At 46.1% G+C, this 54,902-nt stretch carries 62 protein-coding genes and 1 tRNA gene (2 of these 63 running past the window's edge); 20 read left to right on the top strand and 43 right to left on the bottom strand.

Going from position 1 to position 54,902, the window contains the following annotated elements; all coding sequences use genetic code 11:
* The 20 genes from AC0S1O_RS04915 to hutU form a co-directional block, all read right to left on the bottom strand.
* Nucleotides 1-260: the beginning of a 50S ribosomal protein L6 gene (locus AC0S1O_RS04915; RefSeq protein ID WP_475393223.1), read on the bottom strand. 277 nt of this gene lie to the left of the window's left edge; the window shows 260 of its 537 coding nt (coding positions 1-260); the start codon lies at nucleotides 258-260; its stop codon lies beyond the left edge, outside the window.
* Nucleotides 261-270: 10 nt separating this feature from the next.
* On the bottom strand, nucleotides 271-660 hold the full coding sequence (locus AC0S1O_RS04910; protein WP_475393222.1) for a 30S ribosomal protein S8: 390 nt from the start codon (nucleotides 658-660) through the stop codon (nucleotides 271-273).
* 11 nt (nucleotides 661-671) lie between these two features.
* Nucleotides 672-833 carry a 30S ribosomal protein S14 gene (locus AC0S1O_RS04905; protein ID WP_015283605.1) on the bottom strand — a complete coding sequence of 54 codons (162 nt, stop codon included), beginning with the start codon at nucleotides 831-833 and terminating at the stop codon, nucleotides 672-674.
* On the bottom strand, nucleotides 833-1,369 hold the full coding sequence (locus tag AC0S1O_RS04900; RefSeq protein WP_475393221.1) for a 50S ribosomal protein L5: 537 nt from the start codon (nucleotides 1,367-1,369) through the stop codon (nucleotides 833-835). The genes AC0S1O_RS04905 and AC0S1O_RS04900 overlap by 1 nt, the downstream gene beginning before the upstream one ends.
* Nucleotides 1,366-2,076: a 30S ribosomal protein S4e gene (locus AC0S1O_RS04895; protein WP_475393220.1), complete on the bottom strand. Its 711-nt coding sequence runs from the start codon at nucleotides 2,074-2,076 to the stop codon at nucleotides 1,366-1,368. Before AC0S1O_RS04895 ends, AC0S1O_RS04900 begins: the two co-directional genes overlap by 4 nt.
* Nucleotides 2,069-2,557: a 50S ribosomal protein L24 gene (gene rplX / locus AC0S1O_RS04890; RefSeq protein ID WP_475393219.1), complete on the bottom strand. Its 489-nt coding sequence runs from the start codon at nucleotides 2,555-2,557 to the stop codon at nucleotides 2,069-2,071. The genes AC0S1O_RS04895 and rplX overlap by 8 nt, the downstream gene beginning before the upstream one ends.
* 10 nt (nucleotides 2,558-2,567) lie before the next feature.
* Nucleotides 2,568-2,966: a 50S ribosomal protein L14 gene (locus AC0S1O_RS04885; protein WP_015283601.1), complete on the bottom strand. Its 399-nt coding sequence runs from the start codon at nucleotides 2,964-2,966 to the stop codon at nucleotides 2,568-2,570.
* A gap of 5 nt (nucleotides 2,967-2,971) precedes the next feature.
* A complete protein-coding gene (locus AC0S1O_RS04880) occupies nucleotides 2,972-3,298 on the bottom strand; it encodes a 30S ribosomal protein S17 (RefSeq protein ID WP_475393218.1) in 327 nt (108 codons plus the stop codon).
* Nucleotides 3,295-3,576 carry a ribonuclease P protein component 1 gene (locus tag AC0S1O_RS04875; RefSeq protein WP_475393217.1) on the bottom strand — a complete coding sequence of 94 codons (282 nt, stop codon included), beginning with the start codon at nucleotides 3,574-3,576 and terminating at the stop codon, nucleotides 3,295-3,297. Before AC0S1O_RS04875 ends, AC0S1O_RS04880 begins: the two co-directional genes overlap by 4 nt.
* Nucleotides 3,573-3,767: a 50S ribosomal protein L29 gene (rpmC, locus tag AC0S1O_RS04870; RefSeq protein ID WP_475393216.1), complete on the bottom strand. Its 195-nt coding sequence runs from the start codon at nucleotides 3,765-3,767 to the stop codon at nucleotides 3,573-3,575. Before rpmC ends, AC0S1O_RS04875 begins: the two co-directional genes overlap by 4 nt.
* Complete coding sequence (locus tag AC0S1O_RS04865; protein ID WP_475393215.1) at nucleotides 3,721-4,440, bottom strand: 30S ribosomal protein S3; 720 nt, start codon at nucleotides 4,438-4,440, stop codon at nucleotides 3,721-3,723. The genes rpmC and AC0S1O_RS04865 overlap by 47 nt, the downstream gene beginning before the upstream one ends.
* A gap of 2 nt (nucleotides 4,441-4,442) precedes the next feature.
* Nucleotides 4,443-4,898: a 50S ribosomal protein L22 gene (locus tag AC0S1O_RS04860; protein ID WP_475393214.1), complete on the bottom strand. Its 456-nt coding sequence runs from the start codon at nucleotides 4,896-4,898 to the stop codon at nucleotides 4,443-4,445.
* A 10-nt stretch (nucleotides 4,899-4,908) separates the two neighbouring features.
* Complete coding sequence (locus tag AC0S1O_RS04855; protein ID WP_475393213.1) at nucleotides 4,909-5,367, bottom strand: 30S ribosomal protein S19; 459 nt, start codon at nucleotides 5,365-5,367, stop codon at nucleotides 4,909-4,911.
* A gap of 4 nt (nucleotides 5,368-5,371) precedes the next feature.
* Complete coding sequence (locus AC0S1O_RS04850; RefSeq protein WP_475393212.1) at nucleotides 5,372-6,076, bottom strand: 50S ribosomal protein L2; 705 nt, start codon at nucleotides 6,074-6,076, stop codon at nucleotides 5,372-5,374.
* A 10-nt stretch (nucleotides 6,077-6,086) separates the two neighbouring features.
* Complete coding sequence (locus AC0S1O_RS04845) at nucleotides 6,087-6,350, bottom strand: 50S ribosomal protein L23 (protein ID WP_475393211.1); 264 nt, start codon at nucleotides 6,348-6,350, stop codon at nucleotides 6,087-6,089.
* Entirely contained in the window at nucleotides 6,347-7,111 is a 765-nt protein-coding gene (rpl4p, locus tag AC0S1O_RS04840; protein ID WP_475393210.1) for a 50S ribosomal protein L4, read from the bottom strand. The genes AC0S1O_RS04845 and rpl4p overlap by 4 nt, the downstream gene beginning before the upstream one ends.
* A gap of 3 nt (nucleotides 7,112-7,114) precedes the next feature.
* Nucleotides 7,115-8,137 (bottom strand): 50S ribosomal protein L3, encoded by a 1,023-nt coding sequence (locus AC0S1O_RS04835; RefSeq protein ID WP_475393209.1) that lies wholly within the window; start codon nucleotides 8,135-8,137, stop codon nucleotides 7,115-7,117.
* Nucleotides 8,138-8,436: 299 nt separating this feature from the next.
* Nucleotides 8,437-9,291: an N-acetyltransferase family protein gene (locus tag AC0S1O_RS04830; RefSeq protein WP_475393208.1), complete on the bottom strand. Its 855-nt coding sequence runs from the start codon at nucleotides 9,289-9,291 to the stop codon at nucleotides 8,437-8,439.
* Between the two features lie 209 nt (nucleotides 9,292-9,500).
* On the bottom strand, nucleotides 9,501-10,790 hold the full coding sequence (locus AC0S1O_RS04825) for an RNA-binding domain-containing protein (protein WP_475393207.1): 1,290 nt from the start codon (nucleotides 10,788-10,790) through the stop codon (nucleotides 9,501-9,503).
* Nucleotides 10,791-10,954: 164 nt separating this feature from the next.
* Entirely contained in the window at nucleotides 10,955-12,607 is a 1,653-nt protein-coding gene (gene hutU / locus AC0S1O_RS04820) for a urocanate hydratase (RefSeq protein WP_475394472.1), read from the bottom strand.
* Between the two features lie 67 nt (nucleotides 12,608-12,674).
* On the opposite strand from hutU, the gene AC0S1O_RS04815 reads away from it, so the two are divergent.
* Complete coding sequence (locus tag AC0S1O_RS04815) at nucleotides 12,675-12,896, top strand: YhbY family RNA-binding protein (RefSeq protein WP_475393206.1); 222 nt, start codon at nucleotides 12,675-12,677, stop codon at nucleotides 12,894-12,896.
* Here the strand turns inward: AC0S1O_RS04815 and AC0S1O_RS04810 are convergent.
* Entirely contained in the window at nucleotides 12,871-13,374 is a 504-nt protein-coding gene (locus AC0S1O_RS04810; protein ID WP_475393205.1) for an HIT family protein, read from the bottom strand. The genes AC0S1O_RS04815 and AC0S1O_RS04810 overlap by 26 nt on opposite strands.
* 46 nt (nucleotides 13,375-13,420) lie before the next feature.
* On the opposite strand from AC0S1O_RS04810, the gene AC0S1O_RS04805 reads away from it, so the two are divergent.
* Both AC0S1O_RS04805 and AC0S1O_RS04800 read left to right on the top strand, forming a co-directional pair.
* A complete protein-coding gene (locus AC0S1O_RS04805) occupies nucleotides 13,421-14,173 on the top strand; it encodes a tRNA pseudouridine synthase A (RefSeq protein ID WP_475393204.1) in 753 nt (250 codons plus the stop codon).
* Nucleotides 14,174-14,179: 6 nt separating this feature from the next.
* Nucleotides 14,180-14,728: an ArsR/SmtB family transcription factor gene (locus AC0S1O_RS04800; RefSeq protein WP_475393203.1), complete on the top strand. Its 549-nt coding sequence runs from the start codon at nucleotides 14,180-14,182 to the stop codon at nucleotides 14,726-14,728.
* Here AC0S1O_RS04800 and AC0S1O_RS04795 read toward each other — a convergent pair.
* The 7 genes from AC0S1O_RS04795 to AC0S1O_RS04765 form a co-directional block, all read right to left on the bottom strand.
* Nucleotides 14,715-15,131 (bottom strand): secondary thiamine-phosphate synthase enzyme YjbQ, encoded by a 417-nt coding sequence (locus AC0S1O_RS04795; protein WP_475393202.1) that lies wholly within the window; start codon nucleotides 15,129-15,131, stop codon nucleotides 14,715-14,717. The genes AC0S1O_RS04800 and AC0S1O_RS04795 overlap by 14 nt on opposite strands.
* Entirely contained in the window at nucleotides 15,128-15,367 is a 240-nt protein-coding gene (locus AC0S1O_RS04790) for a hypothetical protein (protein ID WP_475393201.1), read from the bottom strand. Before AC0S1O_RS04790 ends, AC0S1O_RS04795 begins: the two co-directional genes overlap by 4 nt.
* A gap of 32 nt (nucleotides 15,368-15,399) precedes the next feature.
* Nucleotides 15,400-17,253: a S9 family peptidase gene (locus AC0S1O_RS04785; protein WP_475393200.1), complete on the bottom strand. Its 1,854-nt coding sequence runs from the start codon at nucleotides 17,251-17,253 to the stop codon at nucleotides 15,400-15,402.
* A gap of 35 nt (nucleotides 17,254-17,288) precedes the next feature.
* On the bottom strand, nucleotides 17,289-17,654 hold the full coding sequence (locus AC0S1O_RS04780; protein WP_475393199.1) for a DUF1667 domain-containing protein: 366 nt from the start codon (nucleotides 17,652-17,654) through the stop codon (nucleotides 17,289-17,291).
* Nucleotides 17,651-18,883 (bottom strand): NAD(P)/FAD-dependent oxidoreductase, encoded by a 1,233-nt coding sequence (locus AC0S1O_RS04775; RefSeq protein WP_475393198.1) that lies wholly within the window; start codon nucleotides 18,881-18,883, stop codon nucleotides 17,651-17,653. The genes AC0S1O_RS04780 and AC0S1O_RS04775 overlap by 4 nt, the downstream gene beginning before the upstream one ends.
* Entirely contained in the window at nucleotides 18,880-20,361 is a 1,482-nt protein-coding gene (locus AC0S1O_RS04770) for an FAD-dependent oxidoreductase (RefSeq protein WP_475393196.1), read from the bottom strand. The genes AC0S1O_RS04775 and AC0S1O_RS04770 overlap by 4 nt, the downstream gene beginning before the upstream one ends.
* Before the next feature lie 91 nt (nucleotides 20,362-20,452).
* A tRNA-Val gene (locus AC0S1O_RS04765) sits at nucleotides 20,453-20,525 on the bottom strand.
* Nucleotides 20,526-20,669: 144 nt separating this feature from the next.
* Between AC0S1O_RS04765 and AC0S1O_RS04760 the strand changes: the two genes are divergently transcribed.
* Together AC0S1O_RS04760 and rnz are read left to right on the top strand one after the other, a co-directional pair.
* Complete coding sequence (locus AC0S1O_RS04760; protein ID WP_475393195.1) at nucleotides 20,670-22,088, top strand: right-handed parallel beta-helix repeat-containing protein; 1,419 nt, start codon at nucleotides 20,670-20,672, stop codon at nucleotides 22,086-22,088.
* Between the two features lie 64 nt (nucleotides 22,089-22,152).
* Nucleotides 22,153-23,070: a ribonuclease Z gene (gene rnz, locus AC0S1O_RS04755; protein ID WP_475393193.1), complete on the top strand. Its 918-nt coding sequence runs from the start codon at nucleotides 22,153-22,155 to the stop codon at nucleotides 23,068-23,070.
* A 173-nt stretch (nucleotides 23,071-23,243) separates the two neighbouring features.
* On the opposite strand, the gene AC0S1O_RS04750 is transcribed toward rnz, so the two are convergent.
* The 4 genes from AC0S1O_RS04750 to AC0S1O_RS04735 are packed head-to-tail and all read right to left on the bottom strand — an operon-like array spanning nucleotide 23,244 to nucleotide 26,181.
* Nucleotides 23,244-24,554, bottom strand: a complete 1,311-nt coding sequence (locus AC0S1O_RS04750; protein ID WP_475393192.1) for a tryptophan--tRNA ligase — start codon at nucleotides 24,552-24,554, stop codon at nucleotides 23,244-23,246.
* A 33-nt stretch (nucleotides 24,555-24,587) separates the two neighbouring features.
* Nucleotides 24,588-24,968, bottom strand: coding sequence for a toprim domain-containing protein (locus AC0S1O_RS04745; RefSeq protein ID WP_475393190.1), 381 nt, complete (start codon nucleotides 24,966-24,968; stop codon nucleotides 24,588-24,590).
* A gap of 5 nt (nucleotides 24,969-24,973) precedes the next feature.
* Nucleotides 24,974-25,684 (bottom strand): class I SAM-dependent methyltransferase, encoded by a 711-nt coding sequence (locus AC0S1O_RS04740; protein ID WP_475393189.1) that lies wholly within the window; start codon nucleotides 25,682-25,684, stop codon nucleotides 24,974-24,976.
* Nucleotides 25,685-25,689: 5 nt separating this feature from the next.
* Nucleotides 25,690-26,181 carry an adenosine-specific kinase gene (locus AC0S1O_RS04735; protein WP_475393188.1) on the bottom strand — a complete coding sequence of 164 codons (492 nt, stop codon included), beginning with the start codon at nucleotides 26,179-26,181 and terminating at the stop codon, nucleotides 25,690-25,692.
* 92 nt (nucleotides 26,182-26,273) lie between these two features.
* Here AC0S1O_RS04735 and glpK point away from each other — a divergent pair, with 92 nt between their 5' ends.
* From glpK to AC0S1O_RS04710, 5 genes are read left to right on the top strand one after another with little or no spacing between them, the layout of a single operon-like run.
* Nucleotides 26,274-27,731 (top strand): glycerol kinase GlpK, encoded by a 1,458-nt coding sequence (glpK, locus tag AC0S1O_RS04730; RefSeq protein WP_475393186.1) that lies wholly within the window; start codon nucleotides 26,274-26,276, stop codon nucleotides 27,729-27,731.
* 45 nt (nucleotides 27,732-27,776) lie between these two features.
* Complete coding sequence (locus AC0S1O_RS04725) at nucleotides 27,777-28,325, top strand: V4R domain-containing protein (protein ID WP_475393185.1); 549 nt, start codon at nucleotides 27,777-27,779, stop codon at nucleotides 28,323-28,325.
* 53 nt (nucleotides 28,326-28,378) lie between these two features.
* Nucleotides 28,379-30,025 (top strand): hypothetical protein, encoded by a 1,647-nt coding sequence (locus AC0S1O_RS04720; RefSeq protein ID WP_475393184.1) that lies wholly within the window; start codon nucleotides 28,379-28,381, stop codon nucleotides 30,023-30,025.
* Nucleotides 30,026-30,055: 30 nt separating this feature from the next.
* The gene (locus tag AC0S1O_RS04715; protein ID WP_475393183.1) at nucleotides 30,056-31,222 is read left to right on the top strand and encodes an alanyl-tRNA editing protein; all 1,167 of its coding nucleotides are present in this window, start codon (nucleotides 30,056-30,058) and stop codon (nucleotides 31,220-31,222) included.
* Nucleotides 31,197-32,222, top strand: a complete 1,026-nt coding sequence (locus tag AC0S1O_RS04710) for a M42 family metallopeptidase (protein WP_475393182.1) — start codon at nucleotides 31,197-31,199, stop codon at nucleotides 32,220-32,222. Before AC0S1O_RS04715 ends, AC0S1O_RS04710 begins: the two co-directional genes overlap by 26 nt.
* Here the strand turns inward: AC0S1O_RS04710 and AC0S1O_RS04705 are convergent.
* Nucleotides 32,219-33,421, bottom strand: coding sequence for an aminotransferase-like domain-containing protein (locus tag AC0S1O_RS04705; protein WP_475393181.1), 1,203 nt, complete (start codon nucleotides 33,419-33,421; stop codon nucleotides 32,219-32,221). The two genes, AC0S1O_RS04710 and AC0S1O_RS04705, sit on opposite strands and share 4 nt — an antisense overlap.
* Nucleotides 33,422-33,531: 110 nt before the next feature.
* Here AC0S1O_RS04705 and glnA point away from each other — a divergent pair, with 110 nt between their 5' ends.
* Together glnA and mfnA are read left to right on the top strand one after the other, a co-directional pair.
* Entirely contained in the window at nucleotides 33,532-34,845 is a 1,314-nt protein-coding gene (gene glnA, locus AC0S1O_RS04700; protein ID WP_475393180.1) for a type I glutamate--ammonia ligase, read from the top strand.
* Nucleotides 34,846-34,884: 39 nt separating this feature from the next.
* Nucleotides 34,885-36,003, top strand: coding sequence for a tyrosine decarboxylase MfnA (gene mfnA, locus AC0S1O_RS04695; RefSeq protein ID WP_475393179.1), 1,119 nt, complete (start codon nucleotides 34,885-34,887; stop codon nucleotides 36,001-36,003).
* Here the strand turns inward: mfnA and AC0S1O_RS04690 are convergent.
* From AC0S1O_RS04690 to AC0S1O_RS04675, 4 genes are read right to left on the bottom strand one after another with little or no spacing between them, the layout of a single operon-like run.
* Complete coding sequence (locus tag AC0S1O_RS04690) at nucleotides 35,991-36,884, bottom strand: thiamine pyrophosphate-dependent enzyme (protein WP_475393178.1); 894 nt, start codon at nucleotides 36,882-36,884, stop codon at nucleotides 35,991-35,993. The two genes, mfnA and AC0S1O_RS04690, sit on opposite strands and share 13 nt — an antisense overlap.
* The gene (gene porA, locus AC0S1O_RS04685; RefSeq protein WP_475393177.1) at nucleotides 36,881-38,080 is read right to left on the bottom strand and encodes a pyruvate synthase subunit PorA; all 1,200 of its coding nucleotides are present in this window, start codon (nucleotides 38,078-38,080) and stop codon (nucleotides 36,881-36,883) included. Before porA ends, AC0S1O_RS04690 begins: the two co-directional genes overlap by 4 nt.
* Nucleotides 38,081-38,398 (bottom strand): 4Fe-4S binding protein, encoded by a 318-nt coding sequence (locus AC0S1O_RS04680; RefSeq protein ID WP_475393176.1) that lies wholly within the window; start codon nucleotides 38,396-38,398, stop codon nucleotides 38,081-38,083. It lies immediately after the preceding gene.
* Between the two features lie 3 nt (nucleotides 38,399-38,401).
* Entirely contained in the window at nucleotides 38,402-38,953 is a 552-nt protein-coding gene (locus AC0S1O_RS04675; protein ID WP_475393175.1) for a pyruvate ferredoxin oxidoreductase subunit gamma, read from the bottom strand.
* A gap of 80 nt (nucleotides 38,954-39,033) precedes the next feature.
* Between AC0S1O_RS04675 and AC0S1O_RS04670 the strand changes: the two genes are divergently transcribed.
* Genes AC0S1O_RS04670 through AC0S1O_RS04650 form a run of 5 tightly spaced genes read left to right on the top strand, consistent with a single transcriptional unit; the run spans nucleotide 39,034 to nucleotide 44,807 of the window.
* Nucleotides 39,034-40,242 carry a M20 family metallo-hydrolase gene (locus AC0S1O_RS04670; protein WP_475394471.1) on the top strand — a complete coding sequence of 403 codons (1,209 nt, stop codon included), beginning with the start codon at nucleotides 39,034-39,036 and terminating at the stop codon, nucleotides 40,240-40,242.
* Between the two features lie 36 nt (nucleotides 40,243-40,278).
* Nucleotides 40,279-41,337 (top strand): glycosyltransferase family protein, encoded by a 1,059-nt coding sequence (locus AC0S1O_RS04665; RefSeq protein ID WP_475393174.1) that lies wholly within the window; start codon nucleotides 40,279-40,281, stop codon nucleotides 41,335-41,337.
* Nucleotides 41,328-42,350: a flippase-like domain-containing protein gene (locus tag AC0S1O_RS04660; RefSeq protein ID WP_475393173.1), complete on the top strand. Its 1,023-nt coding sequence runs from the start codon at nucleotides 41,328-41,330 to the stop codon at nucleotides 42,348-42,350. The genes AC0S1O_RS04665 and AC0S1O_RS04660 overlap by 10 nt, the downstream gene beginning before the upstream one ends.
* Nucleotides 42,351-42,373: 23 nt before the next feature.
* On the top strand, nucleotides 42,374-44,074 hold the full coding sequence (locus tag AC0S1O_RS04655; protein ID WP_475393172.1) for a DUF2070 family protein: 1,701 nt from the start codon (nucleotides 42,374-42,376) through the stop codon (nucleotides 44,072-44,074).
* A gap of 34 nt (nucleotides 44,075-44,108) precedes the next feature.
* Nucleotides 44,109-44,807: a DUF72 domain-containing protein gene (locus AC0S1O_RS04650; RefSeq protein WP_475393171.1), complete on the top strand. Its 699-nt coding sequence runs from the start codon at nucleotides 44,109-44,111 to the stop codon at nucleotides 44,805-44,807.
* On the opposite strand, the gene AC0S1O_RS04645 is transcribed toward AC0S1O_RS04650, so the two are convergent.
* From AC0S1O_RS04645 to AC0S1O_RS04625, 5 genes are read right to left on the bottom strand one after another with little or no spacing between them, the layout of a single operon-like run.
* Nucleotides 44,770-46,425 carry a site-2 protease family protein gene (locus AC0S1O_RS04645; RefSeq protein ID WP_475393170.1) on the bottom strand — a complete coding sequence of 552 codons (1,656 nt, stop codon included), beginning with the start codon at nucleotides 46,423-46,425 and terminating at the stop codon, nucleotides 44,770-44,772. The two genes, AC0S1O_RS04650 and AC0S1O_RS04645, sit on opposite strands and share 38 nt — an antisense overlap.
* On the bottom strand, nucleotides 46,422-49,064 hold the full coding sequence (gene alaS, locus AC0S1O_RS04640; RefSeq protein ID WP_475393169.1) for an alanine--tRNA ligase: 2,643 nt from the start codon (nucleotides 49,062-49,064) through the stop codon (nucleotides 46,422-46,424). The genes AC0S1O_RS04645 and alaS overlap by 4 nt, the downstream gene beginning before the upstream one ends.
* A 24-nt stretch (nucleotides 49,065-49,088) precedes the next feature.
* The gene (locus AC0S1O_RS04635) at nucleotides 49,089-50,294 is read right to left on the bottom strand and encodes a dihydroorotase (RefSeq protein ID WP_475393168.1); all 1,206 of its coding nucleotides are present in this window, start codon (nucleotides 50,292-50,294) and stop codon (nucleotides 49,089-49,091) included.
* The gene (locus tag AC0S1O_RS04630) at nucleotides 50,284-50,889 is read right to left on the bottom strand and encodes a TIGR00296 family protein (RefSeq protein WP_475393167.1); all 606 of its coding nucleotides are present in this window, start codon (nucleotides 50,887-50,889) and stop codon (nucleotides 50,284-50,286) included. Before AC0S1O_RS04630 ends, AC0S1O_RS04635 begins: the two co-directional genes overlap by 11 nt.
* A 1-nt stretch (nucleotide 50,890) precedes the next feature.
* Nucleotides 50,891-51,520 (bottom strand): 7-carboxy-7-deazaguanine synthase QueE, encoded by a 630-nt coding sequence (locus AC0S1O_RS04625; RefSeq protein WP_475393166.1) that lies wholly within the window; start codon nucleotides 51,518-51,520, stop codon nucleotides 50,891-50,893.
* Between the two features lie 72 nt (nucleotides 51,521-51,592).
* Here AC0S1O_RS04625 and AC0S1O_RS04620 point away from each other — a divergent pair, with 72 nt between their 5' ends.
* From AC0S1O_RS04620 to AC0S1O_RS04610, 3 genes are read left to right on the top strand one after another with little or no spacing between them, the layout of a single operon-like run.
* Complete coding sequence (locus AC0S1O_RS04620) at nucleotides 51,593-52,012, top strand: hypothetical protein (RefSeq protein WP_475393165.1); 420 nt, start codon at nucleotides 51,593-51,595, stop codon at nucleotides 52,010-52,012.
* Nucleotides 52,009-53,025: a PIN domain-containing protein gene (locus tag AC0S1O_RS04615; protein ID WP_475393164.1), complete on the top strand. Its 1,017-nt coding sequence runs from the start codon at nucleotides 52,009-52,011 to the stop codon at nucleotides 53,023-53,025. Before AC0S1O_RS04620 ends, AC0S1O_RS04615 begins: the two co-directional genes overlap by 4 nt.
* Complete coding sequence (locus AC0S1O_RS04610; RefSeq protein ID WP_475393163.1) at nucleotides 53,015-53,944, top strand: M24 family metallopeptidase; 930 nt, start codon at nucleotides 53,015-53,017, stop codon at nucleotides 53,942-53,944. Before AC0S1O_RS04615 ends, AC0S1O_RS04610 begins: the two co-directional genes overlap by 11 nt.
* On the opposite strand, the gene AC0S1O_RS04605 is transcribed toward AC0S1O_RS04610, so the two are convergent.
* Nucleotides 53,913-54,902: the 3' portion of an MATE family efflux transporter gene (locus tag AC0S1O_RS04605; RefSeq protein ID WP_475393162.1), read on the bottom strand. The gene runs 432 nt beyond the window's last position; the window shows 990 of its 1,422 coding nt (coding positions 433-1,422); its start codon lies off the right edge, out of view; the stop codon is at nucleotides 53,913-53,915. The two genes, AC0S1O_RS04610 and AC0S1O_RS04605, sit on opposite strands and share 32 nt — an antisense overlap.

Genomic DNA, 54,902 nt, shown 5'->3' with positions numbered 1-54,902 from the left:
TCAAAGCCCTCGGTAACACCCTTTATCATATTCTGCACATGGGCCTTCCATGTGCCAGCCAAGGCATACTCCTTCTTCTTAGGCAGGGGGCAGTATACCACAACCTTACCATCCTGGATGCTCATCTTCACCCTTGTGTGCTTGAATTCTCTGCTTATCTCGCCCAGAGGACCCTTAACATGGAGGTTGAATCCCTCGAGCCTGACCTCAACTCCATCGGGAACTTCGATTTCATGCTTAACAATATCTGCAACGGGCATTCATATCACCTCAGTACACATAGGCCAGGAGTTTTCCTCCAACTCCCATCTTCTTTGCATCTGTATGGGTCATAACACCCTTGTTTGTCGTTATTATCAATATGCCGAAATCCTGCGCTGGAAGATATCTGGACTCGAATTTTTCCATCTCATCACGCTTTACAGAGAACCTTGGCTTTATGGCCCCACATTTGTTTATGGAAGGCCCGAGACGAACCTTGAACATGCCTCCCCGTCCGTTCTCTATGTATTCAAATTCCTCAATGTAAGCATGGTCCTGCATGATCTTAAGCACCCTGCCTATCAACTTGGATGCTGGTCTTATTAATACCTCTCTCCTGCCCGCCATGGCCGCGTTGTTTATACGCGACAGAGCATCACTCAGTGGATCATTCTGCATTTTTCATCACCTCAAGAATACTTTCTGAATCCAAGCTCGTAGGCAACCTCTCGGAAGCATTGCCTACAGAGTCTTAGACCATATCTCCTTATCAATCCTCTCTTCCTTCCACAGCGAACACATCCCTCGCTTCGTCCAAACTTCTTCTTTGGTCTGAGCTTGACACGAACCATCATTCCACCTCCAGAATGTTGAGATTGAACCTCTCACGCATGAACTGCATGGTCTCCTCCCGGGTGACCTTGTGCCTGGCTGGAATCTTTTTCTTTTTGATTCTCCTTCTTGCAATTCTGTAGCCGCCCCTTCTTCTGAAAACAACGCTTATGTCCATGCCGAATATACCTATCTCTGGATCGTATTTCATTCCCTCAAACTCGGTGTAATCCGAGATACCAAAATTAAGATTCCCGTTGGAATCAAAGGAGTAATTTGGAACCTTGAAATCCTTAACCCACAGGGCACGGCGAAGGAAGTCCTCTGCCTCCTTGCCCCTAAGGGTAACCTTTAAACCTATGGGCAACCCCTTTCTTATGTTAAAGTCCCTTATGGTCTTCTTTGCCTCGGTCTGCACAGGTTTTCTGTGGGTGAGCAGATCTATGACCTTCTGTGCTCTGCGAAGTTTCTCACCTGCCTCCCCTACGCCCATATTGATGACCACCTTGTCTATGACTATGTCCCTCATCGGGTTCTTCACCTTCTCCTCCTTCATAGGGCGCTCACCTCTGGTATCGTGATCTCTGGCTTGCCCACGCCAATGACAAATACGTTGCGGCTATTAACCTCGAATCCTTCCTCGAACTTGACCATATTATCCTGGGGACCCCTTACAACGACATATTCCTTTATGTGGGCAACTCTTCCACGATGCTTTCCACCGATTATAATGGCCACACTTCCCTCAGCCATGGGATAGTGGGCAATTATCTCCTGGGTGGGAACCTTTATTTTAAGAACATCCTTGGTGTGGTACTTGTTCTCATCCAGAAGTATGTTTCTACCATCGTGCAAATTGAGCTGTATCTTACCTCCAGGAACAACATGCTTGTTTTCTATCCTCACAAGTTTCCACTCTGCATGGTCCTTGGGTATCTCAACGATGCGCAGATTGCCGTAAATATCGTAAACTGCTCTATAACTCTTATCCAGATCATCAATGGTTATGACATCCATAAATCCTATGGGAAACCTTATATCTGTGATCACACGTCCGTCCACCTTTATCTTCCTGGAGTTGAGAATCTTCTTGGCTTCCCTTCTGTTATTGGCCAATTTAAGCATGTCCCTAAGAACGATGAGCATGGGCACTGCCCTCTCGGCGGGATGCGGACCCGGAGAGATCTTGGGAGCAAAGGTGTACTCCTTCCTTGCAATGGGCCACATCCGGGGTGCAGCAAGTCTCTTAATATGATCACTCATTCTCATTCACCTCTTCTTCGTTTTCCTCTTCTTCCTCATTCTCCTCTTCTTCCTCCACAGATTCCTCTACGGCCTCTTCCTCAATACCTGCCTCAAGTTCCTCTATGGAAACTCCCCTCTTCTGCTCGGCAAGTTTGAAAATCTTATCCTTCCTCTTAGGATCGCTGAGATCCAATTTGACAAGCATGAGATTTGATGGGTGAATCCAGTACTGCACTGCCTTGTTATCCACCTTTCGAACGGTAACTCCCTCAACAGCAACGCGCATGTTCTTGAGATTTACCTCCACTACCTTCCCCTCATGGCCCTTGAACTTACCGCGCATAACACGCACAACATCACCCTTTCTCACAGTAAGGCTCCTGAGCCCGTATTTTCCAAATAGTTCATCGCTGAGATGGGCCTTCATCATCTTCTGCCTTCTGTGCTTAGGAGCCTGGTACAGCATTTTTCTTTGCTTCCTTGGCAAATATGACACCATAATCAACACCTCACACAATTATGCTGGCTATTGCAGCAATTCTCGGCCATCTCTCCGCAGCTTCCCTCGCCACAGGACCCTTTATCTCGGAGCCCTTGGTTTCTCCAGTGGGAGTCACTATGACCGCGGCGTTATCCTCAAACTGAACCCAAGTGCCATCAGCCCTTCTGAAGGGTCTGCGCTGTCTAACTATAACTGCAGGGAAAACCTTCTTACGCATATCAGGACTGCCCTTCTTAACACTGACAATCACCATATCACCAACTCCCGCAGAGGGGTATTTTCTCGCAACACTATGATATTTGAGAACCTGAATTATTTCAACTTCCTTGGCTCCTGTATTATCGGCGCATATCAATCTTGCCCCTGTGGGCAATCCGCGGGTCTGTCTGCCAGCAATTCCCTTCATTATGCTCACCTCTCAATCTTCTCAATGATCACGAAACTTACGGTCTTGCTGAGGGGTCTGCACTCCATAAATCGCACATGATCACCGACCTTAGCATCTATGCAGGGTGGATTGTGCACATGGTATCTGCTGCGCCTCTTCTCATATCTCTCATACTTGGGCACATAGCGGAGATATTCCCTCTCAACAACCACAGTATTATTCATCTTATCGGATATGACCACACCCTCTATGATCTGCCCCCTGACCTTCAGATGACCGTGCCAGGGGCAAAATGGGTCATTGCACTCCTTTTCGGGCGGCTTTGCATCCACTCCAATATCCCTTATCATTTTATTCTCCTCCTCATAAGTTTTTTAATTCTTTCATGAGGTCTGTAATTTATCCTATCTCCATTTAGCGTAACATACTCCTCGTTGAGCCATATTCCAAACCTCGCACCTTTCTTCATTATCATCTTCCTCTTTCCATCCTTTTCGATCACCAGCATGTGGTAGGTCTCATCAACTATCCTACCGGAGATTCCGATCTGATTCGGATTGGTTGAATCCTTAACCTCCGCACGAAGACCTATCAACTCATGCATGGCAATGTTTTTTCTGGATCTCATTCGTTCATCACCGTTAGTATCCTTGCAATTTGCTTTCTCAAACTCTTTATCTTTCCAGGATTGGGTGGAGCTCCGCCCATGGCGCTCACCCCCCACTCATGCATCAGTTCCTCGCGAAGTTCACCCAATTTTTTGACTCGCTCTTCAGGACTCATTTCCCGTATCTGCCTTGCCTTCAGTTCCTTGGGCATTTTCCTTCACCTCTTCCTTAACATCCTTATTTTCATTTTCCTCCTTGGGTTCCACCTGAACTTCCTGCGCTGGCTCCTCTTCACCTGGAGGAATGATGTTGATCTCATCGGGTAATTTTGCATCAGGAGGCATTATCTTAACAGTCACTCCGATTATACCGGGCTTGGTCTTCGCGGTTGCATATCCGAATCTAACAAGTTCCACGGGTTTTCCATTGTACTTTATCGTGCCGGCCATGAACTTTTCCGTTCTGGCCCTATCTCCGGTCAATTTACCCGCAATTATAATTTGGGCACCCTTGGCCCCAGCCTCCATTATGCGCCTCAGGGTGGAGTGCCCGGCACGTCTGAAATGCCAGCCACGCTCAAGGGCCATTGCAAGTTTTTGAGCCATTATCTGCGCATTCAAATACGGATTATCACTCTCCTTTACCTCAATGGTTGGATTCTCAACACCAAAATCCTGCTGAAGCCTCTCGGTGAGTTCCTTTATCTTGGCACCCTTCCTGCCTATAACCATTCCAGGACGCTCAACCTCAAGCACAATTCTGGTACCCAGGGGCGTACGCTGTATTTCAAGCCCCCCAAATCCCGCCATGGCAGTTTCCTTCATGAGGTACTCCTTCATCAGCAGGCGATTCACGCTCTCCTTCACAAATTTTCTCTCATCCATAATTATTCCTCCTCAGGAGTCCTTTCCTCAAGGATCACCTCAATATGAACGCGCTCTCTACGAAGTTCCACAGATCGACCCATGGCCCTCGGAACGTATCTCTTATAGACCTCGCCCTTATTGGCCGCAATGTGTATAATGTAGAGATTATCAGTGTCAAGATCCTTATCCTCGGCGTTTGCCTCGGCATTTTCAAGTACTTTCAGTATGTATTTTGCCTCCTTTACAGGATACTTGCCGGGACCGATACCACGGCGATGGGACACGGAATCAAGGTACCTGAAATATGGCACCGCACGTTTTTTCTTTATTATGTCCTCAAGGTAATCCTTGGCATCCTCAAGACGCATGCCCTTAAGGGCACGGCAGAGATTGACCGAATCCTTCAGCGATATGGGCAGATCCCTGCCAAAGGATTTTGCGTATTTGTCACCTTCAACCTTCATACTGTAAGGCATCACACTCACCTCACTTCAGCGGCACAAACTTGGAACTGCGGGTTGCTCCCACACCTGGACCGCTGTGCTTGACCTCCTTCCTTGTAAGTGCAAACTCTCCAAGATAGTGACCTATCATCTCAGGCTTAATCTCAATTTCAACAAATTCCTTACCATTATGGACAGCAACACGCTTTCCAACGAACTGTGGAAGAATTATGAGATCTCTCCTGTGTGTTCTAACAACCTTACCATCGGAGTTGATTATCTTGCGTACGGCCTTCATACGCTCTTCGTCCCATCCACGTTTCAAGGTTCTTCTGGCCCTGGCGGGAAGGAGTTCGGCAAATTCGTCCCAACTCATCCTCTGCAACTCTTCAAGGGAATAGCCCCTGTAGGAGAATTCCTTCATTCTCCCCATTACCAGTTTTCTCGTCTTCCTCTTTCTCCTTCTCGCCGCCTTGGCGCTGATTTTTCTCATCTTAGCCATCTACTCACCTCTTCCTCTTCTTCTTTTTGGGTGATAATCTTCCAACCTTACGCCCAGGTGGAGCATTTCTGCTCACAGTGCTGGGTCTGCCAACATGCTGATGGTTTCCTCCTCCATGGGGATGGTTCACAGCATTCATTGCAACACCGCGAACCTGCACATGCTTTCTGGCCTTTGAACGCCAGGCATGATAAACTTTTCCCGCCTTGAGCATGGGCTTTTCCTTGCGGCCCCCACCTGCAACTATGCCTATGGTGGCCCTGCATCTTGGGTCAAAGAGTTTGAACTCTCCAGAGGGCATCTGAACCGTGGTCTTTATGCCATGGGTAACAATTTGGGCGTAGGAACCACCAGAGCGAATGTACTTGCCCCCATCCCCGGGCTGGGCCTCTATATTGTATATGGGTACACCCTCAGGTATGCTACCCAATGGGAGTACGTTTCCAGGTCTGATCTCTGCACCTTCACCAATCTGAATTTCCTGACCCTCGTACATGCCCAGGTGGGCGAGCATAAGATACTTTTCACCATTATCGAGAACAACCTCTGCCAGTGGAGTTGTGTGGCCTGGATCGTGGAATATTTCCTTCACAATCCCAACAGCACTATCCACCTTTGGATTTACAGGCTTACCTGCATACCTGTGACTGGGAGCACGATATCGGGAGGTCCCGCGACCTCTTCTCTGTGGAATTATTCTCTTACCCATTTACACCACCTTAGAATATACCCAACCTCATGCCGACTTCCTCGGCACTGTAACCTTTCTTCAGCTTAACAATTGCCTTCTTCCCGTACTTTGTGATGTAGGTGTTAACCTGCTCAACCTCCACATCAAAAAGACGCTCAACCGCGTTTTTCACCTGAGCCTTTGTGGCATCCCTTCTGATTATGAAGGTGAGTTTGTTCTCCTTCTCTATGAGCAATAGCGTTTTTTCCGTGACATAGGGCTTGATAATCACCTTGGTTGGATGAAACGTCATTTAACCCACCTCCTGATCTCCTTTATGGCACTCTCAGTGAATATGGTAAGGCGCCCAGCATGTGTGCCGGGGGCCAGAACCTCAGCATTCAGCTCCCTGGGGGTGACAACATCCACACCAGGCAGATTCCTAAAGCCCTTCTCAACGTTTTCCTTGTTTGACACCACAATGAGAACACTCTTCTTTATCTTGTATCTTCTGCCACGTCTCTTGCCCTTTCCACCACGGATGCGCCTCTCACTTGCCCTTTCAACATCCTCATAAATTCCCAGATTCTTAAGGGCACGTATTGCTTCCTTCGTGGTCGAGATTTTCTCAAATTCATCCTCCACAACAAGTGGAAGTGTGAGATCTGGATTGAATCTATGACCCCTCTTTGCAACCATGACCTTGTTTGCCGTCATGCTAAGGGCACTGTACTTGGCCAATCTCCTCATCTTGACATTCATCTTCCTCTTCCAGACCTTCTGGGTTGTGGGCGGATGACCTGCACGACCTCCTACCGTGCTGGGAATTATCGCACCCCTTGAGGTATGCCCAACCCTGGGAACCATCTTGGATATTCCATGCCCAGGGCCCCAGGACTCTGCCACACGTCTCATACCCGCCATGGGATCCACACCATGGGGCTGTACCCTATTCAATTGAAATACACGAACGGCCTCCCTTATTAAATCAGGCCTGTATGGATAATTAAAGGCCTTGGGAAGGGTTATCTGCCTTTTCACACCGCCCTCAACTGTGTAAACATTGACACGCATTCATCACACCCCCTGCTTGGATTGCAATGATACATAGGTAATCTCAATGCTCTCAACATCCTCAAGAACCTGCCTAACGGGATCGCGGAATCTTATCAACCTTTTGGCAGGCCCAGGTACGGAGCCATGAATGAGCACATAGGGGTTGCGAACCTCACCGTAATGGGGAAATCCACCCTCAGGAGTTATCTCCATGGCCAGCTTTCTCTCCCCATTCTCCTCCACAAAATCCACATATTTTATGATCCTCTTGTTGTACTCCGTCCTCTGATGATAGCCCATCTGCCCTGCCTGAGGCACGGTGTAGCGAACCCAGTCCGGATGCCAAGGACCCAGAGTACCGATCATCCTGCGGTGCTTCCTGTTCTTCTGATGCAGCAATTTCACACCAAATCTCTTCACATGCCCCTGAAATCCCTTACCCTTGGTGATGGCAACAACATCAACAAATTTACCCTCACTCTTGAAATCGGAGAATTTTATTTCCTTACCCAGAAGGTTGAGAGCGTATTCTTTCCTCTCATCAATCGTTCCTCCCCCGACTCGAATCTCCATTATGTCGGGAGCCTTCTTGGGTACGCCACTCACAAGCCTGGGCTGGGTGTGCACCATAAGACGAATATCCTCAACATCTCCCTTTATTCTGGAAAGGACACCCTCTTTGCTGTACTCCTTTGGCAATGGAAATCTCCTTGACAGTTCTTTATCCAGATTCTCGTCCCAAACCTCACCGATGCTCCTGAGTCCATATATCGTGCGCTCGTAAAATCTAACACCAGCAACCTTCATGGGTGGAACCTCAATAACGGTAACCGGTGTCCATATCTCCTGGCCAGCGGTGGTTGTGTGCTTTCTCCAATCCACCGTGAACACGTGCGTCATTCCAGCCTTGTAGCCTGCAAATCCCTGTATGCGTGGTCCATCCTCTATCTCGGGCCATGTCCTAATGCGCGGTATGTGACTAGCCGCTCTCTTGCGTGGATAATACGCCATAGAGCCTCTTCTAGGATGATGCGAACTTCCCATACTTTTCACCTCGTAGCAGCCGTGACGCCGTTTCCTAGCCCAAAACTCCCATTTGGGCCGGATCGCGGGCCATTACGCCCTTGGCGTCTGGCTAACTTCTTTGGCCCACCATAAAGATATTTTGTATATAAAGAATTCGGAGAAATAGAGAAAGAAAAAACAGCATCGTTTGTATCTTGTAGTTTTGGAAATAATAGAAGCAATTATAAGTTTTAGAATTTTACTCTCAGGATACCATAGGCTATACCTTGAATTTGATCTTTCCTTGCCATTTTCTCAAGGCTTATCCTTAATATGCACTATAGTAAAATACTTCCCGTAACCTTCTTTCCAATTATCTCTATCTTTCCTACTTTCTTTGCTTCAAATACATCAGCATCACCAAGGACTGTTAGAACCTTGGTAAACCCAAGGTTCCTAGCCTTTTCAAGGACTAGATATAGATCCTCAATTCTCCCCCATAAAAACAACGCGACACCCTCCCTACCAGGAAGATTTCTAAAAGCATAGTAAGATTCCCCACACTTTCCCGCTTGTATAACATAATGAATACCAAAGATTTTATCTTTGAATGCCGAAAACCACATGCTGTAGGAGCTCTGAAAGTGTCCTGCAACTAATTCAAGGTTTGTGACATCTCTCCATTCAAATTCAAAGGACTCTGTGCCATCCTCACCATGCCCATTTAGCGTGGGAACCCAAACAGTAAACCCATTAAAAAGCTTAATATCAAAGCCGAGCTTTCTGTAGAAACTCTCAACATCTTCATTAGGTTGAACCGTGAGAAGTTGAGCTTTTCGCTCACTAGCAACATTCTCTACAAATTCCATAAGGGACCTACCTATACCTCTACCTCGATAATTAGGATGAACTTCAATAACATCAATATGGGCTATTTTAATCTGCCTTCTCAAAAAGGGCTCCTCAGAGAATATAACCTCAACTTCACCAACAATTTTTCCGTCGATTTCTGCAACTGCAACCAACTGATTATCTAATAGAAGGTTGTTAATATGAATTGCCATAGTTTCAACACTCATCCAAGGTCCACCCATGGAGTAGAGCTTGTAGAGATCCCCTTTTAGATGTTTACCTATTCTGTGAATTTCGACTATCCCTCTAACGTCCTCAAGAGTTGCAAATCTAATTCGCATCTTATCACCTAGTATCTGAACTTCAATTGAATATCAATTTGTTACCTCATCTTACACAATCCTCAACGCCTCATCCGAATCGCTCGTAACTTCACTGCGGAGATTTTTCAACTCTCTCTCGCTCCCTATCAAAAATTGAGCCAGATCATGGGTGGGCTGCTCGTACATCACAAGAAGATATAATGGCAAAATTTATTAAATTTGCTCTGCTATTTTCTCATATACCTTATATGCGCACCACTGCCCTTTTTGATTATCAATCTCAATCTCTCCAGTTTTTTGAGGTGGTTTATTGCGGTGGGTTTTGATATCCCAGCCATCCTGGCTATTTCGCTGCTCTTTCTCGCCTCTCCAAGAATCTCAAGTATCTTCCTGTCCACATCGTCCAGAATATGCTCATAACTCTTAATGAAGGCCACATCAAATCTCTGACTTCTGGGCTCAAATTTGAGAGTTATCCACGGATACTTTTCGCTTTCCGATCGCATCATCCTTATTCCGTACCCATACCTCTCAATGTAACCTGTATCATACAGCAATGAGCACAGCACCGGGTTTCTTGGCACATGCTCAGGATCTGCGATATCAACACCGGGCATCAACCCTCCAGGATTGCGAATAACGATCCTCTGAGGATAAACAAACACGCGCACATCCGCAGATATAGCGTAGTTGCGATGCGCAAACGCATTTATCAAGGCCTCTCTGATCGCTCTCATTGGATATCCTGAAATAACCTTCCTTCTTGGCCCTACGATGATCTCCTCCTTCTTCAATTCTCTTTCCAGCGTGGAGTGCATATCCTCAATAACCTTCCAAATGGGTCCAGTATATTCTCTGCTCTCTCTAACCTCATTTCCCTCCATAAATAGTATCCTGCCCCCAGAATGAGGTATATGTTTATCAGCATCTGTGAAAAACAGAACACCCGCGTTTGTAAGTTTATCGTTTTTTATCGCTTTTACACTCCTCAAATATCTTTCCCAATCTTCCTCCTCTATCTTTCTACCCCTTGCCTCCTCCAGTCTGGAAAAATACCACCGAAGATAATCATCTCGCAATGCATCGATATCCACAATGGGCATCTCATCCCAATTTATGGTACCCATCTCCGAGGAGAGCATAACAATCTCCTGAATTGACAGTGGTCTCACGCCCGCACCTATCCTTATATAGGCAACTCCCCCAATACTGCACAGAGTTGGGGATTTGTTAACCTTTAATACCAGAATTTTCTTTCCATCTATCTCAAACTCATACATCCTCAATTTCGGTGGAGGTATTATGCTCTGAATGCTGTTGCTAATATATTCCTTAGCCTTTTTCGTGTCTATGCCCTTTATGTTCCCATCATCATCAATGCCCAGAACTATATAGCCACCCTCGGCGTTGGCAAATGCAACAACATCCACAATCACCCTATTGCTAACCCTCTCCTTGAATTCAACTCTCTCAGATTCACCTTCCCCTATGATCCTCATCAACTCTTCCATCTTCATATTACTGTAAATAACTGTAAATGTTAAAAATTTTACGGTAAATGCAGAGCAATTAATTTGTTGGATTTACAGTAGTTTACAATAACACCACCTTCGGAATCCACATCTCCTCAAACAGCACAGTACCCAAGAGTAAAAAGTTGTAAAAATAAGAGGAAAAAAAATCACTCAAGCATCGGCATCCAGATGCCCTTCTCCTTCGCGGTGCGAATTGCGATTTCGTATCCAGCATCCGCATGGCGCACAACGCCCAGGCCGGGATCGTTGTTGAGCACCCTGCTTAATTTCTTCTCAGCCAGATCAGTTCCATCGGCCACTATGACCATTCCCGCGTGCAGGGAGTATCCTATGCCGACGCCACCACCGTGATGGAAGGATACCCATGTAGCACCTGAGGCGACGTTGAGCATGGCGTTGAGAATCGGCCAGTCGGCAATGGCATCGCTGCCATCCTTCATCCTCTCCGTTTCTCGGTATGGAGAGGCAACGCTTCCCGTATCGTGGTGATCGCGGCCAATTGCTATGGGCGCATCCACAACACCCTCACGCACAAGTTCGTTGAATGCCAGTCCCGCCTTCTCCCTTTCACCGTAATTGAGCCAGAGAATACGCGCGGGCAGGCCCTGCCATTTAACATGCTCCTCTGCCTTGTCAAGCCACTGGATCACATGCTTGTTCTCCGGGAATAATTTGCGTATGGCATTATCCGTCTCAAATATGTCCTGAGGATTTCCACTGAGCGCCACCCAGCGGAATGGCCCGCTTCCCTCCGAGAATAGAGGGCGAATGTATTCAGGTACATAGCCGGGAATCTTGAAGGCATCCTCAACCCCAGCCTCCTTGGCCTGTGCTCTTATATTATTTCCGTAATCAAACACCTTAGCTCCATGCTCCTTGAACCATACCATCGCAGGCACATGCTTGCGCAGGGATTTGCGAACCTCTTCCAGATACTTTTCAGGATCCTCGCTTCTCAGCTCCGCAGCCTCTTCCACACTGTATCCGGCAGGTATGTATCCGTTGAGGGGATCATGCGCAGCCGTTTGATCCGTGACTATATCCGGCACTATGCCCCGCCTAACCAGTTCGGGATAAATCTCGGCCGCATTGCCAAGCAATCCTATGCTCAGAGGCTTTCCCTCCTTGAGGGCATCATCCTTCATCTTGAGAGCTTCGTCAAGATCATCGGTCCAGGTATCCAGATATCCACCTTTCAGACGGCGATCAATGGCCCATTTATTAACCTCAACGATTATGCCAACACCGTTGTTCATGGTTATCGCGAGAGGCTGCGCACCGCCCATCTCTCCCAGGCCCGAGGAGAGAACCCACTTGCCCGTGAGATCATGCTGTCCGTACTCTTTCCTTGCAACGGCGTAAAGTGTTTCGTATGTGCCCTGAAGGATACCCTGCGTGCCGATATAAATCCACGAGCCCGCGGTCATCTGCCCGTACATTATCAATCCTCTCTCTTCCAATTCGCGGAAATACTCCCAGTTTGCCCATTTTGGCACGAGATTGGAATTCGCTATTAGCACGCGAGGTGCCCATTCATGCGTCTTGAAAACAGCCACGGGCTTTCCACTTTGAACGAGAAGAGTTTCATCTTCCTCCATTTCCTTGAGAGTTTTCACGATTGCATCGAAAGCTTCCCAGCTTCTTGCGGCACGGCCTGTGCCGCCGTAAACGATGAGATGCGCAGGGTCCTTGGCCACCTCGGGATCAAGGTTGTTCATTAACAGGCGAAGCGGCGCTTCGGTTTGCCATGATTTTGCATTCAATTTTGTGCCCCTTGGGGCTCTTATCTCCCTCATAATTCACCATGGCTATGTGGAATAAAAAAATTATGGCAACATTTTTAACCAAGCCTCCATTGGGGTGAATATGGAACTCAAGGCCACCGTGCAGATCGGAAAGGCAGGGATTACGGAGGGAATAATAGAGGAGATCCGAATGCAATTGAAGAAGAGAAAGATAGTCAAGATAAAATTCCTCCAAAACTCGGACAGGAATAACTTCAAGGAGAAGATAAAGAACCTTGCTGAGAAGTGCAACGCGGATATACTGGAGATCCGCGGCTTCACGGCCGTTCTGAAGAAGAGATGATTTTTTCTATCTCCTTCCTCAACTCCCTGTAATTCTCCCTTATTCCCTGCACGATCACCTTGGTGTCTGCAAGCACGGGCATGAAATTCGTATCACCATTCCATCTTGGTACGATGTGCACATGCACATGCCCCTCAATGCCCGCGCCTGCCACGCGCCCTATATTTATTCCAATGTTGAATCCCTGTGGGTTCATCGCATTTTTTATCGCCCCTATTGCCAGAGAGGTGAGGCGATGCACCTCCAAGATTTCCTCGTCGCTCAGCTCTTCAAGATTCCCCACATGCCTGTAGGGGGCAACCATAACATGGCCGGGGTTGTAGGGATAGTTGTTCATTATTATGAACGCATATTTTCCACGATACAAGATGAGATTCTCCTCATCCCTGTTTTCCTTGGGAAACTTGCAAAATATGCACCCTTCCATTTTTTCCATACGCACGTACTCTATTCTCCACGGAGCCCACAGTCTTTCCATATGCAGTAATGGAAAAGGATTATTAAAAATGTGTCGATATGCATATATGCTCCTCAAATTCGCATACGATGGAACAAAATTCTACGGATATCAGAGGCAGCCTGATGTGCCAACAGTGGAGGGGGAGATTCTAAGGGTGCTCAGGGAAAAGGGCATAGCCAAGGATCTGAAAAGCGCATCCCGCACAGATAGAGGAGTGAGCGCCCTTGGAAATGTGATCCTAATCCACACGAATATGGAGCCCAGAAAAGTTATCGGAATGCTCAACTCAAATCTGAATGGAATATATTTTCATTCATTTTCTCCTTATAATCTAAACCCTCGCCATGCAGAGAAAAGGTGGTACAGATACCATCTTTTTGATTTTGGCTATGATATTGGTCTATTAAGGGACGCCGCAGGGATATTTAAGGGAGAGCACGATTTCAAGAACTTCACAAGGGCAAGAAAAAACACGGTATTAAGGATTGATAAAATAAGCGTGAAAAGGGAGGGAAATGTGATATGCATTGATTTCCTCGCGCGAAACTACCTGTGGAATCTCATAAGGCGCCTGGTTGCAGCCATGGTGAAATACGCCTCAGGCATGGAATTCGGAGAGGAAGTATTTGAAAAAAGAATGAATTTTGGTCTCGCTCCTCCTGAGCCCCTTGTACTTATGGATGTGATATATCCATTTCCATTCGAGCATATTGGATTTCCAAAGAAGCTCATAGAAAAGATGGTAATAAATTACCTTGCAGGAATGGTTTACGCTTATTTGGGCGGGGAAAACTATAAATCGTTTAATTTTATTTAACAAACAATGAAAGAAATTGAGATTGTCGACGATCCAGAGAAAATCAAAATAATAATTGAGGACACAAGGACCAAGATTCTACGGCTTCTGCGCTTCCGTGATATGACCATATCTGAACTTGCATCCATTCTCAATAAGGATGTATCCACGATTTTCAGGCACATTAAGAAACTTGAACGGGCTGGATTTGTTAAAGTTACAGGCGAGCGCAGGATTCACAACGTTCCGGAGAAAATCTACGGAAGAACCGCCAGAACGATATTTCTTGCTCCCGAGAGTTACGTGAAGGATGAGGCCATAAAGAAGATGAACAAGAAGAGGGTTGAGATCCTTGCTGAAACACTTCGTTCCATTGGTTATGAAGTCACAGATTTAGATGCCCTTTTTGACCTTCTTGTACGTCTTGATGAACTCTCAATAGAGGATATTGAAAAATTAGAGAAGGACGTTGATTGGGGAATCTTGAGAAAATTGACCCTCCTTCTGATACTCCTGAAAATCGATGAGAGGGATATAGAAGAAGTGAGGAGAGTAGTAAGGGCTAATCGCCCATAACCTGCACGGCAACTCGCCTTTTTCTCTTCCTCACATCCAGTTCAACAAATACAATCTGCTGCCATGTGCCAAGTACAAGGGCCCCATCAACAACGGGCACACACAGATCCGGTTTCAGAAAAGAGGCACGTATATGGGAGTGACCGTTTCCATCGTGCCATGTTTTTTCATGCTCATAGGGGATGCTCTTGGGAAATAATCTTTCAAGTGCAGCGGGCAGATCTTTTTTTAGCCCGGGTTCGTACTCAATGGTTGTAATAGCTCCTGTGGAACCTATCACAAAAACCAGCGCCATCCCATTCCTTATGCCAGATCTGTCAACTATGGACTGTACCATTGGAGTTATGTCTATTATATCCACCTCACCTGCCGTATTCAACCCGATTTCCTCGTAGTAATTCATTTACTCACCTTCATGGCAAGATGGGTGGTTACAGTACTAACCCTTCCGAACTGCTCAATAAATTTTGCTGCCAGTTCCTCGTTTGGTGCCTCAAATACCACCACAACATCGGGCTTTCCAAAAACCTCAAGTTTCTCCAGAATTTTTATTCCATCTGGAACCTTCGCATTTCTCACAAGGTGAAATAGATCCGCAAATCGCTCCGGCGCGGCTGTGGCAAACATCACGAATATCATAGAAAAAGGAAAAAAGAAAGGGAATATAAGCTTTACTTCAGAAGCGGTTCTATTCTGAATTCCTTTTCTTCCTTTATCTTTTTAACAAAGAAATCCACAAAAATCCTGTACCTTTTCAACCTGTGCCTGGGCTTACCCCGTACACTGTGCCCGTGCTCGCCCTGCTTGAATATCACAATGTAGGCCTCCTTTCCCATAGATTTCAGCACATGGTAGAACATGAGACTCTGATCCAAGGGGCATCTGTAGTCCTCAAGACTGTGAATGAGCAAAATTGGAGTTTTAACAGATTCCGCATAGAACAGGGGGCTCAGTTTTCTGTAATTATCGTTGCTGAGCGGGTCTTCGCCTATCACCTCCCTATCGAACCACAGACCTATGTCCGAAAATGCGTAGGAACTCAGCCAGAAGGAGATTCCATTCTCACTTATGGCTGCCTTGAATCTATCGGTCTGGGTTATGGCCCAATTTGTCATATAGCCCCCATAACTTATGCCTGTTATGCCCACCTTGTTCTCATCAACGCTCTCATGCTCAATAACCCAGTCAAGACCTGCGAGTATGTCCTGAAAGTCCTCAAGACCCGTGCGATTCAGAACCTCCAGGGCAAAATCCTCGGAGTAACCTGTTGAGCCACGGGGATTTGTAAAGATCACATAAAATCCGCGATCCGCCATCAGTTGCGCATTGTAGTGGAAATAATGCCCGTACATACCCTTGGGACCCCCATGCACAAAAAGTATGGCAGGCATCTTTCTCTTTCCAGCGCCTCTGGGCCTTATGTACCATCCATCAAGTTTCTTGCCGTCAAAACTCTCGTAGGTGAAGTGCACATGCTTTCTTGGTCTTAATTTTTTGAGAATCTCGTCATTGTAGGATGTGTATTTCTTCAATTTTCCATCATAGATGTACAGCTCCCCCAGTTTTGTATCGCTCATCATCAAGATGGCCATTTTACCATCATCACTCACATCAAAGGAGTAAACGTACCAGCCACTGCCCACTATTCTTTTTCGCTCTCCATTCTCAAACTTCTCAAGCACAACGCTTCCTGCATCTGCTGTGAGTGCATACACATTTCCAGAAGAATCCAGTTTACCTGAGAAATTCTCAAGCCCGTACCTGGATGTTATCTCTCTCACCTCTTTTCCGTCGTATATGAGAAGGTATGAATGCCCTGAAATGTGCTTCATCTCCCTCTTCCCTAGCATGAGAATCTGCTTTCCGTTGGTGGCAACGGGATGAAAGGACACGTTTTCAAAAATCTTTTTCTTCTTACCCCTGTACGCAATGATATCAAATGACTTAAAAGGATTTTCACGGCGGGAAACTGTGTATATTATTTCATCCCCAAACCACATGGCATTCTCCACATACTTATCTTCAAACTCTTCAATTGCCACCTCTCCCTCGGTGTCGTATATCTGGATAACATTCTTCTCATTGTCCCTGAATCCCTTTCCATTGAACCACACGGGAATGGAGTCATCGTAGTACAGATCCTCATCCTCCAACTTCTTTGAATAGAGAATCAAAATTTTTCTCGATTTTCTGTGCCAGTCAACACCCACTATGTTCTTCGCCTCTATGAGCCTTTTTGATGTCATGCTATCCAGGTCAAGGAGGTATAGATCACTTTTCTTCTTATCCTCATCTACGCGCAGGTAGAGCATCTTCTTCCCATCAGGAGAGAATTTGGGCATTGTGGCATCTTCCACATACTTCCTCTTACCTTCCAAAAGATTCTCAATAATCACTGTGCTTTCGTACTTATTTTCCTTCATATTGGCCTTTCTAAGAACGTAGGCAACAAGAGTTCCATCCCTGGTTATGCTCACATCCTGCAGATATGAAAACCTCGTGAACGCATCTTCCTTCCATTTCATATTCCTCACCGGGGGAATATGGATTTAATGTATAATTACTTCTCTTCCACACTCCTGGTGGCAACCAAATTCACTCCAAGACCCAATATATTCTCAGCAAGAACCTCCCCTATCCTCACGGGAGCGGGAATCTCCATATTAGCAATGTAGGACATCACATCATCTATTTTCTCCTTGGGCACGGGAGCATCTGTTTTGACGGAAACCACAGGATATCTTCCATTTTTCACCCTCACAACACTCATAACAACACGTTTTGGTTCAAGGATTTCCTGCCTGGCCCACTTCTCACCACGGGGACAGCGGCAGCCCCGCACATGCACGCTCTCCCCATCCACCTCCGCTTCGATATAGCATCCAAGGGGACAAACTATGCAGGTAAATTTGTAGAGTTTCTTCATTTCTGCACCTCCAGGGTGAGACCCTCAACATCGCCCCCAACATCCGCACCGGAAAGTTTGAGTCGAACCATCTCAGAGGGTTTAAGAACGGGATACCTCCTGCGGAACCCTATTTCCTTCATTACAAGAGATGCATCTTCAACAGGTCTCTCAACACGCGCATATAGAATTACCTCTTCCCCCGGAAAGACGTAATGGGGAACCACAAAACGCACATTGTTGCCCGGAATAACCAGTATTTTCCTCTTCTTTTCAACTCTCCCCCTTATGTATTTTACCGCAGATCGAGCGGCCAATTCACCCTGCTCAACCACATAATCCACAAGGTCATTTATCATAAGGGCATTACCTGCAACAAAAACGCCCGAGACTGTGGTCTCCAGATTACCATCAACCACTGCACTTCCTGTCAATGGATCCATCTTTACCCCCATTTTCTTCAGCAATTTTGTACGGGGCATAAGTCCTGCAGAGATCACAACCGTGTCGCAGGGAATATTGAACTCAGTACCCTCTATAGGGTTCAAATCATCATCAACCCGTGCAACCCTGACATACTCAACCCTTTTCCTACCTCTGATTTCAAGAACCCCGTGGGATAAATAGAGAGGTATGTTGAAATCTTCCAAACACTGCACAACATTTCTCGCAAGTCCACCCGGATAGGGCATCAGTTCAATAACCGCTCTGACTCTGGCACCCTCAAGGGCGAATCTTCTGGCCATGATCAGGCCCACATCTCCCGAACCCACTATGACCACGTTCTTTCCCGGCATAATTCCGTAAATGTCCATTAAGGTCTGGGCCTCCCCCGCGGTAAATATACCTGCCACGCGATCTCCATAAATTCCAACCTCAAACCTATGCCTCTCCCTCGCTCCAGCCGCGTAAATTATGGCAGGGGTATGAGCATACTCAAGCCCTCTGGGAGAGACAAACTTCACCACCTTCCATTTTCCATTTAGAGAGATATCCAAAACCGTGGATTCAAGAATGAAATCAACGTTCAAATTCTTTATTTTTTCAACCAGCCTGTGGGCAAACTCTGGACCTGTGAGATCCTCCCTGAAATAGTGCAATCCAAATCCCGGATGCACACACTGGGGAAGTATACCTCCAAGGTACTCCCTCTCCTCAAGAATCAGGACCTTCAATCCATCTTCACTAGCCCTTATACCTGCAGATAGCCCGGCAGGACCGCCTCCCACGATAACAAGATCATATCTCATGCTCTCGCCCCCCTGCGAAGCACCTTAACATCTCCAATGGCAATCTCTGTCCCCTTACCCTTGAGGGTTACATCCCACATGGGCACATTGTACTCCCTTGAAAGAATTTCCACAATCCGGGGCCTGCAAAATCCACCCTGACATGTGCCCGTTGTTGCCTTGGTTCGGAACTTAACAGAATCCACACTGGGAACCTGCACACCTATTTTTTTCATTCTCTCAATGGCTTCCAGAATGTCTCCCTCACTAACCTTGTTGCACTTGCAGATTATTCTGCCATAGGCCGAATTCTCCCTTATTTTTGAGGATATGCCCTCATCGTCCATCATGAAGAAATGCGTTATTTCCCTGCGATGGGGGTTCCATTTCTCCCTTCGCACAAGTGATATGTCCAAATCCCTTTCGAGAATCTCAGAGACTTCCCTAGCTATTGCCGGTGCAGCCGTGAGTCCGGGAGAGCGTATTCCCGCAACGTTTATGAAACCATGCACCTCCTCGCTCCTTATTATGAAATCGGCCCCCTCGGTCTCAGGTCTCAGACCCGCGAAGGTGCGTATCACCTTGCTCCTTGGAGGTAATCTTGGCCAGATCTTCCTTGCCTTCTCCCAAACCTCTTCCAGACCCTCCCTTGTATTGCCCAAATCCTCCTTCTCATCTGGAGATAAATCTTGTGCGTTGGGCCCTATCATGAGATGTCCTGAGATCTCGGTTGTGACCACGACTCCCTTGCTCTTTTTTGTGGGTGCCGGGAAGAGCACATGCTCAGGTTTTGGACCTGCAGAATCATCAAAGAGCCAGTACTCACCCTTTCGAGGGTGAATTGTGAAATAATCCACACCAGCCATCCGGGATATCTCATCGGCGTAAAGTCCAGCAGCGTTTATTATTATGTTCCCATCCACAAATCCCTTGTTTGTTTCCACTCCACTTACCTCTCCATTTTCAATTTTTATATCCTTCACCTCTGTATCGAGCATTATTTTCACTCCATTGTCAACGGAATTCTCCGCAAGGGCTATAACTGCAGGTATAGGAGCAATCTGCCCCACACTTGGAATCCAGAGAGCCGCCAGGGCATCATCACTCAAATTTCGCTCCATGGTGAAAATCTCATCCTCAATGATCTTCATACCCGCAACTCCGTTGATCTCACCCCTTTTGAGAAGAACCTCAAGTTCTTTTCGTTCCTCTTCACTGCTTGCAACCACAAGGGCCCCATTCCACACATGGGGAATCTGAAGTTCTTCAACCCATCTGTGCCATATTTCATTTCCCCGCACACACAATCTGGCACGCACAGGATACCTCTCAGGGTCATCGTCATAACCACCATGGATCAGGGCAGTATTTGCCTTGCTTATACCCCATCCCACATCGGAGTTTTTCTCAATCACCACCACATCCAGTTCATACTGGCTCAGTTCACGTGCTATGCTCATTCCTACGATACCCGCACCTATTATAATGATCCTAGTCATCCCACTCACCAGAGCAGGGGATTATGGATTCATCAATATTAAACAATTCGCAGAACCCGGCAAAGATTTCCAGAAAAATCAGAAAGGCTAGTGGGCCCGCCCGGATTCGAACCGGGGACCTCCCGCGTGTGAGGCGGACGTCATAACCACTAGACCACGGGCCCTACAGAGGGAATAATAATGTGGTTTTTAAATTTTGTGGCAGAGCATTGTCATATTAAAATACACCCTCACCCCAATTATCAATTGATTTCAACTCTTAAGAAAGCAAGAAAAATTTATTTATAAATGTAAGAATATTGTCATCTATGCTTAAAAAAGCAATGGCCTTATCTCTGTTTTTCCTTATTCTTCTTATCCCCATTTCTTGCGCGTTGGAGTACCCAATCAAAGTGAGAGCAAATGAGAAAGACCTTGAAATAAATGGTAACAAAGAATTGAGTGAATTTATTAGGGAGCATCACTTTCCAGGTAACGGGGCTTCTGAAAATCCATATGTTATTCCGCATGGGTTTCACACAATGAGATTTGAGAATATATCACTCCATTTAATATTGAGAAACATTTGGTGTGATAATTTTTTAATGTATAATGTGAGCAACGCTATCATTGAGGATTCAAACCTTTATCCCACAATGATGATTTTTAGGAGCGCACACAATATAAGTTTGGTAAGGTCCACACTGGATGATTCATGGGTGTATTTCTATAACTCAACCCACATTCGATTAGAAAAACTCAGCACTCACTCATCCTATAATCTCTTGTTTACCAACGTGAGCTACATTTCTATTGAGAATATCTCTGGTTATTATATGATAAATCTAAAGAAAACTGAGCAGGCAGCCTTAAAAAATATAAGTGGCCCGTATATTTATATCTCGGAATCTAAAAATTTCCTCATCTCTGGAATGTATCTTTCAGGTGGCTCAGATGGAGTGATATCGATAGAAAATACTGAAGGCATATGGATGGAAAATGTGGATTTTTCTGGGGATAACTTTCACAAGGATATAATAATGTATAATGTTTCTAAGGTAATGCTTTGCAATTCCACAATTTTTAGTCTATCCATAATGGGGACTAAAAATCCTGTTAAGTACGTCAAACTTGAAAATTTAAAAATATCGTGGGCAGATGGCGGGGTATATCTTGGGGGCATTCAAAATCTTGATATAAGCAACATACATATTGTTCCGGCAGAGTCGAATCGAGAGTTATATTGTGGGATTTTTATGAAAGATGACTTTCATATTAATATGGAAAACATACATATTTCGGGCCCATTTACAAATGGAATATGTGGGCATAATTTATCTTACGGAGTATTGAAAGATTTACATATATCCATAACTCCTATGAGTGGGATGATTTCTGCCCACTCAGGAATCCTTTTAGAGAATTCCACGTACATAATTATTGAGAGATCCTATTTTGATGATGAAGAGAAGGTGGGCATTCAAATTGTGAATTCCACAAAAATAAAAATTAAGGACACTCATTTTTCCTGGAAAATAGAGAATCCAATTAAGTTTGATGGAGAGGTTAGATACATACTGCTACAGGAAAACACAGGTGGCAGAATTGCTCATCCACATGCCCTAGAGTTACTGATGTTTTTCATAATATTTATTCTCCTTTTGATAACCTCTATAGCAGAGAAAAGAAAAATGGAAATAGAGGAGGCAAACAGGGAATTTTTAAATAAGATCAGAAATATGAAATGAAATACTCCACACATTCCAGACGAATAAACAAAGTTTAATATTTGGAAGAGATAAGGTATTCCTTATGGCATCCACCATTCGCATCGTGTTCTTTGGCACAGGAGGCTCCTGGCCCTCTCCTGAGAGAAACGTTATGAGCATAGGTGTTCAGATAGATAGCGAGGTTCTCCTGTTTGATTGTGGAGAAGGAACACAGAGGCAGATGATGCGCACAAATATGAGCTTCATGAAAATCAAGAGGATATTTATCACCCATTACCACGGGGATCATTTTCTCGGCCTTGCCGGGCTTGTTCAGACTATGGCTCTCAACGACAGGAGGGAGCCCCTTGAGATCTACGGGCCTGAGAGAACCGTGGACATACTCACCCGCTATTTATCCATTGGCTATTATTCAACCACATTTCCAATAAAACTTTACGAACTTGAAGGAAACGAGGTCCTTGATTTTGGAGATTACACCATTTCGACCCTCAGAACCAGGCACCCAGTACCATCTCTGGCGTACTCCATAAAGGAGAAGGATATGCCAAGAATTGATAGAAACAAGGCAAAATCCCTGAAACTCAACAGCAAGGTTCTGGAAAAATTGAGAAGAGAAGGTGAAATAGAATATCGGGGAAAAACAATAAGAATTGAAGACGTGAGCAATGGAATGAGAATAGGAAGAAAGATAGTGTATTCTGGAGATACCGCACCGATGGATGAGATGATAGATTTTGCCAGAGATGCGAGTGTGCTGATCCACGAGGCAACCACAGAATCTTCACTGGAAGAGAAGGCAAACGAGTATGGGCACTCTTCCGCAAGGCAGGCAGCCTCAATAGCGAGGAGGGCCAATGTGGATACCCTGCTTCTTGTGCACATAAGCCCCAGGTACAAGGATTCAAAGATTCTCGAGAGTGAGGCAAGGAAAATATTCCCAAATAGCTTTGTGGTAAACGATCTGGACGAGTTTATCGTGAAAGTAAAGAAGGGCTAATCTTCCGAGTAAAGCAAATACTCCTTCACCCCTACCTTAACCACTATCCTATTTTCACCCACAAACGCCTCTATCCCATCTCCTATCCTGAATCCTCTTTCCCATCCCATCTGGACACCATCTCTCTTGGAGGCGTATGCAATCCGTATATTTAAGGATTTATATGCACACTTTCACTCCCACGAAACCATGTCATTTACCTCTTCCTTGGCCTGCTCCCTTCTCTCCTGAAACTCTCTGAGCCACTGGGATATTATATCGGCTGCCTCCCTCTTGCAGGGACCACACACCCTCTCTCCGGATCTGCAGGTGTCGTGCACTTCTCTAAGATACTTATCATCATCCAGAAGGTGGTACACGAATAACTCGTAAACTGTACACACGTCAGGGTTTCCCCCGTGCTTCCTGTGCTCCTCCAGGGTTGCACCTCCACCAGTTTTTGCACGGAGAACCTTCTTTCTTGCATCCTCAGGATCATCTGTGAGAAATATCGCACTCTCAGGTACCGAGGAGGACATCTTTCCACCGGTAAGTCCCGTCATGAGGCGATGGTACGTGGCAGCAGGGGGATAGAAGGTATTCTCATTGAATCCCTGCTCGTATCTGATGAGGATCTTGTTTATCTTCAGCACATCCCTTTCATCCGCATCCCTCACGTAAAGGGCCCTGTAGGGAACATTGATCTTGAACTCTGAAAAACCTGCAGATTCAAGGTGCAGGGCCACATCTTTCAATTTCACCTCCACATCCTCGCCCTTGTAGAAAATTCCCATGCCCTCTTCTCCCTGGGGAGATAGGGAGAACATCCTCCACCTCGCCACAATATCCCGGGTCAGGCGCATATGGGGATCCTGATCCACGCCTACGGGCACCACTGTCGGTCTTGGACCCCCGAATTTTTCAAGTTGCACGTGGAGTATATCCCCCACCTGAATCAAGGGGGAGAAAATATGGCTCATATTCGTTTCCCCGCCGAATCCGTATATGGCCAGAAATTCACTCATATTCACCTTCCTGGCAAGTTTCCAGGCAATATCCTTCACCTCTTGTCTTTTGGACTGAAAATACACCTCCGTCTTACCGGGTTTCAGACCTAGGGCTACGTAACTGGGTACGTACTCCTCAAGGGCTATTTTCCTCGCCCTCTCCAGGGAAATTCCCCGCGAGGCATAGGCCTCTATGTCCGCCACGGCTATGTGAACATCCGCGCCTAAGTCCTGGTAATAGCGGACCTGATCAATGGTCATCTTGTGCCCGAAATGCATTCGTCCTGAGGGCATGAGTCCTGTGAGTACTGCAAAATTCTCTCCGTTCCTTATGGCATCGTATATGTACTCAAAGCCCCTGTGCCCGAAGATGACGCCCCTGCGGAAAAGCCTAGGTGCATCGGGAAGTTCAAAATCAAAGGGCTCAATGCCGAATTGATCGCGCAATTTGGCATAGTCCTTGTACTGCTGTGAAGACCAGGGATTTATGAATTCCATGGGTGGGGAAGGCTTTGCATTTAAATAAATTTTTCAGAAAAGTGAGGCAAGTTCCTCCACGCTGGAGATGTGGGCCCCAACGTAGAACCCCAGTTTTCGGCGGAACTCCATATTGCAGGCCACATCGTTGTCACGCAGGAGAGTGAATAATTTCCCCGCAAGATAACTGCCCTTCCTGTCCCAGTCGGTGAGGATTATTATTTCAGAATGATGGGATGCTATGAAATCCGCAAGATCAGCAAGGGATTTGCCCATATTAACGATTATTATTTCCCCATCCATTCCGAGAGTTCTAAGCGCCTCCCTATCCCTCTTCCCCTCAACAAGAATGGGAATTCTCCTGTTCTCCATCCTCATATCCTCAAGAATGCCCTCCACCTTTTCAATGCTCTCCTCAGACAGCCCATTTCTCATTACCATTACCTCTTCACTCCCACAGCAATTATCCTCTCGGAATACTCGTCAAACTCGTTCATGTCATAATCCCCATAAACGTGCTCTATTTCAAATCCCGCATCCTGCAATTCCTCAACGATTTCATCCTTCTCAATGGGGTAGATGTACATCTCAGCGACCCTTCTTCTCAAGATCTCACTCTCCACGATATCGTAAAAATAGAGCAGTTTCCAGCGATTTTCATATTTTACAGGAACGAAGAATCGAGAGTAGACCTTGCCATCCCGAAATATCGTATCGCCATGGTGCACAATTCCCTCAACCATCTCGAAGGGATTGAAAATGTCCACAATTATCCTTCCCCCCTTGTTAAGGTGTGCATTCGCATTTTTCAAAATCTTCAACCTCTCGTCCCGGGGGAACATTGTCAGGGAGTTGAGCCCGATTATAACGAGGCAGAATCTCTCCGAGAGGGAGAATTCACGCACATCCCCCTTTATCAGTCTTGCATTCCTTCCTTTAAGGTTCTCTCTTGCACGGGCAAGCATCTTCTCGTTGGAATCAATGCCCCACATATTCGGATGATCAAGATAATAGAGTATGCGTCCCGTGCCGCACATGAGTTCAAGCAGTGAGTCGCATCCCCCTGCGTACTTGCGGTATATACCAATATCGTCCTGAAAATCAAAATAAAAAAGATCGTAGAGATCCGCCTCAATGTCGTAGAAATCCATGGAGATCACAACTTGTAACCAATCTTGCGGAGGAATTCCTTACGCTCTCTCCTTTTCTCCTCGTCCTCCACTCCAAGGGGAGAGTGGCCATCCACAACGCCCATTATAGCCCTTCCCTGCTCGGTCTCAGCCACTATCACCTGAAGGGGATTTGCACTGGCCACGATTATGTGCGTGATCTCCTGCACATTCTTGAGTGTGTTGAGCACGTTTATCGGATAAGCGTTACGTAGCATTATTATGAATGAGTGCCCCGCCCCAATGTTCTTGGCATTCTCAATGGCGTATTGCACGAGTTCCTCATCCGTGCCCTCGTACCTGACCAACCTCGGGCCAGAGGCCTCGCAGAATGCAAACCCAAACTTTATGCCCGGCATGCTTGTCACCAGCGCCTCGTATATATCCTCAGTGCTCTTTATGAAATGAGTATAGCCAATGATCACGTTTATATCGCTGCTGGGCTTCTTGATATCCACAACCTTTATCTCCACGCCCATATCTCTCATTATGCCTTATTCCATTTTTAATTTTGCGGATTAAAGCAGAAAAATCATATATTCCCCAAGGGCATTAACCGTATGGTGATAGGATGCCATACATTCTTTCTCTGGACGAAGGCACCACAAATGCAAAGGCCTCAATAATAAACGAGGAGGGAAATATAATTTCCTCGGCGAGCAGGGAGTTTCCCCAGTACTATCCCCGCCCCGGCTGGGTTGAGCACAACCCGGAGGAAATATGGAATGCTCAGATCCTCGCCGCCAGAGAGGCAATAAAAATGGCGAAGCTCGAACCAAGGGATATTGCAGCGGTAGGTATAACAAATCAGCGAGAGACGACAATAATATGGGACAGGGATGGAAAACCGATATACAACGCGATAGTGTGGCAGTGCAGGAGGACGGCAGAATTCATGGAAAGGGTGAAAAAGGAGTATGGGGATCTGATAAGGGAGAAAACCGGGCTCATTGGAGATGCATACTTTTCAGCCAGTAAAATACGCTGGATCCTAGATAATGTTCCAGGGGCGAGGGAGCGGGCAAAAAATGGAGAACTCATGTTCGGTACCGTGGACTCATATCTAATCTACAAACTCACAGGGACTCATGCCACAGATTACTCCAACGCATCACGCACCATGCTGTTCAACATAAAAAGGGGCCAGTGGGATGACGAACTTCTCGAAATATTCAAAATCCCAGAGGATATTTTACCTGAGGTATTGAATTCTGCAGATAACTATGGAGACGCGAAGGGATTCCTCCAAAACATACCAGTTTCTGGGGTGCTTGGAGATCAGCAGGCAGCACTGTTCGGCCAGGCATGTTTTAGAGATGGAATGCTCAAGGTGACATACGGCACTGGAAATTTCCTGCTGGTTAACACGGGTGAGAGCGTGCCAAACCCAAGGAACCTGCTGAGCACCATAGCCTGGAAAATTGGGAATAAAATTAACTATGCACTGGAGGGAAGCATATTCATAACAGGCGCGGCACTTAAATGGATCCGGGATCTGGGCCTAATCGAATCCTATGAGGAAACGGAAGAACTTGCAGGATCCCTGGGAAGCAATGAAGATCTTTACTTTGTGCCCGCCTTCTCCGGCCTAGGCTCCCCCTACTGGGACCCCTACGCAAGGGGCATCATCATAGGCATAACAAGAGGAATAAGAAAAGAGCACATTGTAAGGGCAACTCTGGAGGCCATTGCCTATCTGACAAGGGATGTGGTTGAAGAGATCAAAAAGCACATATTTGTGAGGGAACTTAGAGTTGATGGGGGAGCAAGCGTAAACAACTTTCTAATGCAGTTTCAGGCAGACATCCTTGGCATACCCCTTCTCAGACCTGCTAATAGAGAGAGTACAAGCATGGGGGCAGCATTTATGGCAGGATTGCAGGAGGATATATGGGATATGCACACACTTGAGAAACTGTGGAAGGTGGACAGGAGATTCACTCCCCAGATGGATGAGGTAAAAAGGGAAAAACTGTATGCACGGTGGAAAAGGGCTGTTTCAAGGTCCCTCGGTTGGGTAATTGATTGAGAAGATTTTAAATAGTATGGAGCCCTAAATATTTCGGGGAGATGAATGAAAAAAGAGGAAATTGAGAGGAGAGCAAAAGAAACCCTTAAAAAATTGGGTAAGGATGGGAGATGCTGTTCTGAAAATCTTCGGATAGATTTCTACGGAAATAGATATGTGCTTTTATCCACCAGGTATTTTCCCTACGAACTCAAGAAGGATATGGAGGAACTGTTTGGTGGTGTGGGAGATTTCGTCCTCTACAGAGGAGGAAAGAGAATAGGTAGGAGGCTCGTCAGGGAGTATGCAAACTCAATTGAGGATGGCATCAGTATGTACGATGTTCTGGCAGCCGTGGGCTGGTATTTTGGATGGGCCATTGGCGACTCATTTAAGGATGGTGAGAATTATCGAATGGTTTTATATGATTCGTTTGAGGCAGATAGTTACATCGAGAACGAGGGCAAGGGCGATAAGCCAGTGTGCCATTTCATGAGGGGAGTTCTTACAGGAATAGTTGAGGAGATAGAGGGCGCAAAATACGAAGGAAGGGAAGTGAAGTGCAAAGCGCAGGGATACGAGTACTGCGAATTTTTAATTGAAAAGAAAGAATAAAAATCCAGAAGTTTTATGAGGAAGCGCCCCTATACCATGGACAGGTGATGAAAATGAAGAGGTTACTAAGTATTGGGCTGGTGGTAATTCTATCCCTCAGCATACTGGCAAGCAGCGCAATTGCCCAGGAGAACCAGAAATGGGGTTTCAAACTCAACATCAATCTCCAAGACCAGGTACAGCCCTATCTGAAGATTCTGACCGATATGCTTGTTTCAAAGTTCAACGATATGAACTCCACCTACCAGATCAACTCCTACGATTCCAGCCTAAATGGAACTTTCAAGATGGCAGAGGCAATGGTGGCCACGGGCAATGGGGTGGAATATAAAGGTGGAGAATCCACCAATGCAAACCTATCCTTCTACGCCAGTGGGGTATTTCCATATGCATCCAATGTTTCTCAGGTGATCAATGGAAACGTGGAGCCAAAGAATGTGAACATATCTGCAATGGTGAGTCTCATCACCAAGCACCTGTCCAACGGCACTGTTATTGAAAGCACTTCGGGTAACATATCCAAGATCATCTCAAACTCCTATAGCTATTTCAGAGCGCATTTTGAAGGTAAGAACATACCTCTATCCATGCTCCTCTATCCCATGATAGAGTCAAAGGCCGTGAGATACCAGCATTTGAGCATAAGAATGAGTCTAAAATACATATCTTCAATGAGCAATCTCACCACCATATGCCTCAAAACCTATCTTAACGAGACGCTCAATGGTGTTCCCATAAATTCAACCATAAAAACTTCAGATGTGTATGTTAACTCAACCCTTGTGAGCGTGAATGTGATTGACCAGAACAAGGATGGTTATCTGGACACTGGAGATTACCTGTGTATCCATATAAATCCAAGTTTCTTTAATCAGTTCACACCCGTGGAGCTGGGCTTCATAACATCATACAATGGGCACTCGTATCATTTCTCCGTCTGGCTCATGCCAAAAGATTGGTCCACAAGCTTCGGGGGAGACTTTGATGTGCCCATGATCGTGCCCAGATACGAAAAACTGTTGAACGAGGTTAAATCGCTCCCCCTCTATGACAACTTCAATTTCACAATCCTGGCAGAGGTTCAGGAAAACACAACAACCACTTACACTCCTCCACTCCCACTCATTCCAAAAGGCAAGGAAAACATAACAATGGTCACAAGGGGCAAATATTATGGAACAATAACCATAGTCGGACTTCAGGAGCCCTACAAGAAGATTCTGGAAAATGTGCTCAACCTTACATTCCCAATAAACCTGCAAACCTTCAACACGCACATACCGGGGTTCTCCAACGGCACAATAAACGAGAACACAACAATAACCGTTGGAACTGTGAGGATAAGCGGTACAATGCAGTATGGTGGAGAGAGTGTGTACATCGTGCATCTAAACATACCGAAGGAGAAGAGCATCTCTAACTTTGATTTCTGGTACTTCTACTCGCCTTCCAAGAAATTCATAGTTGGTGGGGGCATACAGATAGGTACCAAGAAATTTGATACCCAGGCAACCACATACGATGATGCTCAGAAGGAAATTAAATCCATAGAAAACAGTGAGGGTGGCCGCCCTTCAACAACCAGCACACAGGCGAATTCCTGGCTTCTGCCCACTGCCATAGGAATTGCAGTGCTTGTGGTTGTAGTAGTTATAATTGCAATAGTCGTTGCAGTTCTCAAAAAGCGGCGCTCTCCATAACTATTTTTTATATCTTTTTGTTTTACCCCTATGTTTCAGTACCTTTACTACCAGAACCCATATTTGAAGAGGGCAAAATTCAAGGTTCTCAAGGTCGAGGGCAATAGAATTCTTCTAAACGATACCATCCTTTACCCCGGAGGGGGTGGCCAGCCAGCGGATGAGGGCACAGCCCTATGCGGAGGGAAAAAATTCAAAATAAGGCACGTTGGCGACCTATGGCATGAGATCGATGGGGAATGCAAAGGCTCAGAGGTGCAGATAGATCTAAACTGGGAGAGAAGGTACCTTTTCATGCGGTCCCACACTGCAGAGCACACATTCTTCAGATTTCTGGAAAATATGGGGGCAAGGATGGGCAAAATAAATTTGGGCGAGGAATCCGCCATAATATTCACAGGAGATATCGGTATTGAGGATATCCTGCAGGCTGAGAGGGATACAAGAAGACTCATAGAAGAGGGAAGAAAGGTTAGGGCATTCTGGATAAATAGGGAGGAGATAAAGGATTATCCTCAATTGAGAATAAAACTTGAAAGGATAAAGGAAGATGCTATAAGGGTGATAGAGATCGAGGGCCATGACCTATCGGCCTGCAAGGGTGTGCATGTGCAGAACCTTTCAGAAATAGGAGATTTCGCCATAACGTCCATCAGGATGGGAAAGAAAAAAGAGGTGAAATTTGTCATAGGGCAAAGGGCAAAAGATTATCATTTCATAGCATCTCAAACTCTCAGGAAAATGATGTGGAAGAGAAACCTGAGCATTGAAAGCGTGGAAAAATATGTGGAAAATATGGAGGAGGAGAGTAAAAAGATGCTCAATGCCCTCAGGGAACTGAGCAAGAGCAGAGAATTTTCAAGGGATCTTTGCGGAAATGTGGAAATTTATCACCAGATATTTCCCTATGGGGACCACAAAATCATTCAGAGAAGGGCCATGGAACTTGCAAATCATAGAGATGCTGTGATCATTTATGCGATAAACAATGTGGTTTGCATGGCATTCAACCCAGCCCATTCCTGGGCAAGGGTGGAATATCTTAATCTCATTGAGAGCATGGGTGGTAGAGGTGGTGGAAAGGGCAATTTCCTGAGCGGTAGCGTTCCAAACCCTGAGGAGTTTGCGAAAATTCTGAAAAAGATTATATGCGAAAAGGCATTACAATTGCATGGTGATGAAAATGGACATAGTTGAAATTCTACGGGATTTTGTGATGCTTCCCGGAGTGAGCGGATTTGAAACACCCATAAGGAGCTATCTACTGGAGAAGTTAAAGGACATAAACCCCCAGGTGGATGCCGTTGGCAACGTTTACGTGACCCTGGGCCAGGGAGAGAGACACATCGCCATAATGGCCCATATGGACGAGATAGGATTCGTGACCACACACATTGAAAAGGATGGCTATGTACGTTTTGCCCCTGTGGGTGGGGTGGATGACAGGATGCTATACGGAAGGGTGGTTGAGATATTCACCCCACGGGGAATAGTTTACGGTGTGATTGGATTGATTCCGCCCCACCTGAGCACCTCAGAGGATAGAAAGAAGAGCCCAACATGGAAGGAACTGGCCATAGACATAGGAGCAAGAAGTTACCAAGAGGCCATAGAGATTGGAGTAGGGCCCGTGATGCCCGGGAGATGGAAGAAGGATTTTGTGAGGATGGGAGATTACGTGGTAACAAGGGGCATAGATGATAGGGTCGGCTGCGCAATTCTCTACCACCTCGCTCAGAAACTCAAAGGAAAAAATCTCAAGAACAGGATTACATTCATATGGACTGTACAGGAAGAGACAGGGCTGCGTGGAGCCAGCGCCATCACATCCAGAATGGATTTCGATGAGGTTTACGCCATAGATACCATGACAACTGGCATGATGCCAGGTGTGCCCTTCCATCTGAGCCCAGTGAAGATAGGAGAAGGCCCAGCAATAAGATTCTTTGATAGAAGGGGTGCTGCCTCCGAGTTCCTCAGGGACAAGGTATTGAATATAGCCAGAGAGCACGGTATACCAGTGCAGGTGGCAATAACGGGAGGTTCAACAGATGCCGCCGTTGCATTCAACCATGGTCTAAGGGCACTTCCAATATGCATACCCGTAAAATACACCCACAGCCCGGTGGAGATGTGCCATATTGCAGACATAAAAAACACAATTGACCTTCTGGAAAAAATAATAAATGGAAATTAGAGGGTTTCCCTTATCGCCTGGCCAAGCCTTCTCACACCCTCCTTTATTTCTTCCTCCGTTGGATAGGTGAAATTCAATCTCAAGGTATTTCTGTGGTCCCTGTTGGGGAAGAACGCCGCACCTATGACAAACGCCACCCTTTTCTCAATGGCCTTCTTGAACAGTTTCTCTGCATCCATTCCCTCAGGCAAGGTTACCCACAGGAACATTCCACCATCGGGCCTTGTCCATCTAACACCCTCCGGGAAATAATCCTCCAGGGCATCCAGCATCACATCTCTCTTCTCTTTGTACAATTTGATTATGTTGAGTATGTGCTTCTCAAAATATCCCCCTTTGATGTACTCCTGAGCCACATACTGCAAGAACGGGCTGGTGCACAGGTCTATGCCCTGCTTTGCAAGAACGGCTTTGTGAATTATATCCTCATGGGCCACCATGTAGGCAACCCTCATTCCGGGGCTAAGGGTCTTTGAGAAAGTACCAAGATACACAACCCTGTGGTCACGGTCAAATCTCTTGATCTGGGGAACTGGATCACCTGAGAAGCGAAGTGCCTCGTAGGGGGCATCCTCAACAACAAGAAGGTTGTACTCCTCCGCCAGTTCAAGAAGTCTCTTTCTTCTGTCCTCAGACATGGTCACGCCCGCGGGATTCTGGAAGGTTGGGATAGTATAGACCATCTTGGGCCTTATTCCCTCGCCCTTCAATCTCTTAAGTGTATCCTCAAGCATGTCCATTCTCATTCCATCATCGTCCATCTCAATGGCTACGTACCGCGGCTGATAAGACTGGAACGCCGTGAGGACTCCAACATAGGTGGGCGCCTCAATGATCACATAATCCCCCGGATCGATAAATATCTTGGCGAGTAGATAGAGACCCTGCTGAGAGCCCGTTGTGATTAGAATATTATCCCTCTTTAGGTTATTGAATCCGTAGCGTGATGTGAGAAAATCAACAAGGGTATCCCTGAAAGTGTTAACACCCTCGGTTGAGCCGTATTGAAGCATCTTATCCCCATGCTTTTCAAGCATATTGGAGACAATTTCCCTAATTATTTCAACGGGAAAGGCCTTGGGACTTGGCAAACCCCCGGCCAGCGAGATTATATCGGGCTCCTGGGTAACCTTAAGCAATTCTCTGATCTCCGAGGCTTTGAGGCGTTTTGCAATATCCGAGAATTCTTCATCCCACATTTTTTACCACCACAGGGTAATGTGTGCGTGCGATATTAACTTTATTCTCCGTTAAATTTTACCAAATCTGGTAAGAGAAAGTTTTAAATCTTGGATAATCATTGTTTCATATGCAGCGAGAGATTTTGAAGATGGTAAAAGAGAGGGGTGTGAAGTACATACACCTGCAATTTATGGACATCCTGGGGCAGGTAAAGAGCGTTATGATACCCCACATAATGCTTGAGAAGGCTCTAAACGAGGGAATACTCTTTGACGGTTCCAGCATTGCTGGATATGCCACCATTGACGAGAGCGATATGCGCGCGGTTCCAGATGCAAAAACCTTTCAAATCCTGCCCGATGACCCAAAAACTGCCACGATAATATGCGACATATATCTGCCAAACGGCAAGAGATTTGACGGTGATCCGAGGTACGTACTTCAGAGAGCACTTAAAAAGGCGGAGGAAATGGATTTCAAATTCGTCACGGGGCCCGAGTTTGAATTTTTTCTGTTCAAGATGAGGGATGGTAAGCCAACCCTGGAGCCAAACGACCACGGTGGTTACTTTGATTTTGGCCCGGTTGATCAGGGTGAGGAGGTGCGCAAGGAGATAATAGGGATATTTGCAGACATAGACTACATGCCTGAGGCGGCACATCACGAAGTTGCTCCGGGACAGCACGAGATTGATCTGCGATACGGATACGCTCTGACCATAGCCGACAGGATTCTCACCCTGAAGGCCATGATAAAGAGGGTTGCCCTCAAATACGGGCTGTACGCCACATTTATGCCAAAACCCGTATTTGGAGTTAACGGTACCGGAATGCATGTGCATCAGAGTCTTTTAAGTCGGGATTGCAATGAAAACAAATTCTATGACCCCAATGGGCCATGGGAACTTAGTGACGTGGCCCTTCACTACATAGGTGGGTTGCTCAAGCATGCCGATGAGACCACCGCCATATTGAACTCCTGGGTAAACTCATACAAGCGCCTTGTGCCAGGATACGAGGCACCAGTTTACATTTCCTGGGCAAACCTCAACAGAAGCGCACTAATACGTGTACCCGCAGGAAGGGGTATGAAGACGAGAATCGAATTGAGAAATCCTGATCCTGCAGGGAATCCGTACCTGCAATTTGCCGTGATGCTTGCAGCCGGCCTTGATGGAATTGCAAAAAGAATAGAGCCCCCCGAGCCCGTTGAGCAGAACATATTTGCAATGAGTCCAGAAAAAAGGGAAGAAATGGGAATTAAGTCCCTGCCCGAGAGTTTGGGCGAGGCACTACACCACCTGAGCAGAAGCGAGTTCATGCGGGAAGTCCTTGGAGAGCACGTATTCAATCATTTTCTATATGTGAAGCGCAAGGAATGGAGCGACTACAGGGCTCAGGTCACAGAGTGGGAGATAAAGAATCTTCTGCCAATACTCTAACTGCAAATTTATTAATCCCACGAGCGCATGCTGAAAGAGATGAACGATGAAGAAATAGAAAATCTGCTGAACGGGTATTACAGTAGGGATATGCACTACGAAGATGGCAGGATTCTCGGCTCAATGTACACAAGGCCTCCTGATGTGGTTTTAAAAGCATTTTTCAAATTCTATCAGGCAAATCTGGGCAATGCAGGCCTCTATCCCGGAACTGCCCAACTTGAAAGGGAGGTTGTTAAATTTCTGCTTAAATTGACTTCTGGCAGGAAGGATTTTCACGGACACATTGTGAGTGGAGGCACAGAGGCAAACATAATAGCCCTATGGGCCGCCCGGGAAATGGGATACAGCAGGATATTGACTACTGAGGACGCCCACTTTTCAGTGACAAAGGCTGCAAAATTGCTCAAAATACCCATTAAGAAATTGGCAGTGAAGAATGGCATAATGGATATAGAGGCACTGTCAGCAGAGTTGAAGGAAGGAGACATTGTTGTTCTAACCGCTGGCACAACACCCCTGGGCTTCATTGACCCAATTGAAGAGGTCTCAAAATTATGCGATGAATGCTATTTGCATGTGGATGCTGCCTTCGGAGGCTATGTGATTCCATTTTTGCGTGAATTGGGCAAAACGAATAAAAAATTTGGATTTGATGTGGAGAGTGTTATGAGTGTGACCATTGACCCCCACAAAATGGGCATGGCCCCATATCCAGCAGGGGGTATTGTGGCAAGGGAAAACATATTTGAGAAAATCAAAATCAAGGCCCCATACCTGATGAACGAGCACAATGATACCCTCCTGGGCACCAGACAGAGCGGAAGTGTTGCAGGTGCATATTCCGCAATACTCCACTTCGGGTGGGAGGGTTATAGAAATGTGGTGAAAGAATGCATGGAGAGAGCAGAATACCTGGTGAAAAGAGCAGAGGAGGAGGGTTTCGATGTGCCCTTCAAGCCGGAAATGAACATTGTGAACATTGGCTTAAAAGATGTGAAGAAGGCCAAAAATCTTCTCCTCGCCAGGGGCTGGGGAATATCAACAAACCCGAAATACAGCACAATAAGAATCGTGGTTATGCCCCACGTGACAAAAGAAACAACTGAGAATTTCTTGGAAGAACTCAAAAATATAAAAAGGGATTATGGTTTGTAGTGGTGCCCGTACTTGGCCCACCATGCGTCAACCTGCTCCTGCAAAATCTTAACGTACTCTGGATTCTTGAGCAGGTGCCTGAACCTGCCCTGGGGCTTGAGGTACTCCTCCACCGGCTTGAATTTCTTTGGCTTGTATGTTATGCGCATGTTCTCAAGATCTCCATCCTCAACTTCCCAGAGCGGGAATATGCCCGTATCGGTTGCAAGTTTCATTATCTCTATTGTCTTGCTGGGATCATGCCTCCATCCAGTTGTGCAGGATGAGATCACGTGCAGGAAGCGAGGACCCTCGTAACTGAGCGCCTTCTGAACCTTCTTCTTGAAATCGTTGAATATTGCAGGGTTGGCCGTTGCAACGTACTTGGCATTGTGGGCTGCAATTATCCTTGCAATTGGTTTCTTGGGCTGCAACTTGCCTATGGGATTTGCCTGTCCAACCTTGCTGGTGGTGGTCCATGCTCCCCAGGGTGTTGCACCGCTCCGCTGTATTCCAGTGTTCATATATGCCTCATTATCGTAGAGCACGTAGAGCACATTGTGTCCCCTCTCAACCATACCACTGAGCGCCTGAAATCCTATGTCAGCGGTTCCGCCATCTCCACCGAAGGCAATTATATTCAGTTTCTCACCCCTGGCCCTTGCAGCAGCCTCTATTCCACTGGCAGCTGCGGCAGCATTTTCAAAGGCCACATGGAGCCATGGCACACGCCAGGATGTGCGTGGATATGCTGTTGTGGCCACCTCCAGGCATCCTGTGGCATTGACCACTATTGTATTTGGACCTGCGTATTTGAGCACCCATTTCACGATTATGGGAGCGGCACAACCGGCGCACATTCCGTGACCCGGTGCAAAAAATTCTTCCTTTTCGTAACTCATAGTAATCCCTCCGCTTTAAGCACGGCCTCTTTATTTACATCAATCCAGTTCACCTCGTCCACCTTCTCTCCCTTGGCTGCTCTCTCTGCAATCTCGTAGACCTCGTTTAGCGTTTTGAAGGTTATGTCCCTTCCTCCAAGACCCACGATGAAATCCACGATCTTGGGCTTGTTTTCATCGTTGGCAAATGCCGCTCCAACCTCGGCATAAACGGCACCGCCGAATCCAAAGGATATGTTACGCTCAAGCACCGCAGCCACTTTTACGCCTTTGAGCAGTTCCTTCAACTCCTCCTTGGGGAATGGTCTGAATGTGGTGATCTTCAGAAGTCCGACCTTCTTGCCCTGAGCGCGTAGTCTTTTCACAAACTCCCTGGTGGTTGAGGTCATTGAACCCATGGTTATGAGCACAATGTCCGCATCCTCTATAAACTCCGGATAGACCTTTTTGTAGGTTCTACCAAATCTCTCCTCAAATTCGCTGAATACCTCATCTATGACCTTCTTCGCCCTCTCCATGGCAATCCACTGCCCGTACTTGAACTCCATGAAGTACTCGGGAAATCCAAATGCTCCAAGGGTTGCCGGCTTCTCAGGATCCAGGGTCACATAGTGGGGCACAAACTCACCTATGAAATCATCCACATCCTTCTGCTCTGGCAGTTCCACAGGCTCAACGGTATGCGTGAGAACGAAGGCATCAATACCCACCATGGCGGGCAGGAGAATACGCTCATCCTCAGCTATCTTGAAGGCCATAAGTCCAAGATCCAGACCCTCCTGATTGCTCTCAGCGTAGAACTGCATCCATCCCGTATCGCGCTGGGACATCATATCCTGATGGTCGCACCATATATTTATGGGTGCGCTCAGAGCACGATTTCCTATGCCCATAACAATAGGAAGGCGCATTCCACTGGCAATGAATAGAACCTCATGCATCAATGCGAGCCCCTGGGATGCAGTGGCAGTACCCACGCGAACACCATGGGCACTTGCTCCTATGGCCGCAGATATTGCGCTGTGCTCGCTCTCCACAGTCACAAACTCGGCATCCATCTCACCGTTGGCTATGAACTCGCTTATCTTCTCAGGCACAAGCGTGGATGGCGTTATCGGGTATGCAGGTATCACCTTTACCCTTGCCAGTTTAAAGGCGTACGCTATTGATTCATTTCCTCTAATCATCACCTTCATTTACTTCTCCTCCTTCACAAAATCTATTGCCTTAACAGGACATTCGTTATAGCATATTCCACAACCCTTGCAGTAATCGTAGTCTATCTCCACAACGGGCAATTTCTTTAGGGCTTCCTTGGGTGCGGGTGTGTTCATTCTCGTCTCCTCATCATCGTGCCTCCATATGGCCGGCTCAGGACAGAACTGCCAGCATATAAGGCAACGAATGCATTTATCGTAGTTAATTATGGGCTTGAATACTCTCCAGGTTCCTGTTTTATTCTCAACCGAATTTCCCGGTTCGGGAATAACGGCTCCTCTGGTTATTATCTCCATTTTTTACCACCCCAAAACGGTTTGCTCATAGGCCTCCTTGGCAGCCAGAGCGTTTTCCTCCTTCTTTGCAGGAGCGTTCTCACGAATTGCCTCCACCACGTACTCTATCTTCACATTTCCCACTGCCCTTGCGTAGGCGCCCAGAATGGATGTGTTCACAATGGGTGCTGCCTGTGAACCGAGATGATGCTTCAGTGCAATTTCCGTCGCATTCACGGTGGCAACCTTAAAGTTTTTCAGTTCAAACTCTTCAGGCTTTTTGGAGGTATTTATCACAATTATTCCCCCCTCCTTGAGTCCCTCTGTCACGTCAATGACATCCATGAGCGATGGGTCAAGCACAACCACCGCATCCGGATTGTACACGTTCATCCTTATGTCTATTTTTTTGTCATCTATCCTTGTAAATGCCTGCACAGGCGCTCCTCTTCGCTCCACACCAAAGTATGGAAACGATTGGGCGTAGAATCCCTGCTTCACCGCTGCTATGGCCAGGATATTCGCCGCCGTAACGGCTCCCTGACCGCCTCTTCCATGGAATCTTACCTCGTACATGGTGTGGGGTTATGCACTCCTCTACCTTAAATCTTACCATGAAAACATTAATCTTATTGTCCGCGATATCCCCACCCATGATGGAAAAAGTGTTTGAAAAACTTGAAAGTATGAGGGAAGAGCTTATACAGTTCACAATTGAAATGAACAGAATAAAGGCTGTGAATCCTACAGGTGGCGGAGAGGGTGAGGGAAAAAGGGCAGATTGGCTTGAAGAAAAACTCAGGGAGATCTGCGACGAGGTCAAACGCTACGAGACCGTTGATGAAAATGGAATCAAGAGACCAAATCTGATTGGCATAATATACGGAGAGGATAGAAGCAGAACCCTGTGGCTCATAGGACACATGGATACCGTACCCGAGGGGGATCTATCCCTATGGGACCATGATCCCTATGACCCGATTCTGAAGGACGGAAAGATATATGGGCGTGGGACCCTGGATGATGGCCAGGCAATCGTGTCTTCATATTTTGCTGCAAAGGCCATACTGGCCGCAGGATTGAAGCCCAAGTACAACATAGGACTTGCCTACGTGGCAGATGAGGAGGCCGGAAGCAGATACGGGGCTGAATTTCTCATGGATAAGGGCATATTCAAGCCCAATGACCTTGTGGTTGTGCCGGATGGAGGTGCCCCGGACGGTTCGTTTGTGGAAATTGCGGAGAAAAGCGCAGCATGGATAAAGATCGTGACCATTGGAAAGCAGGCCCACGCATCAATGCCCCACACAGGAGTGAACGCGCACCGGGCGGCCATGAAATTCGCCCTTGCGGTGGATGAGTACCTGCACAAAAAGTATGCAGATGAGAATAGCACATTTGAACCCCCAATATCCACATTTGAGATAACCAAGAAGGAGAGGAATGTGGATAATATAAACACGATACCCGGCACCGATGTGATCTACTTTGATTTCCGTGTTCTTCCGCATTACAAAATTGAAGATGTCATAGAGGATGTGAGGAAAATTGCGGAGGAATATGAAAAGAAGGAGAATGTCAGGATAAATGTGGAGATTGTTCAGGCATCTCAGGCAGCACCCCCAACCGATGTGAACAGTGAAATTGTGCAAAAATTGATGAGGGCACTTAGAGAGTTAAGAGGCATAGAGCCTGTTGCCGGAGGTATTGGAGGAGGCACAGTGGCAGCATTTTTCCGCAGGCTTGGCATACCTGCAGTTGTGTGGATGACTGCAGACGATGTGGAGCACCAGCCAAACGAGTACTGCCGTGTTGATAATTGCATAAACGATGCAAAGGTTTTCATATACCTTGCGTTGAGTTAAGAAAACATTTAATACAATCCCTCTTTTTTCTATTTTGTGAAGATTGCGTTTGGCATATGCTCCCTCGGCATCGGACACGTGACCAGAAGTCTTCCCCTCATAAAAAAATTGGAAGAAGAGGGCCACGAGATTGTGCTTGTATCCTACGGCAGGGCCGCGCAGATGCTCAAAAAGGAAATGGGACATCTGAAACTCTACCAGATCCCGGATTTTCCAATCCAGTACCCTGAAAAGGCTCATCAGTTCATCCCCTATTTTTTTATGCACTCAAACAAAATTCTCAGCACCATGCTTGGCTCACACAGGGAATTTGTAAACTTGCAAGAGAGGGAGAATTTCGATCTCATAATATCCGATAGCAGATTTGATGTATTTCACAGGAACGTTCCATCATTTCTCATAATTCATCAACTGCGCATCATGGTTCCACTCAAGTTACTGAGATTCGGAATAACAATCTACAACAGGTACATCACCAGATTCTTCAAAAGAATTCTAGTTCCGGATTTCAGGGAAAACTCCCTATCAGGAGAGATGTCCCACAATCTGAAGATGATGGAGGAGAGTAAAATCGAATACATAGGGCCCCTCTCTCCCTTCAAGTACAGAAATATGAAAAGGGATATTGATGTGCTGATATCCATTTCAGGCCCGGAGCCCCAGAGAAGCATATTCGAAAAGAGAATATTTGAAGGCCTGGACAGCATTGAGGGAAATGTGGTTGTTACCCTCGGCAGACCTGAGGATGGAGAGAAGAGGGATGATGTGCGCATATTTCCCTACCTTAGCATGGAGAAAAGGGAGGAAATAATGAACAGAAGCAAAATTGTGATATCCCGCTCGGGATACTCAACTATTATGGACCTGTATGTGATCGGGGGAAAGGCAATGTTCGTACCAACCCCGGGACAACCTGAGCAGGAGTACCTTGCAAGGTACCTTGAAAAAATGGGCATAGCAGGTTACACCACCCAGGATAAAATAAACCTTGGTGAGATGATTGAAAGGGCAAAGAATTACAGGGGATTCCGGGGCAATTACGATGTTTCAAAATCCGTGGAGAACGCCATGAGGGTGATCTTCCAATGGATGTGAAAAAGTACCGGAAATGGCTCATCATATCCATCGTTATAAGCGCCACCTCCCTGGCAATAATATTCATGCTCAGTTATACCAAGCAGGCTGGAAGTATAATTTTGAGTCTTAACCCCCTGATCATTCTCTACGCAATAATCCTCAACGTTCTCGCCTGGACCTTCTGGGCAATTAGGATAAAAATCCTTGCCTCAGCCCTGGACATAGGAATATGCCTGAGAAAGGCATTTCGCATAGTCATGGTGAGCCAGTTTATGGCTGCGGTCACCCCATCGTCCATGGGAGGAGAACCCATGAGGATATACATGCTCTCCCAGGATAACATGACATGGGGTAACACCTCCGTGGGAGATGCAACTGCCCTCACCGTTGGGGAGCGTCTGATAGATTTCCTTTTCTTCGGTATCTCTCTTCCAATTCTCCTTCTCCTTGTGGGGCTTTCAATAGACCTTACAGGCGTCAAATATTTCATGATCGCATCAGCCGTGCTTCTCGGTCTTGCAGGCCTCTTTACGATGTTCCTGGTGACTCACCCGCACAGGTTCAAGAATAAAATACATAAACTTGACAAAATTCTGAGGTTCATAATAAAGGAAGATGCAAAGAGATGGAAGACTCTCAGAAAAATGGAGAGGGAATTCGTCACCTTCTCAGAGAGCACGATAACAATATTCAAAAGAAAAAAATTGCACTTTGTGGCAGCAATGGGGGCAACGGCGCTCATGTGGACCTGTGGATTTATGATACCCTCCGTGCTCCTTATGGGTTTTGGACAGGATCCCATGTGGCTCATATCCTACACGTTCCAGATGATAATAGTTCTCATCACCATGATCCCCGTCTCTCCTGGGGGCAGCGGTCTTGCAGAGTTCTCAGCCTATTTCCTCTATGGTCAGAGGGTTCCTTCCGAGTTTCTGGGCCCTCTGATAATTGTGTGGAGAATCCTCACATTCTACATGAATCTAGGGGTGGGACTTGTCTTCACCCTTCACTACATCGCAAAAGGTAAATAAACGCACAATATTGGGGAATTCAAATGGGTCAAGAGGGCGAAAAGTACATACTCTCGCTGCGGAGACATATAATAACTACCCCGGGATACGAGGTCAGCATCACACTTTCCATAGTCTTCATTCTCCTCTCCTCCTATCTCATATACTGGGACGTGTGGAAAGCCCTACTGATATTTGGAGTGCCATACCTCCTTGTTAATTTTCTTGACTATGCCATGATCAAGATTGGAAGAACCTATTTTCCCGGAAAAAGGATACTCACATTGAATCTGCTCATATTCATAGGGGTGCTCATTCAAATACTGATATTTCAGAGATTTTTTTCATTTGAATTTTCCCTGCTGCTCGCATTCTCCTCCGCTGTGTTCCTCAGAACCTTTGTTTACTTTGTATTTATGAGAAAAAGACCTGTTCTGGGTATAATCACCTCTCTCAATTACAATATGATATACGGGGTAATTGCCCTGCTCACCGCAAGGAATTTCACAATTTCATACACCATTGCCTCCGGAATTTATCTGATCTCCGCGCTCTTCATCCTTCGCATTTCCGTAGCCAAGTTCGTCAGAGAGTTCAGCGAGGATCCTCTCTGGTTCATAGCATCCTTCATAAACTACCTTTCAAATGGAGAGAGAGAGCATCTCCGTTCAATAAACAGATTCTTTGAAAACATATACACTGAAAGAACAGTGCCTGTATCCTCCATGGTTTTTTGGAGAGGAGATTCCCCAAAAGCCATTTTCCTGTTTCCCTACATCCATCCTGGCCCCTTTGGAGAGGTTGGTGGCAGCGATATAACAAAAAAATTGAAAAAATTCACGGGATTTGATAATCTCATGATCTTCCACACAACCACAACCCACGATAACAATGTGGCCGATGAGAGGGATGTTAAGAAGATTGCCAATGTGGTTAAAAATTCACTCAACACAAAAAATCGCTGCAGAAAAATGAGTGATGTTCTGAGATTTGAATTTGGCAATATGGAGGTACTCGCCCATCTTTTTGGAAGGTATCTCATAGTAGCGCTGCTCCCAACAAGAGATATTTTTGATGATGTGGATCTAAAAGCGGGGCTAATGCTTAGAAAAAAACTGCTGAATTTTTACGAGGATGCTGCAATTGTAGATGCCCATAACAATTTTGACGAGAACGCCTTTCCACTGAGCCTGACCCATGGAGATGTGGATGCAATTGCAAGGAAAATAAAAAATCTTGATGCAGACGCGCCCATAATCATGGGTTATGCCCAGAGGTCCTTCAAAAGCAAAAGTTTTGGGCCCGATGGGATAAAGGTGACCGTATTTATCCATAACGGGAAGAGAATTGGGTACATTCTCTTGGATGGAAACAACGTCAAAAAGGGATTGAGAAACAGGATTATAGAATCCCTCAAAGGTGTTCTTGATGAGGTTGAGGTTTTTTCCACAGACAATCACATTGTAAATTACAACATTATGGACCTCAACCCTGTTGGGGATAAGGATGATTGGAGTGAAATAATAAAAATGGTAAAGGACGCCGTAAAAGATGCACTTTCCAACGCTGAGGAAGTGGAAGTGAGCATGCACACAGAGATGGTTAAACTGAGAATGGCCCGGAGGGGACAGTTAGAGGAGATGACAAATATAACGAAGAGTGCGATCAATACCATAAAATTCGCCATGCCCCTCATAATAGTTGGTGGATTTCTGGGAGCATTGCTCTCATTCCTGTGCATTTAGAAAAATTAATATGCAATACTTTAAATTGCAAAATATGCACATAGGCACCTGTGGATTTCCGGTTGCAAAGAAAAAATATTTTGAAGAGTTCAATGTTGTTGAAATTCAAAAAACATTTTACACACCAATATCAAAATCCCTTGCCCAAAGGTGGAGAGACAATGCACCCGAAGATTTCATTTTCACGCTTAAGGCACCCCAAACGATCACCCATCCAACGTCGAGTCCAACATATCGCAGATACAGGGGACCCCCCGGAGATTTTGGTTACTTCAAAAGCAACGGGGATGTTATGCTCTCGTGGAAGAATTTTGCAGAGATTGCCAGAATTCTAAAGGCCAGGGTAATAGTATTTCAAACCCCTGCAAGTTTCAGGCAGAATAAGAGCAATATTGAAAACATACTCAATTTCTTCGATAAGGTGGAAAGGATTACCACATATGGATGGGAGCCAAGGGGCAGATGGGATTTGGAGGTTGTGAGGGAAATATGCATGGAGGCAGATCTGATTCATGTGGTCGATCCATTCAAAAACAGGAGCGTATGGGGCGATTTCTCCTATTACCGGCTTCACGGCATAGGTGGTTATAATTACAGGTACTCTGATGAAGACCTGCAGAAATTGATGAATCTGGCAAAAGGGGAAGATTACATTATGTTTAACAACACCCGTATGTGGGAAGATGCAAGAAGATTTAAACTCTTACTTGAATCCAGACAGCCCGGTAATTGAGCATGTCCACAGCAAGAATCGTGGTTTTCCCCATAACCACAAAATGTAAGGTGGCAGATGCATTCCCCGGTATAACCATTGTTTCGTTTTCCAGCATCGGTAAAGAGGAACTTGTTATGTTGAAGTAAACACCATTTAGGGCCATAAACTGTACTGTGGAGATATTTCCATCGTTGACCAGTGTGGTGTTGAAGGAGAAGGAGTGCACCACATCTGGCTCAAAATGCAGAGTTCTGCTTTCATTCAGGCACAGCAAATCCCTGTGCCACTCCATCACATACCCGCTTCTGGTTGAAAGGGATACGGTTATTCTATGCACTCCACTTTCCTTCAATTTCAAGATTGCACTACCACTCCAGTTTCCACCTGGATCCAGCACAAAATTGAAGGTTGAATTTGATATGTAAAAATCACCCCCTATGGTTATGGTTGTATTCTCCTTCATCTCACCATTGTTAACCACCATAATATGGATGGTTGTTGAATTTTCAAGGTTTTCAACCAAGATTCCACCATTTAAATTCACGGAGAGCTGCATATCCTCGTGGAGGGTAACCATCTGCATGGGCACAGGTACGAATGTAACCGCAAGAAGCAAAAATCCAGAGATCGCCAGAGCCCATCTCTTTTTATCCAGTTTTGTGATGTCGTTGAGGGGTGGTGGATGATTCAATCCCAGGAAAACCACCAGGAGGGCAAAGATTATCCAGCCGGGATACCAAATTCCGAGTATGAAGAGAATTGCAGCAAAGGCATAACTCACATACTTTGTATTATCTCCAGCAATCGCCCGAGCCACGTGCCCGCCGTCCAGTTGTCCTATGGGAAATAGATTTATGGCAGTGACCACAAATCCCACCCATCCAGCCATGGCCATGGGATGTATGAACTCTGGGGAGGGCATGAAATAGGAAAGCACGTTGTAAATTATTGGAACATTGAGCAGGATATACCTGTTTGTTTCCGTTATATTAATCGCTGGAGGATTGAGGGTACCCAAGTACATACCCAGTAAAGTTACAGGAATTGCCACTATGAACCCGGCTATGGGCCCCGCCAGTCCAATGTCCACAAGGGCCTTCTTATCGGGGATGGGTTCTCTCACCGATATGAACGCTCCAAGTGTGCCCAGCAGGGTGGGTGCAGGTATGAAGAAGGGTAGGGATACCATAACATTGTGCCTTCTGGCAGCAAAATAATGTCCCATTTCATGCACACCGAGAATGGTCATAAGTGGAAGGGCAAAGTAAAGAAAACCACCCACTATTTCGTTTACAGTGGTTGATGGACCGTAGTATGTCACGTAGTAACCCATGCCAACCCATATCGTTGATGCGAGGGTGGCCAGAAGGAGGACCACGTTCACCCAGAGACCCAGAAATTTTCTTTTAGGCGTTCTTATGACCACAAGAACATATTCACCCGTCTCTTTCCTCACTATGGGAACCATCTGTCTTTTCTTGAGTTCCAACCTCAATTTCTCAAAATTTCTTTCAAATTCGCCCTCATCGCCGGGGGTAAAGTAGAATTCAAGATGATCCTGTGTGATTCTGAAATCGTAAACGTTCAGGTACTTTCTCACGATGAAATTTACCTCTTCCACCTCTGGATTGATCATTTCAACCCCAGCAATTCTCTCGCCCTATTTAATCCTTCCTTGACCCTCTCCCTTTTGCCTCTTCCCTGGGCGAAATCATTCTTACCCCCGCCCCTGCCTTGCATGGCTTCTGCAATTTTCTCGGCAATTTCCCTGGCATTTGCGCCGAATACAACAAAACTTCCATCCTCTCCTATAAGCACTCCTCTTTTTCCCTCGCTGGCAAGTCCACGGGCCAGAATACCGAGTTCTTTCATTTCAAGGGGAAGAAGTTCCGCAATTATGTCCCTGTCTTCAAGTTCTCTCTTTATGGACTCCGTCCTTTCCCTCTTCAGCCTGTCAATGGTCTTTCTCTGCTCCTTCCATTCATTGAAGAACCTTTCCACACTCTCGGGCAGTTTCTCCCACTGTACACCCAGAACATCTGCGCTTCTCTGCAGGGTATCCTCCACATGGTGGGTATGCTCAAGGGCGCTCAAACCAGAGGTGTAAATTATTCTGCTAACACCGTCCTGAATGCGCTCGGTACGCATAATCTTCAGAAATCCTATCTCGCCCGTGTTGCGAACATGGGTACCTCCGCACGCCTCAACATCGAAATCCCCAATCCTAACGACCCTTATCTCCCTGCCTGGGGGAATTCCTCCCTCATAGAGCACAAATCCATATTTCTTCTCCGCCTCAGTACGATTCATAAACTTAGCCTCAACAGGTATGCATGAGGTTATTATGCGCATGGCCTCCTCTTCAATTCTTCTTATCTCCTCACGGGTTATGGGTTTGTAATGGGCTATGTCAAATCTGCACTCGTGCACATCCTTCTGGGTACCGTGCTGCCACACATGCTTTCCAAGAACCCTGCGGCACGCGGCAAGAAGAACATGCTCAGCGGTGTGATTCCTCATCAACCTTTCGCGACGCTCCCAGTCAATAAAGCCCTTGATCCTCGCTCCCTCAGGTATATGGCCCTCTATGAGGTGCACAACCACATCGCCGTACTTCTGAACATCATTAACAGGATACCTCCTACCCCCATACTCAAAATATCCCCTGTCCGACGGCTGGCCACCTCCCTCCGGATAAAAGACCGTTGAATCGAGAACAATCTCACCGTTCTTTGAGTAAATGACCTCAGCCTCAAATTCCTTCAGGTATGGATCCTCGTAATACAACTTCCGCGTGGCGGGCAAATCGTAACTCCTTTTGCTCTTCTTCTTCCTTGCTGCTTTCTCGTGCCTACCTGCAACAAGTCCGTGAAAATCCCTTGGAATTTCAACCTTCACACCAAGCTCTTCAGCCACACCCTTAACGATATCCGGTAAAAGGCCATGGGAATCGTAAAAGAGGATGAGATCATCCACATCTATTTTTCCCTTCTTCTTCACGTGTCTCTTCACTATCTCCATACCCTTTGATAGCGTTTTTCTGTACCTGGACTCTTCAAGTTCAAGTTCTTCCAGAACGATGGGAAGCATGCTCGTATCCATTATGTCCGAGAACCTGTGAACGTGCATTTCCACGAGTTCTCCAATGCTGGCAGGATTGCCCAGATCGTCCAGAAGTTTCAACGTTCTTCTTATCAGCAACCTTGCAAGATAACCCGCCTGGGCATTTGATGGAACTATTCCATCTGTGAGCATAAATGCCAGACTTCTTGTATAATCAACCACAGCGTATATTTTCTGAAGGGGTACGATGAACTCTTTGTATTCCTTGATACTTGAATCAGATGCTTTCAGAACCTCATTCACAAGAGTTTTTTCATCTTCAATTTCTATGCGTGGTGAGATCAGGGCAAATTGCTTCAGTATAAGATCCCTGCGCTCGTTTCTCTCAATGTTCAATCTTCCCATCAACTCCCCTATCATATCTGGATAAATCGCATCATAGATGGTGGGTGTGCCCTTTGAGGCCCAGACAAACCTTTCAAGGCCGTATCCGGTGTCCACAACCTTAACGGGCATCTCAGAATAGCGAACTCCATCGATCTCCACGTTGCCCCTTTCATCCTCCCTGAGATTCATAAATACCAGAGTTGCAAGCTCCAAACCCCCGTAAATGACCTCAAAACTGGCACCTGCATTGCCCCCTCCGATCCATGGATGCTCCTTGAGCACAACCTTATCCGCCTCTCCGCCCAACTCTTCAATGAGTTTGAGGGCGTATTCCACAGTTTCATCCTTCCAATACACCCATTTATCAGGATAGTTGAATGCGTGGTGTGCCATCATCTCAAATCCGGTCAGATGCCTTCCCGTTTTTCCCACAGAATCAACATCAACCATCCTTATGCACGGCTGCGAAATAACAAGGGGATTTGCAGGCGGAGGTGCCAGGCCAGAGGTCACATGTGGCTGAAAATCGTAGATGGATGCGTTCACGAGGAATACATCATCCCTCCACCTTGCCACCACGGGATAACGGGGTATGGGCTCATGCCCTCTCCTCTTGAAGAAATTTATGAATGCAGAGCGCATCTCTTCAATGGAGTACTCCCTGTTGAAAATCGGCTCCTCTAAAAATTTGTACTCTCCGCAGGGTGCCTCCGTGCATGTGTCCCTTGGCTCCCTGCTCCAGAAGTAGGAGCCGCACTTCTTGCATCTGTATCTCTTCCAGCCATTTTCATGGAAGAACTGCAGGTCCAGTTCCCTCTCAAGCATGGATTTGGCAAATGAGCCAATATATTAAAATTTATTCCCCTCTATCTTCACAAATTTTCCCATTCTTTCGCCAACAAATTCACCATCCTCAATAACATACTCTCCTCCCAAAATCACGGTATGCGGGTATACGGCCTCAAAACCCTCATAGGGAGTCCATCCGCACCTGTAATGCAGGTCCCTGCTTCTCACCCTCCTCACCTCGCCGAAATCCACAGCGATCAGATCTGCATCGTAACCCTCTTCAATTTTTCCCTTCTTTATTCCAATGAGTTCTGCAGGCCTCTCCATCAGTACTTCAACCATTCTACGCAGGGGAATTTTTCCCATTCTCATCAGCCGCATAAAAATTGGCACGTAGGTTTCCACCTCGGGTATGCCCGCAGGAGCGTTTGAAAAATCCTCTTCCTTCTCCTCAATTGTGTGGGGAGCGTGATCGCTTGCCACAATGTCTATTCTGCCACTCAGTAACTCCTCCCACAATTTCTCAGATATCCATCTGGCCCTAAGTGGTGGATTAACCTTGCCAAAGGAGCCCAGCGGCATATCCCTGTGCAGCAGGAGATGATGGGGTGTGACTTCGCATGTGAACCTTCCAATCTTGCACATATCCACAGTATCCACAGAACTCACATGGGCGATGTGAAATTTACCCATCCCAAGAAGGGTTTTCACAGCACGAACCTCGCAGTTCTCAGGTCTCGCGAGGTCATGCTCCTTCAAATTCGTGCTCTCCTTTTTTATGCATTCATCCAGTTCGGCATGCGCCGAGATGAATGAATTGGGTACGGAAATCACCTTAGAACCCCTTGCACCTGTGGTCTCTCCCATGTAGAGCTTGAAAGCGGCATTGTGATCTTTCATCATTTGGGCATTTTCGTTTAGAAGAAAATAAAGGGAAAAATCAACATTTGCCTTCCTCCTTACAATCCTGAGTTTTTCGCTGAAACTCTCCACATCCGCGACTGGAGGATTTGTGTTGGGCATGTCCATTACGAATGTGATCCCTCCAAATGCAGCACTCATTGTTCCCGTGTAGAAATCCTCCTTGTGCTCGTAACCCGGCTCGCGAAAATGGACGTGCAGATCAATCGCTCCGGGGAAAATTATGCCTCCTATTTTCTTCGCTCCTGGAATGTATTTTTTCACCCTTTTTATCCTTCCCCCATCAATTTCAAGTGCCGCGTCTATTATCTCTCCCCGGTGGTAAATTCTTCCCTCAATCTCCAATTTCCTTCCTCCTTACCCTGCCCCTTGGTTCCTCTTCTTCAAATATCTCGGCGGAGAATGCATATACCCTTGTATTCTCATCAAGCCAGCAATCCATTGGCAAGCCAGCCTTCCAGCAGGTCTGAGACAAAAACTCCTCCACATCCCAGTTCCACTCGACGGGCACCTGGGGAAGTAACAAACCCTTGTAAAATCCCCTTTCAACTATGAGCCCATGTCTTCCTATGATTACCCTGCTCAGCAACTCTTTTCTACTTTTCACCCTTATTTCCTCAGGGGGAGTTAAAAGCGATACTTCAAAAACCACGCTATTCAGTTCATCCCTCGTAAGCGGTGGAAATCTCGGATCCTGGAATGCGGCTGCAAGGGCGGATTCCACCAGCGCTTTCTTTAGTGGAAACACGGGCTCTGGAAAACCTATGCATCCACGAAGATTCCTACCGGGATAGGTGGATATTGTGGTAAAAACTCCGCCTTTCTCCTCAAATTTTTTTGGAAACTCAATTTCAGGAACGCGCCTTCTATTCAGATACTCTTCCACAACCCTTCTCGCGGTTTTCACGGCAAATATTCCCTCCTCATCTGTGTACATCATTTCAAACACCCCTTTGCTCACCCCATATTATCTTGTGCAATTGTGGAAGCACACGTACGTTCATACGGGAGTTCAGAACCCTCTCAACAAGCCATTTCAAATCGGTACCTCCAACAGGCTGGAAAACGATTTCCTGCCCTATTTTATATCTCTCAATGATCTCCCTTGCATACTCAAAGTCCCTCTCATCGGCAACCACAAATTTTACAAAGTCCTTGGGGCCCAGATAGTCAAGGTTCTCAAATCTCATGGCCTTTTCCATCCTCGATGATGGGGTCTTTATATCCAAGGAAATCACGAGATTCTCCTCCGTGGGCAGTTTATCAATAAGTATGGACCCATTTGTTTCCAAGAGAACTCTGTAGTTCTCCTTCAAAAGGATATCAATGAGTTTGTACACATCATCCTGAAGGAGGGGTTCACCTCCAGTTATGCAGACCCATTCCACACCCGCATTTCTCACATTTTGCATGATATCCTCAATGCTCATATCCTCTCCCTCGTAGAACGCATATTTTGTATCACACCACTCGCATCTCAGATTGCATCCGGTGAGGCGTATGAAGAACATTGGCACCCCGATGTATATGCCCTCTCCCTGAACGCTCAGGAACATCTCATTTATTTTCATTGATGATGGAATTGTGCCCTATCTTAAATCTTTTTCCATACGTATAAATATTTCAAAGGCATTAATGCAAAGGTGAAGTACATAACCTTTGTATCCCGCGAGGTGTGGCCCGCGTTCAACTCCATATACGCCTACACGAAACTGAAAAATAAATTTCCCCCAAAGATTCTCATCCTCCACACGGAGAAGGGTATGGCAGAAAAACTGGAGGAGAAAATAAGAGTGCTCTACAGGGAGAACGGGAAGGATGTGAGCATACAGAGGGTGAAAATTGATGATTCTGTGGAAGAAATGAAGAAAATCATAAGGGATCTTGTGGAGAATGGAGATACGATAGACATCACGGGTGCAAGAAAGAGCATGCTTCTGGCCCTCATAGACATTCGTGGCGTGAAAATAGTGTACCTTCTCCTCAAGGACATGAGATTCTCCCAATACCCCTTCATGATGCGCCCCCTGTCCCTCCAAGAATTCTCGGAGGTGGAGAGATGATCATATCCAAGGAGGAAATACATGTGCTTCTCAACGAGTTCGTTGTAAAAGGGATGAGAGAGGCAAGGGTTGAGTATCCTCCTTTCCAAATTCCACTTTTCACGCTAAACCTTGAGAATTTCAAAGTTGAAGATCTACTCACCCCGGGCGATATGGACACTGCACGGAAGAAATACGCAAAGGGCGAGTTTCTGCGCAGGGATCTGCCAGATTACTACGATCTCCTTGATTCCTTTCTGTCCTCAGCCCTTGTTGATTTTGAAAACGAGGAAGAAATAAGGGAAGAATTCAAAATACTGCGCGATTCGATGAAGAACAAGAAGGTTTACATAAGGCCTGTGTTCATAGGAATAGATACAAATATTGCATATTATCGGGTTGTATCAAGGCACCTTGGAAAGGAGTTTGAGTATGTGATAAGCCAGATAGTGGTTGATGAGGTGGATGCGAGGATTCATACAAAGTATACGGGAAAGATGCTCTACCATTTTGAGAGTTTGCCCTATCATTCCATAATGCACGAATTTGCCAACGGAAGCGTAAAGGAATCAAGAAAGGCAAAGAATGCCATGAACGAAATTTACTACCTCTTCGATGTACTTGATGCCCTTCGGACAGGGGAAAGCACAGATACCAGGGACAAGGAGATAAGGGATAGGGAGATTGCAAAACAGTATGAGGAGTTTGCTGAGAATTTCCATGGTGAGGTTGTGCTCATAACCGCCGATAAGGACATGGTATTCCACGCCCAGGCACAGGGATTGAGTTCCATCTACTACAAACTGCCCCACAGAATCAACGTGGATAGGATTGATCCCTTGAAAATTTCAAATCTGTTCTATGACCTGATAACAAATTTTGGAATCTTGAAGATCAACGATACCATAATACTGGCAGAATGGAGGGGCAAGGAGGTGGATGATTATCTGAATGAAAGGGTGAAAATCTACAATGTGGATGAGCATCTAACTAAGGAAATAAGGGTGTGCAGGGGTGTGATGGATGAATTATAGGGAAATGCGGGCAAGATTGGTTGGCTCTTACGGCAGGTTCGTTTTCTTTCCCGATGACCCCGAGGTGCCAAAGATTGTGAGCACGAAGGCGTTCACGCACTTGGTTGTGGATGAGGAGATCACACTTTACGCACATCCGCTCATGGAGGAGCAGATTGAAGACGAACTGGAGGAGGAGTACGAGGTGATTTACGAAAGACCGGATTTAAGGGGAGAGTACTTTGTAAGCCCGTACTCACGAGCGGGAAATTTAAGTTTCAAGTTCAAAAATGGGGAGGAGATACTGAAAAGGGCCATGCGAAAACCCTTTGAGGAGGAGATTGAAATAATAAGAATTATGAATGAGCGCATAAATCTTGCATTGGGCGAATTCTGGAACGAAATCTCAATAGGTATGGATCTGAGCGAGGTAAAGGCAATTCTGGAATCCAAACTGCTCAAAAATGGCATTGAAGGATTTCAGCATCCAAGCATAGTGGCCTTCGGGCCGAAGAGCAGGTATCCCGCGCCACACACCCATTCGGGAAAGGTGGAAAAGAATGGAATTCTTTACATAGACAGTACCCCATTTTTCAAGGGCTATCCCATGAATTTTTCCCGGGTAATATTCACCGGAGAGAAGAGGGAGTGGATTAAATCTTTGGAAAGGATAAATTCAATGTACGAGTCCCTGGGAAAACTCATTGAACCGGGGATCTCCTGTAACACCCTTGATGAGAATGTGAGAATCATTGGTAATTTTCCACACTACAGTGCCGTACCCTCCGCAGGGTTCTATCAGCCCTTCGCACCCGGCGATTGTGTGATTGAGGAGAATATGATAGTGACCATTGTGCCCTCAATATACCTTAAGGATGGCGTGATAAGGGTAAAGAGAAACATCCTTGTCAGGAGAGGGGGACCCGAGTTCTTGATTTAGGCTTCTTGATTATCTTCTTTAACCAATCCCCCTTGAAGTAGAAAATTGCCCCGATTCCTGCGGATACCATGTTGGATATGGCCATGGCAAACCACACGCCCACCATTCCCATACCCACACCAATGGATAGGGCAAAGTAAGCGGCCAGTGGAATTCTTATTCCCCAGAGTCGTGAAACGCTGAGCACGAAACTCTGAAATGTGTGTCCTGAGCCTGTTAAAATGGAGTTTATAACCCGAAATATCCCAAAATAGGGTATTCCTATCAGAACTATTGAGAGAAATACCCCTGCACTTTTTATTATATCTGGATTATTTGGCACGAAGAAGGCAATTATGGGTTCTCTAAACACATAGATTATGCCTGATGCAATTAGAAGAAGGTAAAACATAAAAAATATGCCTGTCTGTGCAATTTTCTTGGCCCTGGATGTCAAATCTGCTCCGAGGGCCTGGCCAAGCATTATGCTCACCGAAGATGCCAGACCGTTTACAACCACGAACATCATATTCACAATACGATTTGCCACACCGTAGGTTGCAATCGCCACCTCGTAGTTTGGAAGATGGGCCAGAATACTTTGAATTATGACAAAGCCAAGGGCCATTGCACTCATGCTGAAACTTGAGGGCAGGCCTATGCGGAGTATGAATTTCACACTCTCCCATCTTGGTAAGAAATCCCTGAGTTTTGGCTTCAATCTGAGTTTTCCCTTGAATAGTAGGTACAAAAGCCATACCGCTGCTATCATTCTCGCTATCACGGTTGCAGTTGCCGCACCAAACACACCCATTCTCGGAAATCCAAGTAGACCAAATATGAGAATTGGATCCAAGATTATGTTTATAACCACCGACACTCCACTTATTATGAGAGGCGTTACCGTATCACCCTCCGCAGATATTACAGCACCTCCACCCATCACCACGAACATGAATGGAAGTCCAAGAAATATTAT

The sequence above is a fragment of the Candidatus Aciduliprofundum sp. HYA1 genome, assembly GCF_056175085.1.
Note: the sequence above shows the minus strand (reverse complement) of the source record. Positions and strands in the feature narration are given on the sequence as shown.

What these genes read in the sequence shown, in the direction of transcription:
- AC0S1O_RS04880 (WP_475393218.1), bottom strand. Translation starts at nt 3,298, where the DNA reads ATGATAAGGGATATTGGAGTGGATGCAAAGCCGCCCGAAAAGGAGTGC.
- rplX (WP_475393219.1), bottom strand. Translation starts at nt 2,557, where the DNA reads ATGGTGTCATATTTGCCAAGGAAGCAAAGAAAAATGCTGTACCAGGCT.
- AC0S1O_RS04650 (WP_475393171.1), top strand. Translation starts at nt 44,109, where the DNA reads ATGCACATAGGCACCTGTGGATTTCCGGTTGCAAAGAAAAAATATTTT.
- AC0S1O_RS04900 (WP_475393221.1), bottom strand. Translation starts at nt 1,369, where the DNA reads ATGAAGGAGGAGAAGGTGAAGAACCCGATGAGGGACATAGTCATAGAC.
- AC0S1O_RS04775 (WP_475393198.1), bottom strand. Translation starts at nt 18,883, where the DNA reads ATGAGATATGATCTTGTTATCGTGGGAGGCGGTCCTGCCGGGCTATCT.
- AC0S1O_RS04660 (WP_475393173.1), top strand. Translation starts at nt 41,328, where the DNA reads ATGGATGTGAAAAAGTACCGGAAATGGCTCATCATATCCATCGTTATA.
- AC0S1O_RS04745 (WP_475393190.1), bottom strand. Translation starts at nt 24,968, where the DNA reads ATGAGAAATGGGCTGTCTGAGGAGAGCATTGAAAAGGTGGAGGGCATT.
- AC0S1O_RS04800 (WP_475393203.1), top strand. Translation starts at nt 14,180, where the DNA reads ATGAAAGAAATTGAGATTGTCGACGATCCAGAGAAAATCAAAATAATA.
- AC0S1O_RS04690 (WP_475393178.1), bottom strand. Translation starts at nt 36,884, where the DNA reads ATGAGTTACGAAAAGGAAGAATTTTTTGCACCGGGTCACGGAATGTGC.
- AC0S1O_RS04785 (WP_475393200.1), bottom strand. Translation starts at nt 17,253, where the DNA reads ATGAAATGGAAGGAAGATGCGTTCACGAGGTTTTCATATCTGCAGGAT.
- AC0S1O_RS04835 (WP_475393209.1), bottom strand. Translation starts at nt 8,137, where the DNA reads ATGGGAAGTTCGCATCATCCTAGAAGAGGCTCTATGGCGTATTATCCA.
- AC0S1O_RS04670 (WP_475394471.1), top strand. Translation starts at nt 39,034, where the DNA reads ATGGAAAAAGTGTTTGAAAAACTTGAAAGTATGAGGGAAGAGCTTATA.
- AC0S1O_RS04630 (WP_475393167.1), bottom strand. Translation starts at nt 50,889, where the DNA reads ATGATGTACACAGATGAGGAGGGAATATTTGCCGTGAAAACCGCGAGA.
- AC0S1O_RS04715 (WP_475393183.1), top strand. Translation starts at nt 30,056, where the DNA reads ATGTTTCAGTACCTTTACTACCAGAACCCATATTTGAAGAGGGCAAAA.
- glpK (WP_475393186.1), top strand. Translation starts at nt 26,274, where the DNA reads ATGCCATACATTCTTTCTCTGGACGAAGGCACCACAAATGCAAAGGCC.
- AC0S1O_RS04865 (WP_475393215.1), bottom strand. Translation starts at nt 4,440, where the DNA reads ATGGATGAGAGAAAATTTGTGAAGGAGAGCGTGAATCGCCTGCTGATG.
- rnz (WP_475393193.1), top strand. Translation starts at nt 22,153, where the DNA reads ATGGCATCCACCATTCGCATCGTGTTCTTTGGCACAGGAGGCTCCTGG.
- AC0S1O_RS04725 (WP_475393185.1), top strand. Translation starts at nt 27,777, where the DNA reads ATGAAAAAAGAGGAAATTGAGAGGAGAGCAAAAGAAACCCTTAAAAAA.
- AC0S1O_RS04760 (WP_475393195.1), top strand. Translation starts at nt 20,670, where the DNA reads ATGCTTAAAAAAGCAATGGCCTTATCTCTGTTTTTCCTTATTCTTCTT.
- AC0S1O_RS04905 (WP_015283605.1), bottom strand. Translation starts at nt 833, where the DNA reads ATGGTTCGTGTCAAGCTCAGACCAAAGAAGAAGTTTGGACGAAGCGAG.
- alaS (WP_475393169.1), bottom strand. Translation starts at nt 49,064, where the DNA reads ATGCTTGAGAGGGAACTGGACCTGCAGTTCTTCCATGAAAATGGCTGG.
- AC0S1O_RS04680 (WP_475393176.1), bottom strand. Translation starts at nt 38,398, where the DNA reads ATGGAGATAATAACCAGAGGAGCCGTTATTCCCGAACCGGGAAATTCG.
- AC0S1O_RS04720 (WP_475393184.1), top strand. Translation starts at nt 28,379, where the DNA reads ATGAAGAGGTTACTAAGTATTGGGCTGGTGGTAATTCTATCCCTCAGC.
- AC0S1O_RS04795 (WP_475393202.1), bottom strand. Translation starts at nt 15,131, where the DNA reads ATGAATTACTACGAGGAAATCGGGTTGAATACGGCAGGTGAGGTGGAT.
- AC0S1O_RS04850 (WP_475393212.1), bottom strand. Translation starts at nt 6,076, where the DNA reads ATGGGTAAGAGAATAATTCCACAGAGAAGAGGTCGCGGGACCTCCCGA.
- AC0S1O_RS04895 (WP_475393220.1), bottom strand. Translation starts at nt 2,076, where the DNA reads ATGAGTGATCATATTAAGAGACTTGCTGCACCCCGGATGTGGCCCATT.
- porA (WP_475393177.1), bottom strand. Translation starts at nt 38,080, where the DNA reads ATGAAGGTGATGATTAGAGGAAATGAATCAATAGCGTACGCCTTTAAA.
- AC0S1O_RS04625 (WP_475393166.1), bottom strand. Translation starts at nt 51,520, where the DNA reads ATGAAAATAAATGAGATGTTCCTGAGCGTTCAGGGAGAGGGCATATAC.
- AC0S1O_RS04615 (WP_475393164.1), top strand. Translation starts at nt 52,009, where the DNA reads ATGATCATATCCAAGGAGGAAATACATGTGCTTCTCAACGAGTTCGTT.
- AC0S1O_RS04845 (WP_475393211.1), bottom strand. Translation starts at nt 6,350, where the DNA reads ATGACGTTTCATCCAACCAAGGTGATTATCAAGCCCTATGTCACGGAA.
- AC0S1O_RS04825 (WP_475393207.1), bottom strand. Translation starts at nt 10,790, where the DNA reads ATGAAGATGGAAGAGTTGATGAGGATCATAGGGGAAGGTGAATCTGAG.
- AC0S1O_RS04910 (WP_475393222.1), bottom strand. Translation starts at nt 660, where the DNA reads ATGCAGAATGATCCACTGAGTGATGCTCTGTCGCGTATAAACAACGCG.
- AC0S1O_RS04710 (WP_475393182.1), top strand. Translation starts at nt 31,197, where the DNA reads ATGGTGATGAAAATGGACATAGTTGAAATTCTACGGGATTTTGTGATG.
- AC0S1O_RS04805 (WP_475393204.1), top strand. Translation starts at nt 13,421, where the DNA reads ATGCTCCTCAAATTCGCATACGATGGAACAAAATTCTACGGATATCAG.
- AC0S1O_RS04875 (WP_475393217.1), bottom strand. Translation starts at nt 3,576, where the DNA reads ATGAGATCCAGAAAAAACATTGCCATGCATGAGTTGATAGGTCTTCGT.
- AC0S1O_RS04810 (WP_475393205.1), bottom strand. Translation starts at nt 13,374, where the DNA reads ATGGAAAGACTGTGGGCTCCGTGGAGAATAGAGTACGTGCGTATGGAA.
- AC0S1O_RS04610 (WP_475393163.1), top strand. Translation starts at nt 53,015, where the DNA reads ATGAATTATAGGGAAATGCGGGCAAGATTGGTTGGCTCTTACGGCAGG.
- AC0S1O_RS04770 (WP_475393196.1), bottom strand. Translation starts at nt 20,361, where the DNA reads ATGACTAGGATCATTATAATAGGTGCGGGTATCGTAGGAATGAGCATA.
- AC0S1O_RS04860 (WP_475393214.1), bottom strand. Translation starts at nt 4,898, where the DNA reads ATGCCTTACAGTATGAAGGTTGAAGGTGACAAATACGCAAAATCCTTT.
- AC0S1O_RS04655 (WP_475393172.1), top strand. Translation starts at nt 42,374, where the DNA reads ATGGGTCAAGAGGGCGAAAAGTACATACTCTCGCTGCGGAGACATATA.
- AC0S1O_RS04790 (WP_475393201.1), bottom strand. Translation starts at nt 15,367, where the DNA reads ATGATATTCGTGATGTTTGCCACAGCCGCGCCGGAGCGATTTGCGGAT.
- AC0S1O_RS04750 (WP_475393192.1), bottom strand. Translation starts at nt 24,554, where the DNA reads ATGGAATTCATAAATCCCTGGTCTTCACAGCAGTACAAGGACTATGCC.
- AC0S1O_RS04705 (WP_475393181.1), bottom strand. Translation starts at nt 33,421, where the DNA reads ATGTGGGATGAAGAATTCTCGGATATTGCAAAACGCCTCAAAGCCTCG.
- glnA (WP_475393180.1), top strand. Translation starts at nt 33,532, where the DNA reads ATGCAGCGAGAGATTTTGAAGATGGTAAAAGAGAGGGGTGTGAAGTAC.
- mfnA (WP_475393179.1), top strand. Translation starts at nt 34,885, where the DNA reads ATGAACGATGAAGAAATAGAAAATCTGCTGAACGGGTATTACAGTAGG.
- rpl4p (WP_475393210.1), bottom strand. Translation starts at nt 7,111, where the DNA reads ATGCGTGTCAATGTTTACACAGTTGAGGGCGGTGTGAAAAGGCAGATA.
- AC0S1O_RS04855 (WP_475393213.1), bottom strand. Translation starts at nt 5,367, where the DNA reads ATGGCTAAGATGAGAAAAATCAGCGCCAAGGCGGCGAGAAGGAGAAAG.
- AC0S1O_RS04885 (WP_015283601.1), bottom strand. Translation starts at nt 2,966, where the DNA reads ATGAAGGGAATTGCTGGCAGACAGACCCGCGGATTGCCCACAGGGGCA.
- AC0S1O_RS04645 (WP_475393170.1), bottom strand. Translation starts at nt 46,425, where the DNA reads ATGATCAATCCAGAGGTGGAAGAGGTAAATTTCATCGTGAGAAAGTAC.
- AC0S1O_RS04735 (WP_475393188.1), bottom strand. Translation starts at nt 26,181, where the DNA reads ATGGGCGTGGAGATAAAGGTTGTGGATATCAAGAAGCCCAGCAGCGAT.
- AC0S1O_RS04780 (WP_475393199.1), bottom strand. Translation starts at nt 17,654, where the DNA reads ATGAAGAAACTCTACAAATTTACCTGCATAGTTTGTCCCCTTGGATGC.
- rpmC (WP_475393216.1), bottom strand. Translation starts at nt 3,767, where the DNA reads ATGCCCAAGGAACTGAAGGCAAGGCAGATACGGGAAATGAGTCCTGAA.
- AC0S1O_RS04830 (WP_475393208.1), bottom strand. Translation starts at nt 9,291, where the DNA reads ATGCGAATTAGATTTGCAACTCTTGAGGACGTTAGAGGGATAGTCGAA.
- AC0S1O_RS04675 (WP_475393175.1), bottom strand. Translation starts at nt 38,953, where the DNA reads ATGTACGAGGTAAGATTCCATGGAAGAGGCGGTCAGGGAGCCGTTACG.
- AC0S1O_RS04815 (WP_475393206.1), top strand. Translation starts at nt 12,675, where the DNA reads ATGGAACTCAAGGCCACCGTGCAGATCGGAAAGGCAGGGATTACGGAG.
- AC0S1O_RS04740 (WP_475393189.1), bottom strand. Translation starts at nt 25,684, where the DNA reads ATGGATTTCTACGACATTGAGGCGGATCTCTACGATCTTTTTTATTTT.